Annotated in this window: 42 protein-coding genes and 1 tRNA gene (2 of these 43 cut by a window edge); 26 read left to right on the plus strand and 17 right to left on the minus strand. The window is 42.4% G+C overall.

Annotation, left to right across the window (positions count from 1 at the left end):
• The 7 genes from C0V77_RS10045 to C0V77_RS10075 form a co-directional block, all read right to left on the minus strand.
• Positions 1-689, minus strand: the beginning of a protein-coding gene (locus tag C0V77_RS10045; RefSeq protein ID WP_101726212.1) for a cytochrome c. Its footprint begins 742 nt before the window's first position; the window shows 689 of its 1,431 coding nt (coding positions 1-689); the start codon lies at positions 687-689; its stop codon lies beyond the left edge, outside the window.
• An 83-nt stretch (positions 690-772) separates the two neighbouring features.
• On the minus strand, positions 773-1,207 hold the full coding sequence (locus C0V77_RS10050; protein WP_101726213.1) for a hypothetical protein: 435 nt from the start codon (positions 1,205-1,207) through the stop codon (positions 773-775).
• Between the two features lie 266 nt (positions 1,208-1,473).
• A complete protein-coding gene (locus C0V77_RS10055) occupies positions 1,474-2,646 on the minus strand; it encodes a PepSY domain-containing protein (RefSeq protein WP_101726214.1) in 1,173 nt (390 codons plus the stop codon).
• Between the two features lie 97 nt (positions 2,647-2,743).
• Positions 2,744-5,092, minus strand: a complete 2,349-nt coding sequence (locus C0V77_RS10060; RefSeq protein WP_216824426.1) for a TonB-dependent receptor domain-containing protein — start codon at positions 5,090-5,092, stop codon at positions 2,744-2,746.
• 235 nt (positions 5,093-5,327) lie between these two features.
• Positions 5,328-5,690, minus strand: a complete 363-nt coding sequence (locus C0V77_RS10065) for a DUF4260 domain-containing protein (protein ID WP_101726215.1) — start codon at positions 5,688-5,690, stop codon at positions 5,328-5,330.
• Between the two features lie 328 nt (positions 5,691-6,018).
• Complete coding sequence (locus tag C0V77_RS10070) at positions 6,019-6,588, minus strand: Crp/Fnr family transcriptional regulator (RefSeq protein ID WP_101726216.1); 570 nt, start codon at positions 6,586-6,588, stop codon at positions 6,019-6,021.
• A gap of 7 nt (positions 6,589-6,595) precedes the next feature.
• Positions 6,596-7,408, minus strand: a complete 813-nt coding sequence (locus C0V77_RS10075) for an oxidoreductase (protein WP_101726217.1) — start codon at positions 7,406-7,408, stop codon at positions 6,596-6,598.
• Between the two features lie 361 nt (positions 7,409-7,769).
• Here C0V77_RS10075 and C0V77_RS10080 point away from each other — a divergent pair, with 361 nt between their 5' ends.
• The 4 genes from C0V77_RS10080 (at position 7,770) to C0V77_RS10100 (ending at position 14,192) form a co-directional block, all read left to right on the plus strand.
• A complete protein-coding gene (locus tag C0V77_RS10080; RefSeq protein WP_101726218.1) occupies positions 7,770-8,132 on the plus strand; it encodes a DUF4260 domain-containing protein in 363 nt (120 codons plus the stop codon).
• Between the two features lie 294 nt (positions 8,133-8,426).
• Positions 8,427-9,809, plus strand: a complete 1,383-nt coding sequence (locus C0V77_RS10090) for a TlpA disulfide reductase family protein (RefSeq protein ID WP_101726220.1) — start codon at positions 8,427-8,429, stop codon at positions 9,807-9,809.
• Positions 9,810-10,197: 388 nt separating this feature from the next.
• Entirely contained in the window at positions 10,198-12,279 is a 2,082-nt protein-coding gene (locus tag C0V77_RS10095; protein WP_101726297.1) for an ATP-dependent endonuclease, read from the plus strand.
• Positions 12,261-14,192 carry a UvrD-helicase domain-containing protein gene (locus tag C0V77_RS10100; RefSeq protein ID WP_101726221.1) on the plus strand — a complete coding sequence of 644 codons (1,932 nt, stop codon included), beginning with the start codon at positions 12,261-12,263 and terminating at the stop codon, positions 14,190-14,192. The genes C0V77_RS10095 and C0V77_RS10100 overlap by 19 nt, the downstream gene beginning before the upstream one ends.
• A gap of 38 nt (positions 14,193-14,230) precedes the next feature.
• Here C0V77_RS10100 and C0V77_RS23580 read toward each other — a convergent pair whose 3' ends face one another.
• From C0V77_RS23580 to C0V77_RS10125, 4 genes are all read right to left on the minus strand, one after another.
• Positions 14,231-14,338 (minus strand): PEP-utilizing enzyme, encoded by a 108-nt coding sequence (locus C0V77_RS23580; RefSeq protein ID WP_409012788.1) that lies wholly within the window; start codon positions 14,336-14,338, stop codon positions 14,231-14,233.
• Positions 14,339-14,599: 261 nt separating this feature from the next.
• A complete protein-coding gene (locus tag C0V77_RS10110) occupies positions 14,600-18,775 on the minus strand; it encodes a PAS domain-containing sensor histidine kinase (protein ID WP_101726222.1) in 4,176 nt (1,391 codons plus the stop codon).
• A 1,242-nt stretch (positions 18,776-20,017) separates the two neighbouring features.
• A complete protein-coding gene (gene ppsA / locus C0V77_RS10120) occupies positions 20,018-22,624 on the minus strand; it encodes a phosphoenolpyruvate synthase (protein ID WP_101726224.1) in 2,607 nt (868 codons plus the stop codon).
• A gap of 3 nt (positions 22,625-22,627) precedes the next feature.
• Entirely contained in the window at positions 22,628-23,089 is a 462-nt protein-coding gene (locus tag C0V77_RS10125) for a MarR family winged helix-turn-helix transcriptional regulator (protein WP_101726225.1), read from the minus strand.
• A 598-nt stretch (positions 23,090-23,687) separates the two neighbouring features.
• Between C0V77_RS10125 and C0V77_RS10130 the strand changes: the two genes are divergently transcribed.
• From C0V77_RS10130 to pheT, 3 genes are all read left to right on the plus strand, one after another.
• A complete protein-coding gene (locus C0V77_RS10130) occupies positions 23,688-25,973 on the plus strand; it encodes a S8 family serine peptidase (protein WP_143706054.1) in 2,286 nt (761 codons plus the stop codon).
• 120 nt (positions 25,974-26,093) lie between these two features.
• On the plus strand, positions 26,094-26,501 hold the full coding sequence (gene mce, locus C0V77_RS10135) for a methylmalonyl-CoA epimerase (RefSeq protein ID WP_101726227.1): 408 nt from the start codon (positions 26,094-26,096) through the stop codon (positions 26,499-26,501).
• A 493-nt stretch (positions 26,502-26,994) separates the two neighbouring features.
• Entirely contained in the window at positions 26,995-29,427 is a 2,433-nt protein-coding gene (gene pheT, locus C0V77_RS10140) for a phenylalanine--tRNA ligase subunit beta (protein ID WP_101726228.1), read from the plus strand.
• Positions 29,428-29,904: 477 nt separating this feature from the next.
• On the opposite strand, the gene C0V77_RS10145 is transcribed toward pheT, so the two are convergent.
• Positions 29,905-30,141, minus strand: coding sequence for a hypothetical protein (locus C0V77_RS10145; protein ID WP_101726229.1), 237 nt, complete (start codon positions 30,139-30,141; stop codon positions 29,905-29,907).
• A gap of 462 nt (positions 30,142-30,603) precedes the next feature.
• Between C0V77_RS10145 and C0V77_RS10150 the strand changes: the two genes are divergently transcribed.
• From C0V77_RS10150 to C0V77_RS10190, 9 genes are all read left to right on the plus strand, one after another.
• The gene (locus tag C0V77_RS10150; RefSeq protein WP_101726230.1) at positions 30,604-31,914 is read left to right on the plus strand and encodes a hypothetical protein; all 1,311 of its coding nucleotides are present in this window, start codon (positions 30,604-30,606) and stop codon (positions 31,912-31,914) included.
• A 133-nt stretch (positions 31,915-32,047) separates the two neighbouring features.
• Positions 32,048-32,611 (plus strand): hypothetical protein, encoded by a 564-nt coding sequence (locus C0V77_RS10155; RefSeq protein ID WP_101726231.1) that lies wholly within the window; start codon positions 32,048-32,050, stop codon positions 32,609-32,611.
• Positions 32,612-32,712: 101 nt separating this feature from the next.
• Positions 32,713-33,102: a hypothetical protein gene (locus tag C0V77_RS10160; RefSeq protein ID WP_143706055.1), complete on the plus strand. Its 390-nt coding sequence runs from the start codon at positions 32,713-32,715 to the stop codon at positions 33,100-33,102.
• 151 nt (positions 33,103-33,253) lie between these two features.
• Positions 33,254-34,051 (plus strand): MbnP family protein, encoded by a 798-nt coding sequence (locus tag C0V77_RS10165; protein ID WP_101726233.1) that lies wholly within the window; start codon positions 33,254-33,256, stop codon positions 34,049-34,051.
• Between the two features lie 8 nt (positions 34,052-34,059).
• A complete protein-coding gene (locus C0V77_RS10170; protein WP_101726298.1) occupies positions 34,060-35,100 on the plus strand; it encodes a cytochrome-c peroxidase in 1,041 nt (346 codons plus the stop codon).
• Between the two features lie 48 nt (positions 35,101-35,148).
• A complete protein-coding gene (locus tag C0V77_RS10175) occupies positions 35,149-36,051 on the plus strand; it encodes a hypothetical protein (RefSeq protein WP_229236253.1) in 903 nt (300 codons plus the stop codon).
• Between the two features lie 111 nt (positions 36,052-36,162).
• A complete protein-coding gene (locus C0V77_RS10180; protein WP_101726235.1) occupies positions 36,163-37,077 on the plus strand; it encodes a sugar phosphate isomerase/epimerase in 915 nt (304 codons plus the stop codon).
• Between the two features lie 93 nt (positions 37,078-37,170).
• The gene (locus tag C0V77_RS10185; protein ID WP_101726236.1) at positions 37,171-37,863 is read left to right on the plus strand and encodes a YafY family protein; all 693 of its coding nucleotides are present in this window, start codon (positions 37,171-37,173) and stop codon (positions 37,861-37,863) included.
• 75 nt (positions 37,864-37,938) lie between these two features.
• Positions 37,939-38,352, plus strand: a complete 414-nt coding sequence (locus C0V77_RS10190) for a DUF1761 domain-containing protein (RefSeq protein WP_101726237.1) — start codon at positions 37,939-37,941, stop codon at positions 38,350-38,352.
• A 49-nt stretch (positions 38,353-38,401) separates the two neighbouring features.
• Here the strand turns inward: C0V77_RS10190 and C0V77_RS10195 are convergent, their stop codons facing one another.
• Complete coding sequence (locus C0V77_RS10195; protein ID WP_101726238.1) at positions 38,402-39,025, minus strand: trans-aconitate 2-methyltransferase; 624 nt, start codon at positions 39,023-39,025, stop codon at positions 38,402-38,404.
• 241 nt (positions 39,026-39,266) lie between these two features.
• Between C0V77_RS10195 and C0V77_RS10200 the strand changes: the two genes are divergently transcribed.
• From C0V77_RS10200 to C0V77_RS10215, 4 genes are all read left to right on the plus strand, one after another.
• On the plus strand, positions 39,267-39,896 hold the full coding sequence (locus tag C0V77_RS10200) for a hypothetical protein (protein ID WP_143706056.1): 630 nt from the start codon (positions 39,267-39,269) through the stop codon (positions 39,894-39,896).
• Between the two features lie 398 nt (positions 39,897-40,294).
• Positions 40,295-41,542 carry a hypothetical protein gene (locus C0V77_RS10205; protein ID WP_101726240.1) on the plus strand — a complete coding sequence of 416 codons (1,248 nt, stop codon included), beginning with the start codon at positions 40,295-40,297 and terminating at the stop codon, positions 41,540-41,542.
• A gap of 435 nt (positions 41,543-41,977) precedes the next feature.
• Positions 41,978-42,502: a hypothetical protein gene (locus tag C0V77_RS10210; protein ID WP_101726241.1), complete on the plus strand. Its 525-nt coding sequence runs from the start codon at positions 41,978-41,980 to the stop codon at positions 42,500-42,502.
• Positions 42,503-42,591: 89 nt separating this feature from the next.
• The gene (locus C0V77_RS10215; protein ID WP_101726242.1) at positions 42,592-44,082 is read left to right on the plus strand and encodes a hypothetical protein; all 1,491 of its coding nucleotides are present in this window, start codon (positions 42,592-42,594) and stop codon (positions 44,080-44,082) included.
• A 104-nt stretch (positions 44,083-44,186) separates the two neighbouring features.
• Here C0V77_RS10215 and C0V77_RS10220 read toward each other — a convergent pair whose 3' ends face one another.
• Positions 44,187-45,788: a GMC family oxidoreductase gene (locus tag C0V77_RS10220; protein WP_101726243.1), complete on the minus strand. Its 1,602-nt coding sequence runs from the start codon at positions 45,786-45,788 to the stop codon at positions 44,187-44,189.
• Positions 45,789-47,615: 1,827 nt separating this feature from the next.
• On the opposite strand from C0V77_RS10220, the gene C0V77_RS10225 reads away from it, so the two are divergent.
• The gene (locus tag C0V77_RS10225; protein WP_101726244.1) at positions 47,616-47,933 is read left to right on the plus strand and encodes a transposase; all 318 of its coding nucleotides are present in this window, start codon (positions 47,616-47,618) and stop codon (positions 47,931-47,933) included.
• Positions 47,934-48,113: 180 nt separating this feature from the next.
• On the opposite strand, the gene pdxH is transcribed toward C0V77_RS10225, so the two are convergent.
• Positions 48,114-48,755 carry a pyridoxamine 5'-phosphate oxidase gene (pdxH, locus tag C0V77_RS10230; RefSeq protein ID WP_101726299.1) on the minus strand — a complete coding sequence of 214 codons (642 nt, stop codon included), beginning with the start codon at positions 48,753-48,755 and terminating at the stop codon, positions 48,114-48,116.
• A 310-nt stretch (positions 48,756-49,065) separates the two neighbouring features.
• On the opposite strand from pdxH, the gene C0V77_RS10240 reads away from it, so the two are divergent.
• From C0V77_RS10240 to C0V77_RS10260, 5 genes are all read left to right on the plus strand, one after another.
• On the plus strand, positions 49,066-51,294 hold the full coding sequence (locus C0V77_RS10240; protein ID WP_229236254.1) for a DUF349 domain-containing protein: 2,229 nt from the start codon (positions 49,066-49,068) through the stop codon (positions 51,292-51,294).
• Between the two features lie 145 nt (positions 51,295-51,439).
• Positions 51,440-51,512, plus strand: a tRNA-Thr gene (locus C0V77_RS10245).
• Positions 51,513-51,780: 268 nt separating this feature from the next.
• Entirely contained in the window at positions 51,781-52,791 is a 1,011-nt protein-coding gene (locus tag C0V77_RS10250) for a DNA-binding protein (RefSeq protein WP_101726246.1), read from the plus strand.
• A 1-nt stretch (position 52,792) separates the two neighbouring features.
• Positions 52,793-53,230 (plus strand): type II toxin-antitoxin system death-on-curing family toxin, encoded by a 438-nt coding sequence (locus C0V77_RS10255; protein ID WP_101726247.1) that lies wholly within the window; start codon positions 52,793-52,795, stop codon positions 53,228-53,230.
• 181 nt (positions 53,231-53,411) lie between these two features.
• Positions 53,412-53,831, plus strand: coding sequence for a hypothetical protein (locus C0V77_RS10260; RefSeq protein WP_101726248.1), 420 nt, complete (start codon positions 53,412-53,414; stop codon positions 53,829-53,831).
• 288 nt (positions 53,832-54,119) lie between these two features.
• Here C0V77_RS10260 and C0V77_RS10265 read toward each other — a convergent pair whose 3' ends face one another.
• The gene (locus tag C0V77_RS10265) at positions 54,120-57,077 is read right to left on the minus strand and encodes a type I restriction endonuclease subunit R (RefSeq protein ID WP_101726249.1); all 2,958 of its coding nucleotides are present in this window, start codon (positions 57,075-57,077) and stop codon (positions 54,120-54,122) included.
• Between the two features lie 236 nt (positions 57,078-57,313).
• Positions 57,314-57,671, minus strand: the 3' end of a protein-coding gene (locus C0V77_RS10270) for a restriction endonuclease subunit S (protein WP_101726250.1). 977 nt of this gene lie beyond the right edge of the window; the window shows 358 of its 1,335 coding nt (coding positions 978-1,335); its start codon lies off the right edge, out of view — the gene reads right to left on this strand; the stop codon is at positions 57,314-57,316.

Here is a 57,671-nt window from a genome sequence, read left to right on the forward strand (position 1 = left end):
ATGAACCTGACAATGACAGCCTGGAAAGCCGGGTCTTTACGGGTAAAAATGATAGCCAGAAACAGGGCTATCATTCCGCCCATTGTCATGGCCAGCGCAGTGCGGAATAACAGCTGCGGTACGTATATCGGATTCAGGAACCCATAAATGAAACTACGATTGGCGTTCCAGTTGCCGGTGTCCATCATAAAAGAAAGAATAGATACGATGATAGACATGGTTATCCACGAAAAAAACGATAGAAAAATACCATAGCGCAAGTGTTTGGCTCTATCGGTTATGGTTGACCGCAGCTTTTTCCAGGTAAGAAAATAAAGCAATATCAACACTACTTCAGTTACAAAGACAATCCATTCAACAAACCATGCGCCAAAGAAAACACGAATGAGACTGCCAATGGAGGCTGGGTTTACCAGCGAAGCCGAAAACCAGATACCAACACCTGTCATGGCGCCAATAGTGGTAGTAATAAGAAATGCAAAGAAAAGTATCCGGTAGGCGGTTTTATCCCACTTTTCGGCCTGAGCCGGGTCAGTCTTTAAAAGACTGAAACCTTTAAACTCTAGCATGGCCACAACGGGCATCAACCCAACTGCCAGTGCGTGATTAATAACGGCATGAAGCACCGCTATAATAGCGATTAAGGCCCGGTTTCCGAGGAAATCGAGATGAAATATTGGAAAATCCATGATGATTCGGTTTAATTAGACAATAAAAATGCAGGCCGTGCCAAACAGGACGACCAGGTGAAGCATACGTGCTTCATTATTGTTTATACCGATACCTGTGGAGGATGGATAATTTTGGCGTAGAAATCCTGAAAATAACCGTTTTTGTAGGCATAGTTGCGTTGAGGCCAGTCATTGACACCCTGTGCCGGGTTAACAGCCAGATCTATGTCTTCTACAAAAAGATTGAACGAAAAAGCCAGATTTACCGAGGTTTGTTTCTTTTGGGTGGGTTTCTGCCCGAAATCGAGCAGGTCAAGTAGTTTTTTTTGGAGTTCTTTTTCAAACAGTGCTACTTTTTTTTCAATACTGGCATTTTGCCTGCTGAACTCCTCTGGGTTTTTTACAGAAAAACAGAAAAGAAAAGTAAGCGTGCTTTGGGCAAAGAAAACGATAAATATAGAGAATATAACCCACCTCCGGGCCTGAGAAACCTGCCCGGCAGAAAGTTGCTTGATATGGATTATACGGCGAACCAAATTACTTTATTTACCGCACAAATATACAGCTAAAAGATTAAAAAATATGCTTTCAAACCCTGCTTTTATAAGGGGGTTGCTATTTTGGGGTACTTTTCGAGCCGCCCAGCCATGTTATAGGTCTACACAAATCTATTTAAAGCCTTTAACTGATGTTAAACCCCTTTTATATCAAAAACCTGGGCACACAGGAGATTTTTGCAGGGTTTTATTATTTATAAATCGTATACACACGGCAATGCCCTGTCTATAAAAACACACCAACCTCAACTAACCGCCACTTTTTTACTCTTTCTTTTACCTTTCTTTGCACTGCTTTTCTCTTTATTCAGCCAGATTATGAAACCGGTAACGGGCAGGGAGGCGCAAATGAGAGAGACTACAAATGCCAGAATTTTGGTGGGCAGCCCGCCTATGGCGCCTATGTGTAAATCAAAGTTGAGCGAGGCCATTTTATCGCCGGGTGCCTGGTTTTCATTTGATTTCAACTGCTTGATTTGGCCGTCCGACTGGTTAAAGTACAGCCATCTGAAAACCCCGGTGCGGTCTTTGTTCAGCCTTATCTGTATATCGTGTGTTTTTTCGGTAGAGTCGCGTAGCCTGATTGACATCATGTCGGCCTTGGGGTAGGTCTGCAAGGCATAAATCAAGGCGTTGTCGAGCGTTTTGTTCAGGGGTTGCGGCACTGGCACAAAGTCTTTTTTAGCTTTTGCCACGCTTCCGAGTTTGTTCAGGGTATCGGTATAAAAAGTTTTAAAGCCGGGGAAAGCAAACACCAGCCCCGTTACACTTATGATAAAAGCAAAAACAAGGCTGTAAAAGCCCAGCACATTGTGGAGGTCGTGGTTGAGGCGTTTCCAGCGGTAGCTGAAATTAAGCCATAAACCTTGTTTCACGGTTGCGCGGTTCCATTTTTTAGGCCACCACAACACCAGACCCGTCAGCAGCAGCAACACAAAAACGGCCGTAGAATAACCCACCACCGGATGCCCGATTTTCTTACCCAGCAGCAAATTGAGGTGCAATTGCAACACAACCTGAAAAAACTCTTTTCTGGTGTCTTCAACGGCCTGTATGGCTCCGGTGTAGGGGTTCATAAACACCCTTTTATAATACTGCTGGTAGTTATAATAGCCAAAGGCATTGTCATTGGTTTTGTTTGCTCTGAACACCCAGGTTCTTCCGGCGTCGGGGTACAGGTCTATCCTTGATATTTTCTCTCCGGCTTGCAGGCCTGCCTGTGCCTTTTGCAGCAGGGTGGTTAAAGGCAAAGGCTTTGGATTGAGCGCGGTTTGGTGCAGGTAATACTTTTGGGGGTATGCCCATAGCTTCAGGTCGTCGTGAAATACGTAAATACAGCCGGTAATGCTGACAATAAAAACTACCATACCGGTTATAAGGCCAAGCCATTTGTGCAACCAGAGAAAAAATGCTTTCATAAAAAGGTAATTATAAATAACTGCAAAGGGTGCATACCCGCTCCGGTAGCGGCTGCCGCCGGAGCAAGATGATGCTTAATTCAGATTAAAACTGTTATCAGAATCTGAAGCGGGTGTTGATGTTCAGCTGTGTGCCGTTACCCCTTACATAATTGGCGTTTAAGCCCGGGTAAAGGCTGGCAGGGTTAAAATACACATTGTTAAACAGGTTTTCTACCCCCAGGCTAAAGCTGAGTTTTTGGTTGAGATTATAAGTACCTGCCAGGTTGAATAAATGATACCCGATAATTGGGCCTTCGCCATTCAGGTACTTACCGTTAGCCTGCTTCTGGAAGCGGTCGCGGTCGCCTACATATACCCAGTAAAACTGCAGGTTGAGCTTGCTGACAGGTGAGTAATACAAAAAGCCTGTTGCCTTAGGCGGGGCAATTCTGGCGCCGCTCAGGTATTTTTTGCTGCCGTCTTCAAAAATAGCCTTGCCCTCTACAAATGCGTAAGTACCTCCTATTTTCAGTTGGTCGGTCAGGCGCAGGTCGGCGGCTACTTCATAACCATATACCCTTTCAGGCTCGCGCTGCGGAAGCAGATACCCGCCTACATCTACCAGATTAGCGCCGAGGTCAGACGTACTGATGTAATACGCCGCCGAAAAGTTGAAGCCTTTGATGCGGCTTGAAAAACCCACCTCATAGTTATTGGTGATGATGGGGTCTGTTTCCATGCTTTCAATGGTGTTGGCGGTTGCCCGGCGGATAATGCGCCCCAGCTCATTAATGGCAAAGCCCTGCGAGAAACTCACAAACGGATTGAAGAAGTCTGAACGGGCGTAGCGCAAACCAGCATTAAACATGGTGGCATTGTAGGGTATCTTACCCCCCTTTACGGCTATGCTTCCGGCATTGTTGGGGCCGGTGGCAATGGTGTTGAAATCGTTGATGGTTACCGTGGCGTTTTCGTAGCGCACCCCTCCTTTCAGAATCAGGTTATTAACAATATCTACTTTCAACTGGGCATAAGGCGCCAGATTCACCATGTTCATATTCGGAATATAGACCCGACCATCTACCAGGTCCTGATTGGTGATGTCGTTCAGCAGGTCTAGTCCGTAGGTAATCTCAGCAGGCATTTTACCTATTACAAACGGGGTGTTAAGATTAATGCGCAAGCCTTTTTTCTTAGAATTGATCATGGTTTGCCCCGGGCCATACCAGGCCGTTCCGGTGGTAACGTAGCGATTCATGGAGCTAAACGAGTTGATATATACGGAGGCATCCAGCTGGGTTTTACCAAACAGGTTTCTGCGGGTGTAGGTTACCAGTGCGTTATGGTTGAAGGGTGTCCCTGCGGGTTTGCCGGGGTCGGTTCCCTCCACACCAATGGTGGGTGTCTGGCCGTACACCCCGTCTTTGCTGATGTATTTGGTGTGCTGCGTGCTATTGAAATAATTGTAAAAAGCGCTGACAGACGAAAGCGCGTTGATGTCGTAACTTACTTTGGCAAAAGCATTGTACTGGTAAGAGTTAGAGAGGCCGTCGGTTTGTCCTAAAGGAATACCCTCGCCATCTCTTTGCAGACCGATGTATTCGGCCGACCCTGCCACACTATAGCCCCATTTACCCTTTTTACCGCCCAGATACTGCGAGGCACGGTAGCCCAGCGTACCATTGGAGCTGAACGGATTCAACGAAACCCCCACGCTGCTTTCGCCGGTTAGTGGGGTATCGCCTTCGTTTTTCTTGGTTATGTAGTTGATAATACCCCCGCCAGAGCCATTACCATAGATGGAAGTAGCGCCTTTGATAACCTCTACGCGCTCAATAACGGCCGGATTAATGGTGCGGATGTCGCGCGAGCCGTTCATTAACGGCGTAGATTGCGGAATACCGTCTATCAGCACCAATACCGCACGGCCACGGAGGGTCTGGCCTGAGTTAACCGCCTTATTGGTAGACACCCCCAGACCCGGTACCGTAAAACCCAACACGCTTGAAATGTCGGTGGTGATATTGCTCTGGGCTTCTATATCACGGCGGGAAAGAATAGTAATAGACGACGGAATGGTTGAGATATGCTCAGGCTTACGGCCAGCAGTTACTACCACTTCAGACAGGCTCTTCTGGCTGTATTGCAAAACAACTTGAAAAATACTGCCGGGGGTATCGGCACTGAAGGATGTTTTGTAGGTTTCATAGCCGATGGCTCTAATCTCCAGCACGTTGTTGGGGATAAGTGTTATGTTCGACTGATAATACCCTGTGGCGTCGGTAAGGCCAATTGCTTTTTGATTCAGAATCACTGTAGCGCCGGGTACAGCCTCCTGGCGGGTATCTTTTACCTGAATGCGGATTTGTTGTGCTGATGCGCCAATGGCCATTAATAACAGAATTAATGCGCCCGAAAACAAAAAAATGTGGCGTCTGTAATGGTTAAAAAAAGGTGTAGACATTATAAGTTTGTTGTAATTGTATTTAGACTAATTATAAATAAGCCGCAAATATAAGAAAAGAAATGAATGAGGTGCAAGGAAAAGGAAATATTTGAAGAGGGTATGGGGTAAGGAACATAGGGCGTTGCGCAGAGAGTTAAGAACAAAATAGATTATGGTATTTCGATGGAGATTCGTGATTGTTATTGCTCTTTAGGGGTTCAAAATTTTGAACCCTTACGTTCGGTTCATAGAATCAAGATTTCCCATTCTCTTCAATCAATCCCAAATGCGTATTTTTAAAACTGTCTTCATTTTTAAGGCCATAGCCAAACATTCTATCCATTGATGAATATCCAAATACAATCACACCTGCCAATGTAAGTAAAGAATTATTAAGCAAGAATCCTGCGCCAATGACAGCAATGGCAATTAATTTATGATGGAAAAAATTATAAACCCATGCTCCGGTTTTGGTATTCACAGCATAGCCAATTATTGATAAATCGGGCAATAGAATACAGGCTGTAAAAATCCACCAGGCATAATCAAGTTGATTAAAAAGTATAATTACCAGCATAAACTGTCCGAGTTCTTCCAATTTCAAAAGATTTTTCATCACGTTGTTTATATAAAGTGATGATTAGTTTGATTCTTACACAAAGGTCTGAAAACTAAACCCGATTGGTCTTGACAAAAATCAAGGAATTTTTGGACAGAGGGCTTTTGTGGCGCGAACATCTTGTTCGCGTGAGGGGTGGAGGGCAAATGGAGTTTTGAAGCGTGCGAAGGTAAATAGGCAAAGAGTGAAAAGAAATTCAAAGGTATCAGCAGAGTCTCCCGCCTGCATAAGCCCCTTGCCTCGCTATTGGCACGCACACTCGGGAGACTCCGCCGCGACATTAATTGATACCAAACGGTAAGGGTTCAAAATTTTGAACCCCTACTCACCGAATATTCTTTCTTATCCTACTCAACGAAGATTGCGTAATACCTAAATAAGACGCTAAATAAGACAGCGGAATCCGGTTTGCCACATTAGGGAATTTTTCAAGAAAAGAGAGATAACGTTCTGTGGCATCTTCTGCCATCATCATACTGATTTTATTTACCTTTTCGGCCAGGCCTTTAGCGGTTATTTTGGAAACAATGGTATCCCACTCTATAATGGTCATGGATAAATCTTTCATGGCAGTTTTGGACAACACAAGGTAGGTGCAAGGTGTGATGGCCTGTATATACTCTGTCGACGGAATTTCCTGATTATAGCTGTTTACATCGGCCAGAAAGTTATTTTCCTCAATGAAATACTTCGTAATCTCATCGCCTTTATTGTTGTAATAACAAACACGCATGATACCCTCTGTCAGAAAAATAACCTCGCGAGGTACCTTTCCGGCTTCATGATAATACTCGTCTTTCTTGATTTCGCGGACAACAGCTTTGCTTTTGATTAAATCAATCTGCTGGCTGTTCAGATTTCCGAACTGCAATATATAGTTAATAAATGCTTCCATAAAACCGTTATTTCATCTGACTCATAATCAATCGGTCGAATAATTTATCTGACAGCATTCTTCTGAAAAACAACATCATTTTTGCTCCTGAAGCACCTACATATCTTGTTTCAGGATTACGCGCTTCAATTCCTTTTCTAATCAGTTTAGCAATTACAATCGGGTCGGCAGCGTCTTTTTGTATGGTGGCATACATATTGTTTACGCCTTTTGCCAGAGAGCTGTAAGCCGTATTGCCCGAAACGCGCATCATATAGTCTGAGCCCAGCCCTGTCATTTCTGATTTCGTGCCGCCGGGTTCAATCACAATCACATCAATTCCAAAGCCTTTCACCTCTTTTCTTAGGGCATCACTCAAACCCTCAATGGCAAATTTACTGGCATGATACCATCCGCCCAAAGGTAAAGTTACCTTCCCTCCCACCGAAGAAATATTCACTATTTTGCCGTAGCTATTTTTCCGCATAGTCGGCAGCACCAATTGTATCAGGCGAGCCACCGCAAAAACATTGACTTCCATCTGGTATTTGGCATCGGCCATTGGCATGTCTTCCAAAGCGCCATAATAGCCGGAGCCTGCATTGTTGATTAAAATATCTATGCTGCCTGTTTCTTTTATGATATGCTCAATGCAGGCAACCATACTATCTTCGCGGGTAACGTCTAATGCAACAGGTACTATGCCAAATGCCTTAAGATCCTGCATTTTTTCAATTCTTCTTGCGCCACCATAAACCTTATAACCATTTTGAGCCAGATAAATTGCGGTTGCTTTCCCGATTCCTGATGAGGCTCCTGTAATTAAAACTGTCTTTGCCATCTTTTAAATTTTTAAATGAATTGTTAGGCAAAGGTGAATAGTTCATATCTGATTTGTTTTGCCATTTGGCAAAAAGCAAAGATTGGCGTAAAATTATGCGATAATACAATTAATGATGATTGAATTTACACAACATATCCCGGTCTTGAATCATTCCGCTCAAGAAGATGAAAATTCAAGGCAAGCCACACAATTCTGAACCCCTGCAGTTTGGTATCTGTTTTATTATACCTTCTGGAAATAAACCGGCAAACAAGATCTTCGCGCCACCTGGCATTGCAAAATCTTGATTTTTATCAAGACCAACCGGGGATTTTATTCTGACCTTTGCAGCAGACATTAAAAATTCAATAATAAAGCAATGAAAAATTTACTGACACTCGAAGAATTAGGCCAATTACTCCTATCTGTATTCCTGTTTAATCAGCTTCCTTATGCCTGGTGGGTTTTTCCGGCTTGTATATTGCTGCCTGATTTATCTATGGTTGGCTACCTGCATAACACAAGAACAGGGGCGTTTTTATATAATTTTTTCCATCATAAATTGTTGGCGGTGCTGGTTATTGGTATAGGCTTCGGCTTCAATATTCCGCTTGCGGGGCTGGCGGGTGTGATATTGTTCGGGCATTCGTCAATGGACAGAATATTCGGTTATGGCCTGAAATATAACGACAACTTTAAAAATACGCATCTGGGGGTAATCGGGCAAAATGCCAGAGCTTAAGCCCGATAGCTATCTTTTAACTATAAGGCCAACTCATTGGCTGAAGTGTCTCTTGCGTTTGCACTTTTGCACCACACAAGAGGCACTTCTTTTTTTGGGCTATTGGGGTGATGAATCTGCCAGATTTATACCGCTAAATAACAATACCTTGCGCCAGCCAGTTTTATTGACTACTATTGCAGGCAATTGGTATGCGGCAGTAATAGCTTTGAAAGCCCTGCCGGAATACTTTTTTCCACCAATGCAAGTTGCAGACCTCACTGCTGGGTTGTGCTTGCCTGCAAATGATTGCCCATGAAAAAACTCTGTTTTCTGCCTTTAATTGTATTTCTGGCCTGCTCGCCCGATAAAAAAAAGCAAGACACGCAGGCAGATAAATCTGCAGACACTGTTACTATCGTTTTCAGGTCGGCTGAAACTGACCAGCTTTTAGTACACCCTGCCATCACACTGAAAGAAACGGAAACACTGGAGTCTTCTTATCAGATGAATCCCGGTGATACCCTGACCTTACAGCTCAATGCTGCCCTGCAGACGGTTAGTCTTGACTATCAGTTTGTATGGAGCCTGGAATTTATCGTTTCGCCCGGAGATACCATTGTGGCAGAGATTGAAACACAACAGAAAAACGTGTACCGGTTGGTAAATGGTAAAAGACAGGCTATAAAAAGCGTGGAGGAAGAAGCCTACTGCGATACCAGCGCCATACAGGCACAGAAACGGCAAATGGAAAAAAGCCTGAAGCTGAAAGCCACCCAACCTGCCGCAGCTCTGAAGGCTTTTACCAGTGCTAATGAAGCTTATTTCGGACGAAAACGCGACTCACTGCTACGCATAGGCAGCCCAAGAGCCAGGCTGCTGGCTGATGTGGTACTGGCCGACCAATATGGCCATTTAATGGATTTTAATGCTGAATTTAAAGATGCCGGACTGGAACAGACTTTGGTGTCTGACAAGTACCTTAACCGGCAAAACTTTAATAACCGCCACCTGACACCCATCTTTAATGCTTACCAATACCATTATATAATCAGAAACGCGATGGATAAACCGTTGGTAGAGCAATATAAAAGCGCATTTACGGGTTTTCCGGAAGAAATAGAGGCAACATTTAAGCTGAGTACCATTATTCAGATGATTCTGAATAAGTATGACCGCAAAACGCTGATAGCCTACATTGATGATTATAAGCACGTTTTTGGCTCGAACCAGACGCTGGAATACTGGATGAAAGAGATTGACTACGGCACCCCCGTAAGCAATGACCTTTACCTGACAGATACCCAAAACAGCCGAACAACCTGGAAAGACCTGCTGAAACAATGGAGAGGGAAGGTAGTGTACGTTGACTTCTGGGCCAGCTGGTGCGGCCCCTGCATTGGCGAAATGCCGTATTCAAAAAAATTGAAAAGTGAGCTGAAAGACGTAGAATTTGTGTATTTGGCACTAAATGATGAAGAACAACCCTGGGAAAAAGCCCTTGACAAGTACGAGATAACCGAGAAAAGCTACCTGATAACCAACTCTAAAACATCGGCCTTTATAACCGACCACCGGATAAACTCCATACCACGCTATATGATTATCAACAAAAAAGGAGAGATAGTCAATGCTGATGCCCCAAGGCCATCGTCGAAGGAAATCAGTTATTTGCTGAAAGCAGAACTACGCAGGTAATTCTATCTAAGCCTTTACCCTACCGGCAGCAACTGCCAATGGCTGAATGATTCAGATTTTTTTGGTGCGGCAGGGGTTAGCTGTGAAGGTTATTGGCAACGAATAATCAGATAACATGGCAAACTGTTGGCAAAGAAAATATTGCCTTTGATGTTATTTATTTACTTATTGCTGATATTGCTGCAAGAATTAATGCAATTAAAGTGTTTTTTTTCTAGAATAGAGATTTACTAAACATTTAACTGCGATAATTCATGAGCGATATAAAAATTCCTAAAATTATTAATACAATAAAAAACACTGTTTTATATATCTTTTGATTAGGAAAGGAAAAATAATGTTGAAATAAAAAGAGATAAAAACTAATTATATTTGGTAAATTGTATTTATGAAAATAACAAAAATTGAAGTTGCGAATTTTCGTTTATTAAAGAATTTTTCAATGGACTTGGAAGAAAGCCTTTCCTTAGTTATTGGTAAAAATAATACAGGAAAAACCTCTATTCTTGCGATTATCGATAAATTCTTGAATGAGAAAAGCAAATTTTCTTTTGATGACTTGAATATAGATTTTAAGAATGAATTAGAGGGTCTTGTAAAATCAATTAATACACCTCATGAGTTTTTACCGATAGGTATTAAACTAAAAGTTTACATTGAATATAATGAGACTGACGATTTATCAAATGTCAGTAGAGTATTGATGGATTTAGACCCTAACAATAATAAAATTGTCTTAGGATTTGAATATACAATTAGTTTTGCCGATTTCCTTAGCCTCAGAACTGACTATTCTGCTTTTGTAACGAATGAAAATAGTAAATTTGAAAAGAATAAAAATTATAAGCCTAAAGAGTTAAAAGAATTTTTAAAGCAAAATTTAGACAATTATTTTCATACGCACAAGAAATCTTTTGAGTACGATATAACTACTAATAGAGTCAATGATGCTAACTTTATAGATATGAATAAAGAAGGAATTAGCATTAAAGATATAATTAGTTTCAAATACATTAGTGCTAGGCGTGATGTAACCAATAAAGAAAAAGAAAACACGCTATCTAAACAAACATCCTATCTTTATAAAAAGAAAGAAGATAATAGTGAAAAAACTCAAGCCACCGAAGATTTTAAAGACCAACTTTCAGAGACTGACACTACATTAAGCAGTATTTATAAAGGCCTGTTCAGCGAGGTAATAAATAAAGTACACAATTTTGGAGGTATAAAACCGAATGATACAGATATAGCTATAATTTCAACTCTACAGCATAGGGAACTACTAGAAGGAAATACAACCGTTGTCTATACTCACGACGACCATAAGCTGCCAGAACACTATAATGGCTTAGGCTATATGAACCTTATAAGTATGATTTTTGAAATTGAAATTCTAGTACAGGATTTTAAAAGAGATAAAGACAAAAAGCCCGCAGATATCAATTTGTTAGTCATTGAAGAACCTGAAGCACATACCCACCCACAAATGCAGTATGTCTTTATTAAAAACATAAAGAAATTACTTGCTAAGGGTATCAAAAGAGATGATGGAATAAATAGACCGCTTCAATACATAATTACAACACATTCATCTCACATTGTTGCAGATAGTGATTTTGATGATATTAAATATTTGAAAGCAGAAGCTAAGAACAATGTAACTGCGAAAAATCTTTCAGATTTGAGAAAGCAATATGATGCTGGCTCAAATCAATATCAGTTTCTAAAACAATATTTGACTATAAGTAGGGCTGAAATTTTCTTTGCTGATAAAGCGGTTCTAATCGAGGGAGATACAGAAAGAATATTGATACCTACTTTTATGCGGAAAGTTGATTTGGAGGAAGCAACTCGTTTAAAAGCAGAAGGCAAAAAAGATACTTTTTTGCCACTATTATCTCAAAATATATCTATCATTGAAGTTGGGGCTTATTCGCAAATCTTCGAAAAGTTTATCGAATTTTTGGGGATAAAATCTCTGATTTTAACGGATATTGATGCTATCAAAGTTGTGAAACAAGATGAGAAAGGACAAGATGTTTGGGGGGCTTGCCCTGTTAATGAAGGTACAAAAACAAGCAATTCTGCAATCAACCATTTTCTGAAAGAAGTTACTTGGGATGATTTAAAAACACTGCCTGTTGGAAACAGAACAATTCTAATCGGAAGTTCTACGCTTTGTATATGTTATCAGCAGGAAGAAGACACCTATCACGCACGGAGTTTTGAGGATGCTTTTATTCACATAAACCGTGTATTCGTAAACAGCAAGAAAGATGAATTTCAAGGGTTACAAAACACAAAATTGTTTGATGATGGTGTAAGTAATGCTTATATTTTAGCGGGTTCTTGTATAAAAAAGAAAACTCATTTTGCATTGGATATTTTATATCACAGCGATAAGGATTTTAGTAATTGGAATATTCCTGCATATATTAAAAATGGCTTATTATGGTTGAAGGAAGATTAAGCCTAGAACCCGAAGTACAGCAAATTTTCCAATCAATTGATGATGGAAGAAACTTTCTATTAAGCGGTGGGGCTGGAAGTGGTAAAACCTATTCGTTGGTAAGTGTTATTCGTCAGATAATAGCTGAAAACCCAACAGCAAAAGTAGCTTGCATGACATACACCAATGCAGCAGTAAAGGAAATCGAAGGAAGAGTAAATCATAAGAACTTGAGTGTTTCTACAATTCACGATTTCTTATGGGAAAATATAAAACATTTTCAAAAAGAGCTTAAACTGGCTATCATTTCATTAGCCAACAATGAAGATGTTGGTAAAATTTTACTTGATGAAGAAAAACCTATTCCAGAAAATTATTTTGATATTCTATCAGATGGGATACAATATAAAGAGTCTGTATTTTTGCGTAAAGGGATAATTTCTCACGATGAGTTGCTTCTAGTTGCAAACTATCTTTTTGAGAAATATCCAAAACTTAGCGATACTGTAAAGGACAAATACAATTTCATATTTATTGATGAATATCAAGATACAGGTAAGCCTGTTGTAGATATATTTCTTATTCACTTCAAGAAAAGTAAAAGAAAAAGTATTATTGGATTCTTTGGCGATGCAATGCAATCAATTTACGAAGATGGAATTGGAAATTTAGATGAATATAAAGGAGATGGTGTAGATACTGTAAATGAAATTCCCAAAAAACAGAATAGAAGAAACCCTCAACTGGTAATTAATTTGGCAAATAAACTCCGGACTGACGGTATTACGCAAGAACCTTCTACCGACCCTAATGCACCCAATATGGTTGAAGGCGTAGTAAAGCAAGGTACTGTACTGTTTCTACATTCTAATGATGGCGATATTAACAAGGTTGAAAAATTCTTGGAAGAAAATTATAGCTGGAATTTCAATAATTCAAAAGAAACAAAGGAACTGAACCTTACTCATAATTTGATAGCAGGCAAAGCAGGGTTTAGAACACTTATGGATATTTATGATGATGACCCTGTACTTGGATTGAAATCTGAAATTCTTGAAAAGATAAAATACAATAAGAAGAAAAATAGACCCGAAATTGAAATCAACGAGGACGATACATTTGATGCAGTCGTTGATAGGTTTCAATTAAGAAACAGTAAAAGGCAACTAAAAAAGGATATTTTATTAGCTGACCCTGTAAAAGCGGAATTGTACAACCAATTGAAAGATAGACCATTCTCTGAAGTAAGAAAGTTGTACTTGAGCAAAGATGCTCTTATAGATGACAAAAAACAAGATGAGAATGATGAAAGCAAGAAAGGTTCAAAACGAGATAATCTTATAAAGCACTTGTTTAAAATACAAACGAATATATCTTTTTACCAAAACAAGCGATATAATGAATTTTTAAGAGCAACGGATAACCGTTTTATGGTAATAAGTATTGCGAAGAAAAGAGAGCTTAAAGAAAACATCGAAAGCCTTATAAACGTCGGGGATAAAACTATTGAAGATATAATTATCGAAGCTAACGAACGAGGGATTTGTATAATTGACGATAAGCTCCTTGATTTTAAGGAGAAAAAAGAGTATTTGTATAATCGTGTAAAAGAAGTAAAGTTTAGTGAGTTTCAAAAACTATATGAATATTTAGAAGGGCAAACACCTTTTTCGACACAACATAAAACAAAAGGTGCAGAATTTGATAATGTTTTGGTTGTTCTTGACAATGGAGGTTGGAACAAATATAATTTTGGAAATCTTTTTTTAGAAACAGGTCCAGCAACGGTATTAGACAGAACACAAAAAATATTTTATGTCTGCTGCACAAGGGCTAAGGAGAATTTAGCAGTTTTCTTTCACAATCCTGATGCAGACGTAATAGCGAAAGCCAAAATATGGTTTGGAGTGGACAATGTAATTGATATTGGCTAAAATGACCCATCTACCCCATTTACTCTTATTTGTTGGCCTTATTTTATCAGGGTGGTGGCGTTTTGTACGCCTACTACTGCGGGCAGGCCATATTCGCGAGATATGACGGAGCCGTGGGTCATCATGCCGCTTACTTCGGTAACCAGCCCTTGTTCATCTAAATATACAACATTTAGTAGTTGTGTACAGCGTTATCAGAACGGTTAAGATTAATATTTCTAAAACACATCAATTGATTGAATAATCAGGCGGAAAGGGGAATGTCTAATCCCGTTTAGGCAACTGCTATTCAGCATTGTCGGTGTGTTTCTGGCATAGTGCCAAAGTTCAGTATTTTCAGAGAACAGCCGCTCTGACTGATTGCATAATCAGCCGGGCGGGGAGGTAACCAAAAGGATTGTTGCGCTTTATGTGGCTGAGCGATTAAACCTGAGTTTAAATGTGGTGCCTACATTTACCGTACTTTCTACTTCTATGGTGCCGCCAAGGCTTTCCATTTGTGACTTAACCAAAAACAATCCTAAGCCTATGCTGTTCGGGCGGTCATGAAAACGCTGATATAATCCAAAAAGCTTTTCTTTATGAAGTTCTACATCAAATCCGATACCATTGTCAGAAAAAACAAGAACAATCTCTTTATCTGTCTTTTGGGTTTCAATTTTGATTTTCAGGCCGCGGTCGGTCGCTCTGTACTTGAGGGCATTGGTCATGAGATTCATGAGAATACTCTCCATGTAAGTTTCTGTAAAAACTACGCTTGGTGCCAATTCAAAATGGGTTTCAATGTCGGCTTCAGCTTCCTGAATCAGAAAATTCAGTTGATTTTTAATTTGCAGCAGTATTTGTTCAAAAAACACCTCTTTATATTCTATGGTGTTGTTCTCTCTGATTATCAGAATCTTTATCAGGTCATCCAGTGTGTTGCTGAGTTGAAGGGTGGATGCCCTGAAACCATCAAAAATAACTTTCAGCACCGGGTCTTCAATCTGCATTTCTTCAAGGAGTTGTATGAACCCCAACAGATTAGATAAGGGCGCTCTCAGGTTATGTGAGGTAATGAAAGAGAAGTTTCTCAGGTCATTGTTTCTTTTGTTCAGCGTGTATATCAGATTTTCACGTTCAATATCCAGATTTTTACGCTCGGTTATGTCTCTGAAATTAACCACTATGGCATTTACGGCAGCATCGTTCAGCAAATTCTGGCAACTGGCTTCCAGCCAAATATAGCTTCCGTCTTTGCAAAGATTCCGATACTCAAAATACCGGGTTATTTTAGGATCCTTAGCCACATCAACAAATGCCTTTGAAACAGTATCCAGGTCATCCGGGTGAACCAGGTCAAATCTTATTTGGCCAATCAGATCGCTTTCCTCATATCCAAGAATCTTAATCCCGGACTGGCTAATCTCTTGCATTATTCCGTAAGGGTCCATCAGGCATAACCCATCGTTGCTGTTTTGTAAAAGGCTTCTGAAACGTCTCTCATTATCTCTGATTTTCGCCTGGGCCTTCATTTTTTCAGAAACATCGCGGGCAATTCTTGATATGCCCACAATATTGCCGTTGTTATCTTTTATGGGCGACGCCGTTATTGAAATATCGAGCAATTGGCCTGATTTGTTGATTCTTTGGGTTTCGTAATAATTAACAGGCTCGCCTTTATAAATTTTGTCGAAAATCTCCTCTTCTTCAGCCAAACGTTCAGGCGGCACAATGAGGTAAATGCTATTACCGATTACTTCTTTATCTTCATAACCAAACATTCTGGCGGCTCCTTTATTCCAGCTTATGATGTTTTTCTTTGTATCAAGGCTTAAAATGGCATCTTCCGAGCTATTGATTATAGATACCAGGAGGTCTTGCTGTTCTTCGAACAATTTGCGCTCTGTTATATCTCTGAAACTGCCCACAATCGCATTAATTTCAGGTTTGTGTAACATATTGGTCAGGGTTCCTTCCAGCCAAAGGAAGTTATCCTCCAGGTTGAGCAACCTTAAGGCACACAAAAATGGCACTTCCGGATTCTGCAAAGACCTGTTAAAGCACGTCATTACGTTATCCAGATCCTCCGGGTGTATCCGATCAAGAATAGCAGGTATTTTTGTTGCATCGTTCATGTAACCAAATACCTTTTGTATAGCAGGGCTAAGAAACTCAATATTTTGGTTTGCATCAAGAAGAAACAGGAGGTCATGGCTGTTGGCAATAATAGACCTGAACTTCAACTCTCTTTTAGCTAATTCTTCCTCGGCTTGTTTTCTTTCTGTAATATCTCTGCCGGTAACGCATATACCGGTTATCTGCCCGTTTTCAATAACCGGGCTAATTGTATAATTAATCCATAAAAGTCTGTTGTCTTTTGTATAGGGGCGGTCATACCGAATGGTTTCGCTTTGCAAAGCTCTGTCGAGGAAAGACTGAACAATGGCTTTTCTATCATCGGCAAGTATTTCTAAAAGATGCCTTCCTTCCATCATTTCAGAATTGGCATTGAGAAGTCCAAACGAGTAAGCGTTCGTATTGAAGGTCTTTATTTTTCCTTGGGTGTCTAGCAAAACAAATGCCTCAGAGGTATTATCAAAAATCGCTTTCAGGTTAGATTCTGAAATTTTAATGATCTCTAAAGCCTCTTTACGCTCGGTAACATCTGTATAGTTTGAAACAATGGCCTCTACGCTTGCATCATTCAAAAGGTTGGTTATGTGGCCTTCCACCCATTTATAGGTACCATTTTTGCATTTAAGCCGGTTCAGCCTTGGCACCGAAAGTTCAGGGTGTTTCAACAATTGCTCAAAAACAGATTCTGTTTCAATGGCCTGTTCTTCATGCATAAATAACAGATTCCGTTTACCAATTACTTCGGTGTTGATATAGCCAGTCAGTTTCTCAAATGCCGGGCTCACATAAGAGATAATCCCCTCTGCGTTGGTCAGTATAATAATATCCTCTCCTTTTTCAATCAGCGCCCTGAAACGATTCTCACTTTTTATTTTCTGCTCTTCCGCTGTTTTACTAGCCGTAATGTCTCTGTAATTGCAAACAATGGCCCCCACGTTTGCATCATGCAACAGGTTGGTAATGAGGCCTTCAAACCATAAATATTGCCCTTCCTTATTTTTTAACGGCAGCAAACGGTGAATAGGAACGCCCGGATTCTGAATAATTTCTGACCATGTAGTTTCCGCCATTTCTAAAAAATCAGGATGCAGGCAATCCAGAAACAAATTGGGGTTGTTTATGCTGTCTTCAAAGGTAAATCCTGTAATTTTCTCAAAAGAAGGGCTCGCATACTCTATTATCCCTTTTTCATCGGTCAGAATTATAATATCACTTGCATTTTCAATCAGCGACCTGAACCGGTTTTCATTTTTCACCACCTCTGCTTCGGCCAGTATTCGCTCGGTGGCGTCCTGATAATTGGAAACAACTGCCCTGACGTTTTCATCGTTTAGCATATTAGTTACCAGACCATCCAGGTAAACATCGTGGCCATCTTTATGCTGAAAATGCAAACTACATGAGATAGGGATACCGGGTTTTTCTAACGACTCCCGAAAAGTCTTTCTTGCTTTTTCAGCATCGTCGGGATGCAACCTTGAAACAAACAAACCGGGGTTATTCTGAAGTTCTGCAAAGCAAATACCGGTAACTTTTTCAAATGCAGGGCTTACATAACTCACATTTCCACTTTTATCATTCACAATTACAATATCAGATGAGTTTTCTACCAAAGCCCTGAAACGCCTTTCGCTTAGCTCCAATAGTTTTTCTGCTTTCTTTCTGTTACTAATATCACTGATAAAAGTGCCCACCTGTATTTCGCCATTGCTTGTTTGATAAGTAACTGACGAAAGCTCAACCGGAAACCGCTCGCCATTTTTTCTGATAGCGGTGGCTTCACCATAATTCCTGCCCAGTTTATTTCTTTCCTCTAAAAAACTTAGAAATTCTTTATCTGTATGGTCAATAAATGCGATTCGGTTTAATTGCTTAAACTCTTCTTTGCTGTAGCCAAACATTTCTACTGCCGAATCATTGACGTCGAGGATATCGCCGTTCAAATTACTCAGAAAGAAGGCATCCAACGAGTTTTCAATAATTGTCTTACATTTATTCTCATGGCTTTGAATGTCTGACTCGGCCTTTTTTAGAAGAGACATATCAATGGCCGAGACAAAAACCCCAACAATTGTCTTTTGCTTGTTATAAATAGGTTTGTATTTATTTCTGTAGGTCAGCCGGGCATTCTCATTTATCGGTATATCCACATCCGTTATAAGCGTTTCACCCTTCAGTGCGTGTTCATAAGCGTTTCGTGCAATTTCTTTTCTGCCTGCCGGTGCATAGTCCAGTATGTTATCCCCCTTATTTACTGTCCTTCCGAAGTATCTCTGATAGAGCGCTTTAAAATGAACACCCACATCGGCTATGGTTAAGTTAGTATCAACAATCAAAAAGCTGTCTTCGCTATAGTTGGCCAGCAGGTCATGGTAATCAAGTTTTGCTGCTAACAAAGAGGAAGAACTATTTTCATCAAGATTCGATTTCATACGCGAACGAAGATTGTTTAGGTTATCAGCCATGCTTCAAATCAGGCAGGTGATAATAGTTTTTCAAGTATCTCTTTTTAAGAGAATAATTGACAGGTGCATAGTATTCTAAAAACCCTGTTTTTAGAGAAATAGTTAATGGTTTCCTTAAATATTCTCTAACCATTGAATGTTTAGAGCGCAGTGGTTTTTTTCTGCTGGTAAATGAGATGATGGGCAATTTATGAAACAGGTTTTATAAAATACCTGATGATGGTTTACGGTCAACTGAATCGGGAATACCTGCCCGGAAACAATGGGGGGTATCCTGACCCGGAAAAATCAATTGAGAAAAACCATCTGCCTTATAAGCAGCTATTGCTTTAAAAGAAGCAATGGCTGCTTAGCTGTTTATATGGGCGATTATTGCGTTTGCAAATGAGTTCATTGGTAATAGTAGTTTTGTAAAAGTCAAAGTATTTATATAGTAATAGATACAAAGTATTTTTTTTACCGTTGTACCTGTTTTAGGGCAGTTTTTAAATTAATCAGAAATCTGAATTGGTTACTGGCCTACTGCCATTAATTAATTCATGCCTGGTAATATTAACGAAGTTGTGCGAAGAAAGATGCAGAATTGATGCAATTTACACAAACTTCCTGAATCGGAGAAATAATGAATATAAATACTCATTATTTTTAACTATCAGACCAATAAAATTGTTCTTTATTAGTTATATTTAACTAAAATTAACCCGTAGTGCATTTTGAATCGTAGCATATAAGCTGCCAATAAATATTCTAAAGGGTTTGATTGAACCATTCAGTTCAACATCTTCAAGTCTTTTAATGCAGAAATGAATCTGCACTTGTTTAGGATTGCTTTTAGATTGATTCTGCGTTTTTTGAAAGATTGGGTATCCCGTAGGGATGATATATTAACTACTCAACAATCAATATATTATCCCTGACGGGATACGCAGCTATAAGCCAAATCTACGTCTACTGATATACCATCCCTACGGGATTCCTTTTGAATGAAAGGTTAACTGATTAAATTCAACCATCTTTGATTAGTGCTAATTGGAGGTCTATTTGTGTAGTCATCTTAAATGCACTACGAGTTAAAATTATGTCTAGTTTAGCAGGTTTTAATGCTAAAAAGTACGAGGCGTTATAAATACTTTTCTTCTGAAAAGCAGCTTTTCTATCAGTAATAGCTGTATTTTCTGATTGGCAAATTACCAAAATACAGCAGGCAAGGGCGCTAAAAAAAATGAGGTTCCGGTCATCATTTCACAATACCTCTACATACCCATCTACCCCGTTTACTCTTATCATCTGGCCGTCTTTTATCAGGGTGGTGGCGTTTTGTACGCCTACTACTGCGGGCAGGCCATATTCGCGGGCTATTACTGAGCCGTGGGTCATCATGCCGCCTACTTCGGTAACCAGCCCGCTGATGCACACAAACAGGGGTGTCCAGCTTGGGTCGGTAAAGGTTGTTATCAGTATATCTCCGGGTTCAAGATTGGCATCGGCCATGTTGAGTATCACACGTGCGCGGCCTTCCATTATACCTGCTGAAACGGCCAGCCCCGCAAAGGCTCCGGCAGGTAGGTTTTCATGCTGGTATCTGCCTGTAATGATTTCTCCGTCTGACGTTATCACCCTCGGTGGTGTCAGTTTTTCATAATGTTTAAATTCCGCTTTCCGCTCGCTGATAATGGCATAATCCAGTTGATTGGTACGCACAACGTCTTGCAATTCTTCAAACATGAGGTAGAAGATATCTTCTTTTTCCTGAATCAACCCCGCCGCTGTCAGTTGGGCTGCTTCATTCAGTAAAGCCTGTTTATAAATCCAGTAACGGCTCACGATGCTGTACTTGGGGTATTCGCGGTAACCGCTAAAATCCCTTATTTTATCAATATACTGCTTGGCTTCTGCTGCTTTTTGTTCACCATCAGGCAGATTTTTCAGTCTCTTCAGTAGTTTCTGTTCCTTATTTCGGGCCTCCTGCAAGCCTTGTTCAAACTTGCGCTTGCCTGCCCCCGGCTCAAAGTTTCTGATGTTCCCCAGTATCAGGGGTATCAGCGTGGCAGGTTGCTCAATCCAGCGGTTTCTGGTTATATCTATTTCTCCGGCACAACGCATACCATATTTGTTCAGAAAAGCCTCAATGGCCGTTCTGGCTTCTGCACCACCCTTCAATGGCAATAAGTGGTTCAAAAAATCATCCGCCTTTGTTTGCTGCAAAAAAGCTATTACTTCGGGGTACGGTCGCATCAAATCTGCCAAGTCCATCAGCGCCAGGCCCATTTCAGAGGTAACATTATTGGGTACCGACTGCGCCAGCGTATCGCCTGCGTTCTTTTCACCCAGCCACTCCAACATTTTTTCGTTCAGCCAGGCCAGCGCATCCATTCCGGCCAGAATCGCCGCCATGCTTTCAGGTTGAAACAACATTTGCCGCATCTGAATGACATCTTCTCTGATGAAATCAAACAACTCTGCCCCGGATTTCGCGACAATGTTTTGCTTTAACGCCGCAACGGCTGCCTCATTTTTCAGTATCAGCTCTGCCACCACGGCCTTGTTAATGCTTAGGTCTGGCTTAACTGCCGAAACAGGCATAGGCTGGCTCTCTGAATTGGTAGTGCCAGCCGGAATAAAATCGCCCCGCTCTATGACCGTCAGCAGGGCATCTTTCATGAGCGGGTCAGACTTGCCCATCATATTCAGCAGTGTTTCGCGCCCACCGGGCGATGCCAGCATGGCTGTTACATCTACAAACAGCCTTCCACCGGCGGTGCGCATACGCGCAAGGGTGTTAAGCAGGTAAAAAGACAACCCGAGGGGCTTTAGGGCGTCGGTCATCATCTGCTGATGCCCCACCGAAATATACAGGTGGTTCTGGTCGTCGTCAGCCTGTGGCACGGGGAATAAAGTTGTAATGGGCCGACTCTGGACGATATAAAATTCGCCATCGGCCAGGCACCACTCAACATCCTGTGGTTGGCCGAAACAGGCTTCTATCTTTCTGCCCAGTTGTGCCAGACTTAGCATCTCAGCATCGCTGAGCACCTGTGCCTTTTGTTGCGCAAGCGTCATTTCACGGGTTGTGGTTCCACCGGCTTTCAGTGGCTCTACAGACAGCTTTTGGGTGTATATCTGTTTGCCTGTAATCTTATCTTCCTGTACTTTATAGTGGTCGGCATTTACCCGTCCGCCAACCAGCGCCTCCCCCAGCCCAAACCCGGCATCTATACATACCACTTTCCGGTTACCATTAACAGGGTCGGCCGTAAACAGAATACCCGAGGCCTGCGGAAAAACCATCTGTTGCACCAGCACCGACAATTCCACCCGGCGGTGGTGGAACCCGTTCTGAATGCGATAAATAACCGCCCGCACGGTAAAGAGCGAAGCCCAGCAACGGCGGATGTGGTGCAGGATGGAATCTATGCCGATGATGTTCAGGTAGGTATCCTGCTGCCCGGCAAATGAGGCAGTGGGTAAGTCTTCAGCCGTTGCGCTAGACCTGACGGCGTAAGCCTTTTGCCCGCCCGATTGCCGCAGATAGTGTTCAATTTCTTCGGCCAAACCCTGCGGCAAAGTTGCATTGCTGATACAATCACGGATTTTTGAACTGACAAGGCTGATACCGGCGTGGTCGTCCGGTGGTAAATCAGCCAGTTTGTCCAGCAATCGGTTCAACTGCTCATGGCCGCCCAGGGTATCCTTAAAGGCTTGGGTAGTAATACAGAAACCATCAGGCACCCTGATACCGGCCATGCCTGTCAGTTCGCCCAGATTAGCCGCCTTGCCCCCCACCAAAGCCACATGCGTGCGGTTAATGTGTTGCAAACCCAGCAGATACGTATATTTTTTATCGGTCATGGGCTATTGTGGGTGGTTAAGTTGCCGGGTTGTTTCGTTCATCAGTGCAATGGCTTTTGAAAAATACGTTTCAATTACCTTTACCTCTTCGGCAGAAAACGAAGCCAGTAAATCGAGTGATTTATCTCTGAAACTTTTATACAAGGGCTCCAGAATGGCCATTATTAAAGCAGTATTAGGCACAACAATTATTTTTCGGCGGTCGTCGGCCGCCAATTGTCTATGCACCAGGTTCTGCCTTTCAAAGCGGTCAATCATGCCCGTAACGGCCCCGGTTGTAAGGCCCGTTAAAGCGGCCAGTTCGCCGGCTGTCATCTGGCCTTTTTCTATAATAAACCCCAGGTACTTATGGTCGGTACCAGACAGCCCCGCTTTTCTGCCTATGGCCTCGTGCATCTGAATAGACGTGTAGGCATACATCTGGCTTAGCTTTCTAAGGTTTCTGAGCGTTTCGGTCTCGTTCATTTTATCTTACCATCTAATTATCTTAGCCACAAAGATATTTTAAAATAATAGAAAAAAGCAAAGATTATTTAAACGCTGAAAGCGAAGAACGCCAGACACAACCACAAACGCCGGGCGAATGCGCGCCATCAGGTAGCAGAATGACTACCTGTTTACCGTTAACTAAATTTTTCTTGATTAAAGGACAACATTTCAAACCATTTGAAAACAATTTAGTTATATTTATTCATTGGAAATTACAATTACTATTTCTTGAGAAATTGGAATTGAAAATGCTCCAAAACAAAAGATTGAATTTAAAAAAACTGTGACACACTTTATGCTGCCTGAACTAACAAAGACCGCACAAGGCTGCTATGCAGCTTCTATTGCCGGCCAAAGACCGGCACTTTTTACCCAATTACTGCTCGGCCACTTAGGAGGGCCATGAAAACTGCGTTTACATCATTCATCTGCCGGAAGAATGGAGCCATACAGGAACGAAGCTCTGTTTTAAAACCTGTCAGATTCTGCCAATCTTCTTTGCCCGGGTATTTATACCGGGGCCGCTGTGACCATCCTTATCAATGAATTTACAACCAAAAAAACTACAATAATCATGAAAACACTTTTTCTTGCCTTGCTTTTTATTTCATTTGCTTCTATGGGGCAAAAGAACAGCGCCTTCTATTATTATTTCGACCAGAAAATCGCTATCCAGAAAGACTCTTCCGCTGTTTTACTGATTGGCAGTAGTGCTGAGGAAGCCGGGCAGGTGGGTAAGTTTCTGGCCGAATCAAAAATCAGTTACAGCCTGCAAAGCCCTTATAAGCATATTGTAAAAGTACCTTCCAGGTCGTTGCCGGTAAACAAAACCAATTTCAACAGAGCATTGAAAGAAAAGTACCCGAAAGTATATATCAGCTACGCTTACGCCTACGAAGGAAGTGAGCTGTTTGCACTGAATGAAATACTGATTAAGCCAAAAGTGGCATTGTCTGAAATTGAAAAGAGATTCAGCAATAACATCCGCATCAAAAAAGTAAAAAAATATAATACGGCCGTGCTGGAGGTTCTGGCTGATAAAGATGTGCTGGAGGTGGCTAACCAAATCTATGAAAGCGGCCTGACAGAATGGTGCCAGCCGAATTTTATTGCCGAACGTAAGTTAACCAATACCTTGTATCCTGACCAGTATTACCTGCATAACACCGGGCAATTTGGCGGCACGGCAGGCATAGACATCAACGCACCAGAGGCCTGGGCTTTAACAGCTGGCTGTGGCGTAAGAGTAGCCGTGGTAGACCAGGGCGTAAACAACCACGATGACATGGACGGCAGAGTGGCTGCCGGTTTTGACCCCGGCAATACCACCAATCCGGGCGCCCCACTGGTAGCAGACGATAATCATGGGGTGGCTTGTGCGGGTATCATTGCGGCCTCAAACAATACCATTGGTATCAGGGGTATTGCCAGCAATGCCATTATTGTACCGGCTAAAATATTTAATGGTAACACTGCCTACAGTGATGGTGATATTGCTGATGCCATTGACTGGGCCTGGGATGAAGGCAACGCCGCTATACTGAGCAATTCATGGGGTGGCGGAAGCCCCTCTACAAACATTACCAATGCCATTAACAATGCCACTACCCTGGGCAGAGGGTCTTTAGGGGCGGTAGTGGTGTTTGCAGCGGGTAACGGTTATCCTACTTATACTGATGTGGCCTACCCTGCCAGCCTCAGCAACGTACTGGCCGTAGGCGCTGTTGATAAAAACGGCAGCATCTGGGGTTACAGCCAGCGTGGCAGCGCACTGGACATCGTAGCTCCGTCGGGCGATGTCAATTTAAATGGCGATGTAAGAACTACCGACCGCATGGGTTCAGCCGGATATTCATCAGGCGACTACACCAATAATTTTGGTGGTACGTCGGCCGCTGCGCCACAGGCATCTGGTGTAGCAGCGCTGATACTTTCGGTTAATCCGGGTCTTACACAAGCCCAGGTACGAACCATTATTCAGCAAACCGCTACCGACATGGGCTCATCAGGTTTTGATAATACCTTCGGAAACGGCAGGCTCAATGCGCAGGCGGCAGTGATAGCAGCCGTTGGCGGCCCCATTACCGGCCCTGATCTGGTTTGCACCAATGGCAGCTTTTCGCTTACCGGCACGGCTCCCGGCTCGGTTACGTGGTCGTCTGGCAATACGTCTATCCTTACCATTAATTCTTCTACCGGCTATGCTACCCGGGTTGGTAACGGAGTCGTAACAATTACTGCCACCATTAGCACGTCTTGCGGAAATGTGCAAATTACCAAAACTACCTTTGCGGGGAATCCGGACCTGACCAAAAAAGTGAATGGCGTGGTTGCAGGTACGGTAGAGGTTTTCGGTGGCAATACATATAGCCTGCTGGCATCATCTAACAGCCCCGGCACATCATTCAATTATAACGACTACACCGGCAGCGGAACCATCTCTTTAACCATTTATAACCCCAGCTCGGCCAGCACCAATATGTATGTTTCTTCTACCTCTACCAATGGCAACCGATTTGTAAAGGTAACGGCCACCAATACCTGCGGCAGCTACAATGAAGACTTAGTTTTTTATGTAAGACCTTCTTTCAGACTGGCGTATCCGAATCCGGCCAAAGGACAGTTGACATTAGAGTTTAACGGCGTTGATGAGGCTTTGCCCGATGCCATTGAGCTAATCAACGAAAAGTCTGGCAGGAAAGAAATGGCGCTTACCAAAGATGCAATTATGCGGGATATTCATAAACAACAGGATAACAGATATACCATTGACGTAAGCAAACTGGAACGCGGCATCTGGTATATGCGGGTAGTTAAAAAAGGCGCAAAAGCAGAGGTGATACGCTTAATATTAGACTAGCACCTGCCACTAATTAACCATAACCTGCAACCACGGGTTTTAACGGCAAACAGGATGACGCCCGGCTATGTTTCGGTTTACCGAAATAATCCTTAATTTGCCGGAAATAAAACCTGTATTATGCTTACCAATGTAGAACATATCGGCATCGCCGTGAAAAACATGGCGGTGTCGAACAGTTTGTTTACCAAACTGCTTAATGTGGCGCCTTATAAAGCCGAAGCTGTGGAAAGCGAAGGCGTGCTGACTTCTTTTTTTAAGGTGAATGCAACCAAAATAGAGCTGCTGGAAGCCAGCAACCCCGATAGCCCCATTGCAAAATTCATAGAAAAAAAAGGCGAGGGAATACATCACATAGCCTTTGAGGTTGACGACATACACGCCGAAATGCAAAGGCTGGAAAGCGAAGGCTTTGTGCTGCTGAGCAATGAACCCAAACCCGGCGCCGATAACAAACTGGTGTGTTTTTTACACCCCAAAAGCAGTAACGGCGTGCTGATAGAGCTTTGCCAGGAACGGCGCGACTGATAGTGGCTGGCTTTATGCCACCAGGTTACACTAAGTAGTTAATTTTTGTTTTACCGCGGAGGAGACGGAGTTATTCGCAGCGTTTCTCGAAGCAGCTAACTCAAAAACACAAAAGAATAAAATCAACAACTAAAGGTTGAACAACCTTAAAACATCATTTCCTGTTGAGGCAGACGGCCAGTCTACGATTAAAAATCGTAAGATGAATTTAAAAAAAGCAAATTACTATCCGATTTTTGATTGGCAGACGGCCAGTCTGCGAGTTAAATGATGTGCTGCTTTGCGGACGGCTAGTCTTGCGTTACTTTTTTCAGCCCAAAAAATAACAACCCTATAATAAGAAATGTCTTTGAACTATATTCGGCGCAATGTCAATAAGAACTAAAATCAACAAATAAAACTAAACCCATAAACATCCCGACCGAAATCTTTATCTTTGCGGAAAATCCGGGCAGAGCGTACAGCCCGGCTGTTACATTCCAATTATTGTTGCATGAAAATTTCGTATAACTGGTTAAAGAGTCTGATTGATATTCAGGAATCGCCTGAAGAAATAGGTAAATTACTAACAGGAACAGGGCTGGAAGTAGAAGGAATTGAGGAGATAGAATCGGTAAAAGGTGGCCTGAAAGGCTTTGTAATTGGCGAGGTGCTCACCTGCGAACCCTTTACCGTTAAAGAAAAACAACTGAGTTTAACTACAGTAGATATAGGCGCGGGCGAGGCGTCAACCATTGTGTGTGGAGCCGCCAACGTGCGCGCCGGACAAAAAGTGGTGGTGGCTACCCTGGGTACAACCATTTACTTTGCCGACGGCAAGTCTTTTACGATAGAAAAACGCAAGGTGTATGGGCATCCGTCAGAAGGCATGATATGTGCCGAAGACGAAATGGGCATTGGCACCTCGCATGACGGCATTCTGGTGCTGGATACCGACCTGCCCAATGGCACACCGGCGGCACAGTATTTCAAGATGGAGCCTGATTATCAGATTGAAATTGGCCTTACCCCCAACCGCGCCGACGCAGCCTCTCATTTTGGTGTGGCGCGTGACTTGAAAGCCGTGCTGGGCCGTGAAGTAACTTTGCCATCGGTCGACAAATTTGCGGTGTCGGCTCAGAAAACAGACTTTACCGTTACCGTAGAAAACACCGAGGCTTGTCCACGTTTCTGCGGGCTGGAGATTCAGGGAGTAACCGTTCAGGAGTCGCCCGACTGGTTGAAAAAACGCCTGCTGGCTATCGGTCTGAATCCTATCAATAACATTGTCGACATCACCAATTATGTGTGCCATACGCTGGGGCAACCCATGCACGCCTTTGATGCCAACGAAGTGAAAGGCAAACAAATAATAGTGCGCGTGCCGGAAAAAGGTACTAAATTCGTAACGCTTGATGGCACCGAAAGAACCCTTTCTGGCCACGACCTGATGGTGTGCAATGCCGAAGAACCAATGGCTATTGCCGGGGTATTTGGCGGACAAAAATCGGGTATCAAGGCAGGCACTACTAATATTTTTCTGGAAGTTGCCTATTTCAGCCCGGTTTGGGTGCGTCGTACTGCCACTTTCCATGGGCTGAAAACCGATGCGTCGTTCAGATATGAACGTGGCACCGACCCGAACATGCCGCCTTTTGCCATTCGCTTCGCTGCCCTGCTGGTACAGGAGCTGGTCGGTGGAACCATTCTGGATGGTGTGATAGACAATTACCCCAACCCGATTGAAAACCTTGAAATACAGGTAAAACACAAGCACATTAACCGTTTGATAGGCAAAAACCTGGACGACGACCTGATAAAAACCATATTAGAAAGCCTTGATATAAAAGTGCTGACCGACGATGCCTTTGAAATGACCGTCAGCGTGCCGCCCTACCGCGTAGATGTAACCCGCGAAGCCGACGTAATTGAAGAGATACTGCGTATTTATGGTTTTGATAACATTGAGCTTTCGGAGCATTTGCAGGCTGATTTCCTGTCGGGTTTCCCGGATAAAGATGCTGATAAACTGCAGATGCGCTTGATTGAGCTACTGGCAGCCAATGGTTTTAATGAGATTCAGACGCTTTCTATCACCAAACCGGCTTATAACGAGGCCATTCAAAGCCTTGCCAAAGGCGGACAGGTTACGTTATTGAACCCATTGAGCGAAGAGCTGTCGGTAATGCGCCAGAGCTTGTTGCTGACAGGTATGGAGTCGGTGGCGTATAACATCAACCGCCGCCAGAAAGACCTGAAATTGTTTGAGTTTGGCCGCGCTTACTTCACGAAACAGGAAGAAGGACAAGACAAAAAATATAAAGAAAGCAAGCATCTGGGCTTGTGGTTGTCGGGTAATCAGCAGGCTGAGACGTGGTTGGCTGGCAGTAATCCTGTTACATTCCATGATATGGCACTGGCTGTTCAGAAAGTACTGAAAGCCATGAAGGTTACTAAATTTGATACGCAGGATGCCAATTCTCCGGTGTTTCAGTATGGTTTAACCTACCTTATCAATAAAAAACCAGTGGTAAGCCTCGGGCTGGTGAAACCATCCATTGCCCGTTTGGCCGATGTGAAACAGGCGGTGTTCTATGCCGATTTCGACTGGGAGTACCTGTTGAAACAGTATTCAGAGAAAGTGAATTATGTAGAGATACCGAAGTTCCCCGAGGTACGCCGCGACTTGTCGCTGGTGATAGACGCTGCCACCAGTTTTGATCAGGTGTCGGCCATTGCCAATAAAACAGAGCGTAAACTGTTGAAAGCCGTAAATGTATTTGATATTTACGAGGGCGAAAAACTGGGTGAAGGCAAAAAATCATACTCGGTAAGTTTCATACTACTAGACAAAGACAAAACCTTAACCGACGAAGTAATCGACAAAACCATGCAACGCCTGATAGCCGCGTATGAGAAAGAGTTGAGCGCGGTGATTAGGAAGTAGTTTAAAAATATCAAACCCATTTTCTGCGTAGAGACAGGGCAATGCCCTGTCTCTACCTTTATACTCACCCATCCTCAGGAGCGGATTAAGGATTTTATATTTACCACGGAGTAGCACAGAGTAAAAAACACGGAGTTTCACAGAGGTTTATTCTTAGTGAAACTTCGTGCAAAACTTAATGTTACTCTGTGGTTTTGTAATGAAAAGTTCTGACTGAAGCCAAGGTTTAATACGCCATTCTCACCCATCCGCAAGAACTGAGTAAGGATTCTATATTTACCACGGAGTGGCCCAGAGTTATAATCTCAGTGAAACTGCGTAAGGCAGAAAAATGACGATTTAAATGACAATTGCTTCTCTTAACAGCAAATTTTAATTTAAAAATCATGCCCACGGCAGGGTCTCCCGTGTACATAAGCTAAGCCCTGCAAGGGCTCTCTTCCGGGGCAGAGATGGATTTTCTGGCAATAAATTTCTTCACCTTTCCATCACTATAAAAAAATAATGGCGGGACCGCCCATTGTAAATTTCCGAAAAACTTGTAACCGTCACCACCCGAAAGCCTTCTTCACTTTTCTCTTCAATATATCTTTCTGCTTTTGAATAGTCAGAAAGTACAATACAGCTGGTTTTACTTTGTTTTGATTTATAAGTCTGCGACATCAACAATATCAGCAAAGCAAAAGCGGCCAGAATCAATAAATTCTTTCTCATGGTAATATTTATTTTAAGTGATTAATAACTTAAAAATATGAAATTATCTAATCTTAAAACAAATGCACATCTCTTTTGTATCAATGAAATTGCGGCCTAAACAATCTCTTCACCGGTATCTTGATTTTTCAACCCAAAAGGTACCGAATAAAAATAATTTCGTTAATTAATTAAAATTGAATTTAAAAATACATTCCTTTAACTAAGTTTTATAAAAATTGAAACTAAGCTAAAACCAAAGAAAAATTTCTTTTTAATAATCCTGCCAGATTACACCTGTTTATAAAATTAACAGATTTCAAAGCCTGAAAAAGTCCAGTTAATAAATCAATTCGTCAATTCAAAGATTTATTGTAGTGCGGTTCCCTCAATTGCGTTAACCAGAAGTTTTTGGAAAAACCCTTATTGAAAAAATACGCTCCCCTATTGAATACCTTTTTTAACTTTAATACATTAGAAATCATGAAAAAACTCATCTTCTTGCTGGTTTATTTACTGTGCTTTGAGGTATATGGACAGAATAGCACTACTAAAAATGATTCTACCAAAAACACCAAACCCGTTGGAACTAGTTTGATTTCCAAATCATCTTTTAAGAAACTGTATGAAAAGGATTTCAGCGGTTTAATAGGACAGGATGGATTACCCATTAACCAGGTAATAGTTGGTGTAACTAAACCAAAAATAGAAATCAGCACTTTATTTAAACTTTGTACATTAAAAGGCTTTCAAATTCCATGGCTATCAATTAATCCATATTTTAATGGTAATCTCGATTCTGATGGTTATTTAAGTATCTTTAAAGGTGATAAGGTTAATTCTGAATTGAGTTATGGAGGTAGAATAGTCTTAAATCCATTCGGAATTCCCTATGGGAAATACTCACCAACCGGTTATTTTTTTGACACTAGCGAAGGGAATAAACTGGAAAGACGAAGGTTAAATACTCTGACTATTGATGAAGAAATTACTGACCTAAAAAAAAAGTTAGAAGCTTATGGTGAAATCTGGAATTCAAGTAAAGAAGAAAAGATGAAATACATGGAATTAGATGAGAAATGTAGAGCCTTGGAAATTATAAGGGATAATCCGAAGAAGAGAGAAAATTATGAAAATGAAAAATTATTTAATGTAGAAAAAGATGCTAAATGGAACAATAAAAACTATGTTTTTCTTAGTTTGGACTTTAACAGAGGGGTAAAAAGTGCAAGGTTATTCAAGGATAATGCCTTCACAAGCGAATTACTTAATAATTATTCGGTCAACGGAACCCCAAGTTTTAATTTTACACATATTAATATGAAACGCGGATTTACATTTAATTTTTATGCAAATTATGATAAACTAAAGACCAACAGTATTTTTGATAGCACACCAAAAGAATTTATTGAATCCAAGCCGATAAATGGAAATACAACGCTAAGTTCAATTGAAACTAAAGAAACCGCGTATGATTTAACAGATACTAAAGTAAAAAAGGAAAGAACCTTTAAAAGGACATCAAAACTGGGTATGACTTTTTATTTTGAAAAATTTAAAAATTCTGGTGTACATACAGAATGGGAAAGAAACTATACAGACAATTTATGGAATACAAAATTTGCACTGCTTTTACCTAACATCAAAAAAGAAGGTAGTACTGTAACTCAAGCCAATTTTCAGATAATTCTTTCCATAAAAGATTTATATAATCAAAGTGAGTTAAACAAGATTAATAACCCAAGTTTCAAGCAAAAAGCGCTGGTTTATATTCAATTAGGCTTACCATTATAAAAATCTGTTTTTCTAAAATACTACAAGCTGGATATTTGGAAAATTATTAAATACAGCTTTGAGTTTCAATGTTCATTTTCTTTTTTTAAGCCTGGAAAAGAAAATGAACATTTTTTAATTAGCCTTTGAATATATGAACAAATTCTGGGTACCAATACTAACATCCACCCTCCTCGCCTGCAACACCCCAACCGATAAACCCGCCGCCGAAAGTGCCGCTGCAATAACACCGGCTCAGCTCATAAGCCCCGGCAAGGGCATCGGCCAACTGAGCATTGGTATGCCTGCCGATAGCGCTCTGGCAAGGCTCGGGCGGCCTGATGCCTCTGATGCCGCTATGGGCAGCGCGCTGATGGCCTGGTACGGCAAAGATGCGCACCACTACCGAACAGCGGTTTTTACCAGCATGAATATGGGCAACGAGAATTTCCACCGTATTAAGCGCATCATGGTTAGTTCGCCGTGGTTTAAAACGGCCGGCGGACTAGGCACAGGCACTCCGCTGGCGGTTCTGGCGGGGCAATTCAGGTTAAAAAAGGTAGCAGATGCCACCACCAGCCAAAACGGATTGCTGGTGTACACGGCCGTTGGCAGGGGCATCAGCTTTGATATTGACAGCCTTACACGCATCTGCAAGGCGGTAACCGTGCACGGGGCAGATGAGCCTGCAGCAGCCTATATTAATATGCATGAGTAACCCGCTGGCAGAGAGGCCGTTACATAAAACCCGCCAATAAATGTATAAAGAAATGGTGGTTTGGGGTATCTGGCATTTTATTTATGCGTATCTTTGGGGCTATGTTACAATTCAGGCAAATAGCGCTTGTGTTCCTTTCGGCGGCCGTGATGGTGAAGTCGCTGATTGTGCCGCTTATATGTCTCGACTACGAGTTCCGTAAGGATTTCATCATCAAAAACTATTGTATCAATAAAAACCGCCCCGAACTGCATTGCGACGGCAAGTGTTTTCTGGCCATGAAAATCAATGCCGAAAACCAGAAAGAAGAGCAAAACGCATTGGGGAGCTTTATTGAAAAACTCATTGAAATAAATAGTGTAGGCACCCCGGGTACCTTTGTTTTCGACAACGAGGTTGAAATCATTCCCGCCGCTGTACAAAACTATTTTGTTTCTATTCAGGCCACTGTCGACTTCTCCAGTGCCGTTTTTCATCCTCCGGTAGTCTGACACCCCCCTTCTCTGTTTTTTATCATTCCACGCCCGGTAATAGTGCCGGTGCCTCATTTTCTATGCTTATAATATTTTTTTAAACATCCGTAAGCACGGTTGTGGAAGGCCTGCGCCTGCCCGGCCCGATGCTGTCTAATTATTCAGAAAAATGAAAAATCTCACATATCTTGTTATTGCCTTTTTTGTTGCTGTTTTTGTGGTGTCATGTCAGAAAGAAGATGACATCAACCCCAACGATAAAAACACTGTTACGCTTGAGTTTGACAACCGCGTGGGCGACCAGAAACTGGTGCTTGGTACTACTACTGCCAAAAACGCATTGAATCAGGACTTCACCATTACACGCCTCAACTACTTCGTGTCAAACATCAGTTTAAAAAACGAAAACGGCTCGGTAGTAAAATTAACCGATAAGTATTTTCTGGTGAAACACGCAGACCCCACCTCTTACCTTATTAAACTGGAGAACATTCCGGCAGGCAATTATACGTCGGTTTCTTATGTGATTGGCGTAGATAGCCTGAAGTCGGTATCAGACGTGAGCCAACGCAAAGGCGTGCTGGACCCCTCTTCTTACGGCGACGACAGCATGTACTGGTCATGGAACTCGGGTTATATTTTCTTTAAAATGGAGGGTAAGTCGACGGCCATACCAGCCAACATGATGAACATGACCGAGTTTCAGTTTCATGTGGGCGGCTTTGGCGGCATGACAGGCAAAACCCCCAACAACCTGCAAACCATTACCCTGCCTATGGCCGAGGCCGCTAAAGTAAGGGGCAATGTGGCACCGCAGATACATATCATTAATGATGTGCAGAAGGTGTTCAGCGCCGTAAACCAGATTAACTTAGCCACCACTTATATGGTACATGCGCCGTCGGCGGGTGCAGTTATAGCCCAGAACTACGCCAAAAGTTTTATGGTAGACCACGTTCATAACTGATGCCCCGCATGAAGCAAAGGTTTTATCTACTGGCTTTAAGCAGCCTTGTTTACCTGGGAGCCGCCTGTTCGGAAGGTGGCTCCGGGGTAATCAGACCCGAAGAATGGTTTGCGGTTCCGGCCAATTTTCCGAAACCCGTCTATGATTTCTCGAAGAACCCCATTACAGCCGATGGCTTTGAGCTGGGCAAGGCACTGTTTTTTGACGGCGATTTGTCGCGCGATGGTACCATTTCCTGTGCCGAATGCCACAGCCAGCCCTATGCGTTTACGCATCATGGGCATGACCTGAGCCACGGCATTGATAACCGGATTGGTATCAGAAATGCCCCACCGATACAGAACATGGCTTTTCAACGGGAGTTTTTCTGGGATGGTGGCGTGTTTGACCTCGACCTGTTCTCAATTGCGCCCATTGAAAACGCCGTTGAAATGGATGAAAAACTGGGTAATGTGCTGAACAAACTGCGCAAGAAAGACAAATATGCCAAGCTGTTCAGGAAAGCCTACGGCACGCCCGAAATTACCACAGAACGGTTTCTGAAAGCCTTGTCGCAATTTATGCTCACACTGGTTTCGGCCAATTCGCGGTATGATAAATATGTGCGAAAAGAACCGGGCGGCACCCTGACAGCCGACGAGCTGGCCGGAATGGCCGTTTTTGAGCAGAAATGTGCCTCATGCCATGCGGGGTCGCTTTTTACAGACCAGTCGTATCGTAACAACGGGTTACTCGTTTATAACCAGGAAGACACCGGGCGGCACCGCATAACCCAAACCGATGCCGACCGCTATACATTTAAAGTACCCAGCCTACGTAACATTGCCGTAACGGCCCCTTACATGCACGACGGCCGCTTTTACAGCCTCGATGCCGTGCTGGAACATTACAGAAGCGGCATGGTAAATTCGGCCACGCTTGATGCCTCGCTGAAACAGAACGCGAAACCCGGCATAGCCATTACCGATGCCGAAAAAGCGCAGCTAAAGGCGTTTCTGAAAACGCTCACCGATGACGATTTTCTGACCAATAAAAAATTTGGCATTTAAAACATACCGCTGCCAAACACCAACAGGCAGGCAGCAAAACGGACGTTAATGATGAAAAAACTATTGATACTGATACTACTGGCCAGCCAGTTACCTGCCTTTGCCTGCGATATTTGCGGCTGTGCCAATGGCAGTGCGTTTGTGGGTCTTTTGCCCAGGGCGGGGTCTCAGTTTGTGGGTTTAAGATACCGTAGCCGCGTTTTCGACTCTCACCTGAACAGCGTGATGCTGAAAACCCGCGAAACCTACCAGACCGCCGAATTATGGGGGCGGTTTTATCCGGTTAAAAATGTGCAGCTGATGGTGTTTGTGCCTTATAACAGCAACCACCAGGTGTTGCGGTACAGTGGCACCGAAGTTAACAAAAACGGATTGGGCGACGCCATTGTGCTGGCGCACGTAAATGTGCTGAATACTTTTCTGGACACCACCAAAACCAGCCATATATACCAGAGCCTGATGATTGGCGGAGGCGTAAAACTGGCCACCGGAAAATTTGAATACGGCTATGATAACGAAATAAACCCCAACTTTCAGCTGGGTACGGGCAGCACCGATTTTCTGCTCAGTGCTATACACACCATAAAAATGCACGGCTGGGGGCTGAATACCGAAATTGGCGGCCGCATTGCCACCCGCAGCAACGAGCATTACCGGTTTGGCAACCGCATCAATGGCTCGCTGACGCTTTTTTATACTAAAAACTGGGGTATGTTTTCTGTTATGCCCAATGCCGGGGCGCTGGTAGATTACGGTTTCCACGACCTGAAAGAGGGCGTGCGCAACAATGAAACCGGTGGGGTGTCTACCCTGGCACACGCAGGGCTGGAAACGTACTACAAACGTTACAGCGCAGGGGTGTCTTACAAGATGCCGGTTTATCAGAACCTGGGCGGTGGCGAACTGAAAGCCCTGCCGCAGTTCAGTGTACATCTGATGGTTAATTTCTGAGGCGCGGGCATAAAAGTTAGTCAGGTTTGTGGTTTAACTGCCTGCCAGCGTGGATTCTAATCAGGTTTTTGTTAATTTGAGCCGGAAATAGTCAACCTGAAAATTTAAACCATGAACCGCAGAGATTTTTTTGAAGCAAGCGTTGGGGGTGGCATAATGCTGGGCAGCATACAGTCGGTAGCGGCTCAGACACAGGCCCCGGCTGCTGCCAACCTGAAACTGAAAATACTGGCCACCAACTGGGGCTTTGCCGGAAGCACAGATGCCTTTTGTGCAGCCGCAAAAAAAGAGGGGTACGATGGCATTGAGGTCTGGTGGCCGAATGAAAAGAAAGACCAGCAGGAGTTGTTCATCGCCCTTGCCAAACACCAGCTTGACGTAGGCTTTTTGTGTGGCGGCCACCAGAAAGACCCGAAAGAACATCTGGAGACATTCAAAAAGGCCATTAATGCGGCGGTGGCGTCGCCGGTTCGGCCATTGTATATCAACTGCCACAGCGGGCGAGACTATTTCAGCTACGAGCAGAACAAACTTTTTATTGACCATACTACGGAGGCATCGCAGAAAAGCGGCATCAGGATTCTGCACGAAACCCACCGCGGGCGTATGCTCTTTGCGGCACATATAGCCCATAATTTTATTGAGAAAAACCCGGCCTTGCGCCTGACACTGGATATTTCTCACTGGTGCAATGTGCATGAAACCCTGCTGGAAGACCAGACCGAAGCCGTGCAGGCAGCTTTGGCAAGGGCAGACCATATCCATTCGCGCATTGGGCATCAGGAAGGGCCACAGGTGAATGACCCTCGCGCGCCAGAATGGGAAAACGCCGTAAAAGCGCACCTGGCCTGGTGGGATAAAGTGGTAGAATACAAAGTAAAATCAGGCGAGGTACTGACCATACTGACGGAATTTGGCCCGCCGAATTACCTGCCAACCCTACCCTATACCCGCCAGCCACTGGCCGACCAATGGGGCATAAACGTACACATGATGCATTGGCTGCGGAAGCGGTATTTGGGTTAAACACGCGCTTGTGTAGATACAGGGCAATGCCCTGTATCTACCAATAATCTATTTTTACTTTCTTTCCAGGTCTATCAGATTCAAACCCTAAAAATGAACGAAAACGATACCAAACGCCTTTCCCGACTCACGGCAACGCTAACCATGCTGCAAACCAAACGTTTGCTGACAGCTACTGAGCTGGCCGCGAAGTTTTCGGTGAGTGTACGAACCATTTACCGTGATATGCGCGCTTTGGAAGAAGCAGGCGTGCCTATTATTACGGAAGAAGGCAAGGGGTACTCGTTGATGGAAGATTACCGCATACCGCCCATTATGTTTACCGAGAACCAGGCCAATGCCCTGATACTGGCCGAACAGCTGGTGCTGAAAAACAACGACACTACGTTTATTAAAGATTATACCGGGGCCATAGATAAAATAAAGGCCGTATTGCGCACCAGCCAGAAAGACAAGGCCAATCTGCTGACTGCCCGGACACGTTTCGACCAGATTGTTTACCGGGAAAGAAACAGCAGTGTGTTATCGGACCTGCAGTATGCGCTCACTAATTTTTATCTGGCAAGCATCGCATATACCAACGAGGCTCAGGAGACATCTACACGGCTGATTGAGCCTTTTGCGCTGGTAAGCACCCGCGAAAACTGGCTGCTGATTGCCTGGTGCCGGCTACGGAAAAACTTCCGATATTTCCGCCTAGACCGCATCAATAAACTGGAAGTGCTTACCGAACAGTTTAAGCCTCACCCAATGACATTGCAGGAATTTTTTGAAAAATTTCAATAAGCCCGCCCACCCCTGACATAAGGCTGTCTTTGGGCGATGATAGTTTTGCATCATCATCCAAAAAAACAAAAACTTATGTTCAGTCAATTATCAAATCTCAACTGGCTCGGTGTAGCCATCGCTTTTGTAGTATATTGTGTAATAGGTGGCTTATGGTTTACCGTGATTTTTGTTAAACCCTACAAAGCCTCGTTAGGCAAAGCCAACGAAACCCTGCCCAATGCACCAATTTTTATAGTTGGGCCCATGATTTGCACGCTTGCAATAACGCTTACAAGTGCCATTCTGATTAAAGCCCTCAACATAATCACGCTTAGCGGAGGTTTTGAGTTCGCTTTATTAGCGGGTTTTGGGTATCTGGTAGCCAATACGGTAAACATTGCCATCAACCCCAATATTCCCCAACCTGTTTTGTATGGGTTTATCAGCAGCGCGTATCATCTGGTTTGTATCACGCTGGCAAGTGTTATACTGGTGCTTATGCCCTAATCTGTCATTTTAGCCATTAGCCTGCCCCATGTGCGCGCTAGTGGCTTTTTTATTGGTTCTGATACTGAAACAAACAAAAAGTAAACCTTTGCAGGGTATCAAAAGGGGTAAAATGCTCGGTTTTAATACATTTAACAGGACGCAGAAACGCGCTGAAAAGCGCAGTCAGTTCATCGGCCGAATACCGGCAAATATCTAAGCCGCTGCATTTTCTGGGGCCGTCTTCGGCAAAGGTGGCCAGCAGCACATAGGCACCCGGATGAAGCGATTGAGCCAGATTTTCAATATAATGTTGTCGGGCGGTGGTGTCGGTCAGGAAATGAAACGTAGCCCTGTCGTGCCAGAAATCATATTTGCGGTGGGCAACAAAATTTCCGGCATCGGCCGTCATATACTGAATGGGCTGTCCTTTATGGCCCAGCCTTGCACTGGTTTTTTGTAGTGCCGCTACTGAAATATCAACCAGTGTTATGTCTTCATACCCCTGCGCAAGCAGGTAATCAACCAGGCGGCTTTCGCCTGCGCCCATGTCTAATATGGCTGCCTGTCTGGGCAGGTTTAATGTTTCCAGTAATTCAATGGAGGTGGCGGGTACAGGCTGAAACCAGCTTACTTCCTCAAAATTTTTGCTGGCATATACCCCTTCCCAATGGGTTTGCAGGTTCGTGTTCATGGTCTGGCTTGTTTGGTGGCCTTTTCAGCTTAACAATTTCTTATAAACGTATAGTTCATAACGGGGTAGTTTATGCCTGCTGCTGAGCGGTTTTCTGACTGACGAAAATCATGATTTATTATCTTTTCAGGCTCTAAATTGCTTCCGGATTACAAATTTGTATTTTTGTAGTACCAATGCGCCGAAAGCGCTGAGCGCACCTGAAAAAGCAATTTTTTTAAACAATTTACATATACCTTTTATGAAACCTACACACATTTTATGCATTGTATTATGCCTGTTTGCTACGAGTATCTACGCCCAAGACATTATTTTCATGAAAACCGGCGAAGAAATAAAAGCCAAAGTAAAAGAAGTAAAAGACAAGGAAATCAGTTATCTGAAATTTGACAATCTGAACGGCCCTACCTACACCAAGCTGAAAAGTGAAGTGGTAATGATTAAATATGAAAACGGCCAGAAAGATATTTTTGCCGACCAGAAAGTGCAAACCGCCGAAAGTTATGTTGAAACCAGTGCCGTTTCTGTATCGCCACTGGGCAATGCAACAGCCTATACGTACGAAAAAGGCATAGCCGACGCGCTGATTTATTACAACGGCGAAAACAGCGGTAAAACAGGCACCCTGCTTACGTCTTTATTAATTAATGGTTTGGTAGGGCTTATTCCGGCTGTTGCGTGTAGTTCAACCACACCGAAGGTCAAGAATCTGGGCGTACCCAATATGGAAGCCTACCAGAAAAACCCCGACTACGCCAGAGGTTACCAAACACAGGCAAAAAAGATAAAATCAAAAAAAATCTGGAAAAACTGGGGTATCGGCACCGCCATTTCAACACTTGTTATTATTATAGCTTCTAATGCCAACTAATAGATATTAAAACGCGGGTGCAAGCCACTTAATCAGGTGGCCTGCGCCTGCGCTTATTGAACTTCTTTCGCTGCTTTCCACATTACCTGCCCCCGCTGGTCGCTCATTCTCCTTCGCCATTTGGCTACCCATACATAATTACTTCATGTTTCTATATTAATAATTATTGAACGGTGGTATTTATCTGAATCGTTTACCGAATAATAAGTATATCTACTTATATGCTAAAAAAATGAAAATGTTTTCTAAATTCGGTGCAACAATTCAGCCAGAAGTTTTTTTAAGCACTTAAAAGCCATTAAAAGCAAAGTTCATTAAAAAAAGCTGTTTGCCCATACTGGTTTCTTAGCATTAAAAACTGGCAAAGCTGTGCACAAATCTAAACATGAAAACTTATTATGAATACAACTACTAACGTTACCAGCGGCCAATACGTATTGGCTCCGCAACCCGGCGTTATCGCGGTTCTCACACTTATGTCAGGCACGCTTACGCTTGAAGGCAGTACCGAATCGTCTACCAGTTTACAAGTACCCAATACAAACAATCAGAATACATTTACTGTTACCAATGGTAGCGCTTATGCAGAAGGAGTCATCAACATAACTTATTCAATAAAGGGTATTAGCAACCCGCAAACAGCCGAATGCCACATCAATTTTTTTCTTGGTACCACCCAATGGGAGCAGGATTCCTCCGGCTCATTCCCAAATGATAATACCACGATATTACCTGCCAAATCGAGCGGACCGCTACCAACCAATTTCCCGGTGGTACCGCCAACAAGCGGAGGTTCTTCTGGCGTTGACTCGCTCTATCAGGTGCTTAACCCTGCTATGGTTTTTCTGGTAGATTATCGCCCCGAACACCAAACCATGTTGTTCAGAGGTAACACGCCCTTTGCCGCACCAGCCGTTGATAACGGGCAGCAGGCGGTCGATTTCGATAGTTTGCATACTTACATGGAAAACCAATACATAAGTCAGACTGGTAAAAAGGATTTTCCGTCGCAAAAAGAATATGTCTTACGGGATGTATGCCTGCAAAGCCAGGAAAGCGAGGGACAATCTATATTATGGGAGCTGGAGTCGTTTGGCGGCACCTCTTTAAATCAGTTAAATACGCAAACGTGGGTACCTGCGGAAATCCCATCAGTATCCCCTCAAAGGCAGATGTGTAACTGGCAGATTGAACCACATACACAACCAGGTAATGATGCATTCGATTGGGATTCAGTAAAACAACTTAGCGATTGGATGTGTCCGAAACACCCCAACCCTAAATATTATATTTACTACATACATTGTGCCAGCGGACACGACAGAACCGGCATTGTGGCCTCGGCCTATATGATAGTCAACAGGGGGCTTTCATTAAATCGTTCTTTAATATATGGCACCACCTTGGCCAAGCAAAGCGCTACCAGCGGCCAGGTGTATGCCGACTGCCAGGATTTAGACGGCACCAATAAGGGCAACATTGACCCTGACCGCTCAAGGCTGATGATGATTGCAAACATCTACGACCAGACCGTACTTAACATTTATAACTCGCAGAATAATCCTGACCCGGCGGTTACGCAGTTACCCGCAGAAGCAATGAGTACCGACCCCGCTTATGTTTATTCAAACTATCCGTGGAATTAAGCGTATACAGAAAAACGTTAGCGATTAATATAACTGAACCTTCATCTTTTGCCCGTTATTAAGGGCTACTCTAAAAACCAGAAACAGGGTTCCGGCCGTATGAAGTACTATTTGTATGAATCGGAGCCCTGCATCACCTACCCAATAAAACAAAGCATAGTGCGGCGCGCTGGTTTCTGTGCTGTTCTATTGCCTGAATGACCGATGCACGCGCGGCATCAGAGGTAAACAGCCGCATTCTGAAAACACCGTGGTTTTCAGTAGCATAGCTTTTGCCAAAGGTTTTTCAAATCCTTTAGTAAAAAATATATATAGATGGTTCTAAAAAGGGCTGACCACCCCATTGTGACAAAAAAGAGACCCGGAACTACCCAAACGGGGGCGAAAACCGAAAAGCCATACGAGTAGGTATTCAATCTAAAATAACAATTAACAATGAAAATTTTATCCGCTTTCTATGGTTCTTGCAATATCAACGCCGTAGATGTAACTCCACAAGTACAAACCATTGTAAACAGTGCCGTTGGAACAGCCTCTGTTTTAGTTAATTCTGCAACGTTCAACATTCCAGACCCTGACGCCGGTACAAGGAAATCGCTTACCATTACTTTTACTTATGGTATTCCGTCAGTTACCTTAAAAAAATCGGCGGTAGATGGTACAACCATTACACTTGATCTGGTACCCAATCATTTCGAAATTGTGTCGGCTTACTATGGCACCACAGCCGTCTATTATGACATTACCAAAGCCTTGCAGATTTTCACGCTTGAGTCGGTTGCTAATTCAAGCCTGGTGGTAGGAAGCAGTTCATTCTTTAACCAATTTACCTACGGGTTTGACATCGCCTACGGCGTACCCAAAACGCTGACGGTTTCATTCTTTAAACCGGGTAGCAGCAGATTGATTACGGTGTGTGCCAATGACGGGCAGACACTTGATTTCAACAGGGCGTTTTAAGAGCCCATCAGATTGCATACAGGAGGGGCGGTAACCACACCCCTCTTGTATTTTACCGGACGCCGGCGAATCATTTAAACTCAATATCCATGGAAACGAAACACTTGAACACACTGATTGACAGAATAGCCGGAAACCTGAAACACAAAGCCGGGCAATTGGAAGAACTTGTAAAAAAATACATACAAAAGGCCGTACAGAAAAAGGAACGGGTGAGGAACGCAGGGGCGCAGATACAGCAGGATAACCAGATAAGTGTGATACCTCCGGAAGGAATAGTGATAGACAAACCGGGAAACTACCAGTTTACAAAAAACATAACGTGGTTGCCGGGGCAACAGGCAACAGCCATAGCCATTGATATAGTTGCTGATGACGTAACCCTTGACCTGCAGGGCTACAGCCTCGTTGCCGTGCCTGTGATAAACACCAATAATGTTATCGGAATCAACATAACTGGCAATGATGTAACCATAAAAAATGGCGTGCTGGTTGATATGTTGCTGCACGGCATCTCTGCCTCGCTTTGCAATAACCTGACCATAAGCGGTGTTGCCGTGCAAGGCTCTGAATACAGCTACCTGGGCAACGACCCGTTCGTAACTGCCTCGGGCATTTACGTTGAACTGTCAGAAAATATCACCCTGCAAAACTGCCAGGTAAGCGGAGCCAACGTTACTGCGCCTGCTTATGCGGGTATTCAATTATCTTTATCAACCCATGCCCGGGTTACTGATTGCCAGACAAGCCATCTGATAAATAATGATGGTACCGTTACAGGTTTCAGTTATGTAGGCGCTAAACACATCACAACTGCCAATTGCCATGCTACCAAATTACGCTCGTATTATCTGGGGCAAACAACCACTTTTGGCCACACTGTTTTAGGCTTTTTACCAACCGCCTGCAAAAACCTGACATACGAAAACTGTACGGCTATCAGCCTGAGGGGGTGCTGCGATGATTGCCATGGGATGTCGATTTTTGATTCAGACGACATTACAGTTACAGGCTTTAGCGCCATTGGGATTGTAGACGGCGACTGCCCCACCAACACGGGCGCCAAAGCCACCGGGCTGGAAGTGTATGGCAACAACATTTCCATACAATACTGCCAGGTGCAAAACATCTTTGCAATTGTGCCGCAAGACAAACAGAGTTGCGGTTTCAGCGCGGCAGGCAATAACATTACGTTTGAAGCATGCGTGGCCTATAACGTATTTGTTTTTGACGAAAACAGAAACCTAACCAAAAACGCTGCTAAATATGGCTATGGCATTGGCTTTGGATGGGCGCCAGACCCCCGCCAACCATTTGTAGACATGAACGCCGTCGATACGGTTTACACCAACTGCGGCGCCATTTTCTGCCAGGTTGGGTTTGATACCTGGAATCATATCGGCGGACAATGGAATAACTGTTCAGTAGAAGACTGCCTCACGGCTGTGTTGCAGGAAGATGGCGGCCAAAGGATTTTCACGATGGATAAGTGTTCTGAACTCCCCCCGAATATGACAAGCCCCATGACCATTATTAACTATGCAGCCAATAATACCTTTAATCCGCCAATCAGCAGTTAGTATTATGGGGCGTAAAACAGCAGTTAAGCATACAAAAAAATGAATCTGTTAGCAGGTAGAGGTAAGGCTTTATCTCTACCTGCTAACCCATCCTTCAAGCTACCCTACCTCAATACCAGATCTGCTCCTTTTTCGGCTATCATATAAACGGGGGCATTGGTGTTGCCCGATACGATGGTGGGCATAATGCTGGCGTCTATTACCCGCAGGTTTTCTACGCCCTTTACACGCAGCTGGTCGTCGACCACGGCCATTTCATCCGTACCCATTTTGCAGGTGCCAACCGGGTGATACACCGTCTCCAGTTGTTTTTTGATGTGCAGCATGATGCCATCGTCTGAGGTGCTGTCGGGCGGGGTAATCAACCGGTCGCGGTAAGCATCAAAGGCTTTGGCGTTCATTACCTCAATGGCTTTTCTGGTGGCTTTCAGCAGGGTCATTGCGTCTTGCTCTTCAGATAAGAAATTGGGCTGAATAACCGGTGCATCGGCTGGGTTATTGCTTCTCAAACCCACATACCCTCTGCTTTTGGGGCGCAGCAAGGTAGGCAGAATGGTGTAGCCATCATTGTGCGGATAGGTTGACACATCATACATATCTACCGTGTAATCATCGCCCGTTTGCACGGCTGCAAAATGAAACTGGTAATCAACCCTATCCGGGCTGTCATCTGTCATGCCAAAGGCCACTGCCTCAAGAGGCCCGATGGTCATCACGCCCTTTTTCAGCAACAGATACTGAGCCAGCGCCTTTGCCTGGTTAACCAGCGACAGGTGGTGATTTTGCCCCCATTGCTGGCGAGACAACGCCGTAACACCCATAAAGAGATGGTCTTGCAGGTTTTTGCCTACGCCGGGCAGCTCTTTTTTGCAGGCAATGCCTGCTTTTTTCAGTTCATGTTTATCACCCACGCCCGAGAGCATGAGCAACTGCGGAGAATTGAACGACCCCGCCGAAAGGATTACTTCACGGGCAGCCATAATCTTTTCCGTATTGTTTCGGCCGCGTATTATCTCTACACCAATGGCTTTGTCGTTTTCTATCAAAACCTGTTTCACAATGGTATGGGTGTACACCGTCAGATTCGGGCGTTTCATGGCCGGTTTCAGGAAAGCCCCTACCCCACTGTGCCTTCGCGCCTCTTTAATGGTAAACTGCATGAACGACACCCCCTCCTGCCGCTCGCCGTTATAATCTTTGTTGTCGGCAAAACCGTTTTCAATGCAGGCCTCCACAAAGGCATCGGTAAAGCGGGTTCTGTATTGCGTGGCAAAGGTAACGTTCAATGGCCCGCCCTGACCATGATAGAAATTTTTGATTTGCTCGTTATGCTCCGACTTCCGGAAATACGGCAGGATTTCTTCGTAACTCCACCCCTCATTACCCATATCAGCCCAATCGTTGTAGTCTTCCTTGTTGCCACGCACATACGCCATAGCATTGGTAGAGCTGCAACCACCCAGCGTTTTGCCGCGCGGCAGGTAAATTCTGCGGTTTAGCACGTGCGCCTGCGGCTCAGAATAATAGCCCCAGTCTACCTCTGTTCGGTGCAGTTTTGCGTATCCGGCCGGAATATGTATCTCAGGTTTTTTGTCGGGCCCACCTGCCTCAATCAACAATACACGGTGAGCAGGGTTTTCAGATAGCCGGTTAGCTAGCACACATCCGGCCGAGCCCGCTCCGATAATGATGTAGTCGTAGGTCATGGTTTGAATAGATAGCAGGTTAAAACAATGAAGATAAGCTGGTTTTGCAGAGCAATTTAATAAATTCTGAAAGAAAATCAGCGCGCGGGGAAGTATTATTCCAGTTAGTGTATACGAATTTAAGTGGAAGATAAAATTGAAAGGATTAACCATTGATTCTGCATTGAATAAAAGAGACAACCCAAATTGCCAAAACCAGAAATGATGTTAATTTGCAAATGGATGATGGTAATGATTAAAAAATAGATTTGGCAGCTAAATGCCTTACCGTTTTAGGTTAACACCCGTGGTAGAGACAGGGCAATGCCCTGTCTACGCGTTGGATAAAGAATCCCCAACGGAGACAGTGTCCCGTTGCCGGGCGGTGGTGTAGGTTCATAGGAGATTCAGTTAGAATAATATATGGCGTACAAATCAATTAGCGCCAAAATACGTTTCATCCTGTCACTAGTAGAGCCGCACTGCGTGCGGCTTATCGTAGAATAGGGCTTTCGACTCAAAATAATTTAAGCGGAATTATTGGTAATTTTCAATCATTTCTCAATAAAAATCCAACCCGTTTTATAGGCCACAAGCCGCATGCAATGCGGCTCAACGAAATTCAATTTAATAAAATGACTTACAAATGATTCATAAATCCTCGTAGAGCCGCACTGCGTGCGGCTTATCGTAGAATAGGGCTTTCGACTCAAATATTTAAACCGGAATTAATGGCGTTTTTCAATCATTTCTCAATAAAAATCCCTCGTGCTTTATAGGCAAAAAGCCGCATGCAATGCGGCTCTACCAAATTCAATTAATATCATTATTTAAAAATGATTCATAAATCCTCGTAGAGCCGCACTGTGTGCGGCTTAGCGTAGAATAAGGCATTCGAATCAAAATAATTTAAGCGGAATTATTGATGTTTTTTAACTTTCCCCCAGTAAAAATCCTCAGAGCTTTATAGGCAAAAAGCCGCATGCAATGCGGCTCTACCAAATTCAATTAATATCACTATTTAAAAATGATTCATAAATGCCAATATAACCGCAATGCTTGCGGCTTAACGTAGAATAGGGCTGTTGAATCAAAATAATTTAAGCGGAATTAATGGCGTTTTTCAATCATTTCTCAATAAAAATCCCTCGTGCTTTATAGGCAAAAAGCCGCATGCAATGCGGCTCAACGAAATTCAATTTAATAAAATGACTTACAAATGATTCATAAATCCTCGTAGAGCCGCACTGTGTGCGGCTTAGCGTAGAATAAGGCTGTTGACTCAAATATTTAAACCGGAATTAATGGCGTTTTTCAATCATTTCTCAATAAAAATCCCTCGTGCTTTATAGGCCACAAGCCGCATGCAATGCGGCTCTACCAAATTCAATTAATATCATTATTTAAAAATGATTCATAAATCCTCGTAGAGCCGCACTGTGTGCGGCTTATCGTAGAATCTGGCTGTTGAATCAAATATTTAATCCGGAATTATTGATGTTTTTTAACTTTCCCCCAATAAAATCCATCGTGTTTTAAAGGCAAAAAGCCGCATACAATGCGGCTCTACCAAATTAAAAATAATCTGTAATTTATTAAATTAATTTTTTTGTTATTTTTAGGGACAACTACTAATATCATGAGCGAATTATATAACAACAAATATCGAATACCCACAGTGAGGCTAAAATCATGGAATTATTCATTTGAGGGGTTTTACTTTGTAACTATCTGCACAAAAATAAAAAATATTATTTTGGCAATATAGCATCAGGTCAATTAACATCAACTGAAATAGCCAATATTACTCATGCTGAATGGTTTAAGATACAGGAATTAAGACCTGACATGAATATTGAATTAGGTGAATTTGTAATAATGCCTAACCATATTCATGGCATAATAATCATTGGTAGAAACGATTTTAATAAATCAATTCCTAACGCTGAGACCAAAAATCAGTTTTCAGTAAAATCAAAAAATCTGGCATCTATAATCAGAGGTTTTAAAGGGGCGGTAACAAGCTATGCCAGGAAGAATAGTATCGAATTTGAATGGCAATCGAGATATTATGAACATATTATTCGATCAGAAACAGAATATTTGAAAATCAGACAATATATTATTGATAATCCGTTTAAATGGAATGAGGATTCATTGTTTTGATAATTTTCGTTAAGCTACACTCCGTGCGGCTTATCGTAGAATAGGGCTTTCGACTCAAATATTTAAACCGGAATTATTGGTGTTTTTCAATCATCGCCAATAAAAATCATTCGGTTTAAAATGCAAAAAAAGCCGCATGCAATGCGGCTCTACGAAATTGTTGCAAATATCCATTCAATCTCACGGGCTTAAACGCTCAATTTTCCAATCTTCACCTTCATTCGTAAACAACAGGCGGTCGTGCAGGCGGTTGGGGCGGCCCTGCCAGAACTCAATGCTGGCGGGTATTACGCGGTAACCTCCCCAGTGCGGAGGCCTCGGGATAACGTCATCACCATACCATTCTTCCAGTTCTTTTGTTCGTTCTTCTAGGCTTTCTCTGGTTACTATACGCGACTGCCGCGACACCCACGCGCCTATCTGGCTGCCCCGTGGGCGCTGCTGAAAATATTCGTCCGACTCCGCCGCGCTCGTCTTCTCAATCCGCCCCTCAATACGCACCTGCCGTTCCATGGCTGTCCAGAAAAACGTAAGCGAGGCATAAGGCACCTCGGCCAGTTCGCGGCCCTTGTTACTTTCATAATTGGTATAAAACACAAAGCCGGTGTCGTCAAAGCCTTTCAGCAAAACAATCCGGCCATGGGGCTTACCGCCAGACACCGTAGCCAGGTGCATGGCGTTTGGCTCTGCCACATTGTTTTCCAGGGCTTCTTGAAACCATTTTTCAAATTGTTTGAAAGGGTTTTTCAAAACATTTTCCTCCAGCAATTCGTTGAGTACATAGTTAAGCCGAAGCGAGGCCACATCAGTTTTTTTATTCATTTCTTGCAACGTTTTGGGCATTTTTTCGTTTTTAATTATATATAACCACCTGTTTTTGCAGGGTCGCCGGCTTTAGCAGAAACATCAGCCGGGCCTTCCAATGGTGTAGGTGGCGGCACAAATTTCGGGTTTTGTAGTAACTTAATTGCATTAAATTTTGTTTTTTCAGATACAAAACCGCAGATTTTTTACCGGTTAGTAAAAATATAATTTCACACTGTGGTTTGTTAGGCAAAAGTATTTTTATATTTATTACATTTGCAAATCTAATAAAAACATTCTGCCTTACTACGAATCGTTTTAATTACCAATGACGCCCATAGACTCAGATTTACAAGAACCCGTTACTGATGCTGCCGAACAGAAGGATTCAACTTTGAAAGAGGCAGAGGCTCCGGCCATTACACAAGTAGACTCTAAAGAAATTATGAACGAACTGAATGATTCCATCGACACTTCGACCGACGAACCTGTTGAAGCAAGCAAAAAAGAGGTGAAAGATGCAGCCCCTGTTGCCGAAAATGCAGAAACTCCGGCAACGGAACAAACAGAAGCCCCCATTGAGGTGGTTGCCATTACTACTGACGGTGAAGCCGATTCCCCTGTGCTGGGTGCCGACGAAAGCCCATTGGAAGAAATTGTGGTAAGCAACGACCCGACTGTAATGGTTGAGGTATCGCCCAAGCCTGTTGAAACTGTAGAGGCAGCAGCTGAAGAGCTTCCGCAGTCGTTCGAGCTGGCTGAAGATGACACAGCCGGGCAACCAGCCGAAGAAGTTGATTACAGCAATTTTGGTAAAAAGGATTTTGTAGACCTGGGCGAAAAACTGCTGGGGTCAATTAAAGCCGAGGGCGTGAGTGTATCTGACGTAAGAAATGCCGACAACGTAATGAAGGAAATAAAACCTTTGTTTGACGACCTGAAAGCACGTGAGAAATCGGAGGCATTGAAAAAATATATTGCAGACAACGGAAGTAACGAAGGCTTTGAGTTCAGAAACGATAACTTTGTGGTGCGTTTTGAATCTCTGAGTGCCCAGATACGTGATGCTAAAAACAGTTTCTTCCAGAAAATAGAGCGCCTGAAAGAAGATTACTTTGAGCGCAAAACCAACCTGCTGCAACGCCTGCGCGACATTGTAGAGCAGGAAGAACAAGGCGGCACCAAAAGCAACTGGCAGGATTTCAAAAAACTTCAGGAAGAGTGGAAAACCGCCGGGAATGTCAATTCTCCGCATAATACCTCGCTGTGGTCGGCCTATAATGCATTGGTTGACAGATACTTCAGTATCCGCCATATTCAGAACGAACTGAAAGACCTGGACCGTAAGAAAAACCTGACAGCCAAAAGCGAAATTGTTGAGCGCATTGAAGCCATTGCCGCTACCCTTGAAGAAGGCGGCCTGAGCAATGCTACCCTGCGCCAGGCAAACGACCTGCTGGAAGAATACAAACACATTGGCCCGGCACAGCGCGAAGCCCAGGAAGAACTCTGGAAACGCCTGAAAGCCGCCTTTGATGTGATACACAACAAACGCAGAGAGCAGTCGTCGCAAGCCGGGGCTTTGCAGGAAGAGATTTTCCAGGCCAAACAACGCCTGGTAGACAACCTGAAAGCCTATGTGCAGTTTAATACCGACAGCATTAACGAATGGAACGCCAAAACTAAAGAAGTGCTGGCAGTGCAAGACCAATGGAATGCCATAAAAGGCGCCATGCCGAAAGACAAAGGCAAAGAGCTGAGCCGCGAGTTCTGGTCGTCGTTAAAAACTTTCTTCCGGAACAAGGGCGATTTCTTTAACCGTCTGGAAACCGAACGCGAAGGCAACCTGAAATCGAAAACTTCCTTGTGCGAGCAGGTGGAAGCACTTCTGGAAGCAGGCGATTACTCGCCGGCCAACACCGATAAAGTAGTAGAACTACAAAAAACCTGGAAGACAATTGGCCACGTGCCAGAGAAATTCAAGGATAAAATATATGACCGTTTCAAGAAAGCCTGCGATGCCTTCTTTAACGGCAAACGTGCCAAAGGCAATGAAGTAGAGCAGGAATACGAAGCCAACCTGAAACAAAAGCAGGCGCTATGCGATGAAATTGAAAAAGCCGCTGAAGCAGGCGAAGCAGACCTGAACAAGCTGGCCGGTTACAAGGCCCGTTATAACGAAATCGGCTTTGTGCCACGCAAAGAGATGCAGAACATTCAGCGCCGCTTTGTAGATGCCATTAATGCCTATGTAAAAGCGAGCTCGGGTGTGAGCGGCCCTGAAAAAGAGAAAATGCTGTTGCAGAACGAGGTAGAAGTAACCCTGAAAAACGACAGAGGCAACACTAAAGAGCTTGACAAAAAAGAAAACGATATACGCCGGAAGATGAAAAAACTGGAAGACGACATCAGCCTGTGGCAGAACAATATCGAATTCTTTGCCCGTTCTAAAAACGCCAATGCGGTTCGTGCCGAATATGAAACCAAGATACAAGGCGCAGAAAAAGAACTGGCCGACCTAAAACAGAAGCTGAAAATAATAGTGGCAGCCAACTGAAAAAATTTTACTTCTTAACTCGTTGGGCATCAGCGAGTTAAGAAATTGTTAAAAAATATTTCAAAAAAGGGCTTGCGTTGTATATCTGAAACCATTAATTTTGCACCACGATTTCAGAACAACGGTAACGAAATCAGAAATAAAAGCCTCCATAGCTCAGCTGATAGAGCAACTGACTTGTAATCAGTAGGTCGCTGGTTTGATCCCGGCTGGGGGCTCACAGAAATTTAAAACCTCATAATCAAATTGATTGTGAGGTTTTAAATTTATTTAGCTTTTGTCAAGACTCCGATTTTCATTTGGGATTCGTTCATAAAGAGTTCTATTTTATAAAGAAAACCAAGATAATCTCTCACGATAAATTATCACGACATTTTTTCAGAAAGATAAATTACTGATAGTAAGCCATTTAACATATGCTATGGACATTTATGTCTATAGCATAGATGTTAATGTCTACACTTAAAACAATGATTATCCTTTAAAATGAAAGATCTAACAGCATCGTCAATAGACCGACAAAATATCCTTAATAATACAATTGTTCTTGAGTACTTACAAACTAATTTAGATGTGAAAGGGATGTTTTATAAAGAACAATATCTCTTTACTAGACAACAAGTGGAAGAATATTTTGAAATTGATAAAAGAACTACGGATAGGTATTTAACGCAATATGAAGAAGAATTAAGGCAGAACGGATATATAAATTTAAAAGGCAGTTCTCTCAAAGATTTTAAAACTAGATTTAAAGACGTATTAAAAATTGACTCAAAAACATCTCAATTAAGTCTTTTTAATTTTCGTTCATTCTTAAATTTAGGCATGCTTTTAACTGAAAGTGAAAAGGCAAGTAGGTTAAGAAGTAAAATTCTAGATATTGTCATTGACACCCTGAATCAGAAATTAGGCGGCTCAACAAAGTTTATAAATCAAAGAGAAGAAGACTTTCTTGCTGCCACGATACAAGAGCCTCTTTATCATAAAGAATTCACGAGAGCCTTGAATTTATATCTTGAAATGGGCAATTATAAATACGCCTACTACAAAGATGCTATATATAAGGCGATTTTTAAAGAAGATGCCAATGAATATAAATCCATATTACAACTAGAGGAAAAAGAGAATGAACGCAATACAATGTATGCTGAAGTGTTGAGACTAATAGCCTCTTTTGAAATAGGTATAGCAGACGCTATGAGAGACAAATCAATTCAGTTAAACAGGAAATTAACCCCTGAAGAATTGGATGTACTTATAGGGGATTTTACGAAACAAAGGCTCTGGATTCCCCTTCTGGAAGACGTAAGAACCAAAATGGCTAGTAGAGATTATGGGTTACGTAATACTATACACTTAAACTTGGAGTCATACATTAACGCTATGAGCAGCCATGATTATGAAAAGTTTCTAGGTCAGAAAAGCAAAAGTCTAATTGAAAGAGTACTGGAAAGTCCTGAACTTTTAGATGTGTTTAAAAGATTAAAAGACAGGTAATATGGAATTCCAATACTTTGACCCAGCCCATGCAATTTTAATACATGATGAGATAATAAAAAATTCCGGAGGTACCTTAGGCATTCTAAATAAAGGTTTATTAAAAAGCGTGTTAGAACATCTTCAAAACGACATCTATTATGAAACAATGGAGGCTAAACTAACCCACTTATTCTTTTCTATCAATAAAAATCATTGTTTTGCAGATGGCAATAAGAGAGCATCAATTGTTTTATCTGCATATTTTCTTGAATTAAACAATTGGGCTTTTATTGTAAGAAGATTTATAGAAGAAATGGAAAATATAGCTGTTGATGTTGCAGATAATAGAATTGATAAAGATTTATTATTTGAGATTATCAGTTCGATTATTTATGAAACTGATTATAGTGAAGAGTTGAAGCTAAAAATCATTTATGCGAAAAGTAGTGCTTTATAAGAGCTTAAAGCTTTGATTATGGAGAAGACGGCAATAAGAATGATACACTGATAGAAAACCATATTGAGCCTATATTCCCAACCGACCAGTATAAAAATTTTAAGATAGATAATCAATAACTATCCTTTAATCATCTATTTTTATCTGGATAAAGAATTAAACTACCAATAGATAAGACAAAATGATTAAAATTGAATTCAAGGAAAACCATGAAAATTATTCTCATGACGATAGTATCATAGAATTTCCGTCTTTAGGCAAAAAGCTAACAGGAGATACTTTTTGGTTTGCAGTTGATGTTGAACCAGAAATTTCGTATGAGAAACTGATTCAAAATATTGTATCTGAATTTCTAAAAGATTTCAATGCGATTAAGAAACTTTCTATCAAACGCTCATATATGTGGTTTTTTCATACTTTTGATGAAGGAGATCATGGAGTTGTTTTAACTAATATGGATAATTTCAGATTAAAGCTGAGTTTTGTATTTAAGTTTAGAGGTCACCCTCAAGAATATTCTTTTCAAGACGAAGAGTACTTTTTAGAAAGAGAACCATTTTTGATGGAAATGGAAAAACAAATAAACAAATATCTGGTCTGATAATAAATGAATCGAAGTGTTTTTATCATGTGAAATAGTCAAGCTTTTTTAGAACAGATCTACGAATCAGTTTCATATAAAATACCTATAAAACCACTTCTGCTTTTTCTATAGACTTAAACAATTTAACAAATTACAACAATCTTAAAAGCAGGTATTTCAATAGTCCAAATGCCATCGTTGAAATTAATCAACTTGGGTTAATTCCGGTGTTTAACTATAAACTTGAATTCCAGCAAAATAATATGTAGCCTAACCAAATAAGACTTTTATCACTTTTCAACGGAATTACATTCGCATATACTGCCGATACATCAAATCTACAATAATGGGTTTGATTCCGGGTGATTCTACGGTTTTGTAGAAATCAAAGTTATCATTAATGTACTCCAGAAAGATTTTGCTCATCATTTCGTTCCAGTATTGCCATTTATTGGCCTCTGAGTTGTCTCCTTCCATTACCTTCCTGATTTCTGCACTCTGGCTCATCCTTACATAAACATTTTTAAGACCATTGAAAAGACGAATCCTGTCTTCCTCTTTCAGGTTTACTCCATGCACCTCATTTACCTTCCTGATAATTTCAGACAGTAAACTGTTCTCTTCTGCGTCTTTACCTTTGGCCCCACTTTCAGCCATTGGGTCCAGCTCACCCTCCTTGTCGTCCAGTTTAAGCTTCATTTCTTCTTGTTTCTGTAACCTCAGGGACTCTAAATCAATCGCATCTGTTATATCAACAGTAGTGCCTATACGTTTGGGTAGTTTTTTCTTCAGGTATTTCAGGAAAATAAAAAGCTTTTCTAATTCAGCATCCTGAAAATCCATAATCTGAGAAATATAGCTGTACAACCGGCAATAAGCATTTATTAAAGACCTATATTCTTCGCGCTTATCTGTTGGCTCTATTTCCTGCCATTTTTCTACGGCCCGGTTCAGGTACGGCTGGAAGGCCTCATCTGATTTTCTTTCTGAAAAGAATAATTGACAGAACTCGTCTAACTCATATTTAGTAAACAAATGAAACGACTTTATCTCAGAGTCTAATTCATACAATTTATAGGAGTCTGTTTCACCAGTTAGGATGGTTGAGGTATAAAAAGGCTGAAATGCTTCAATTATTTCTTCCGGCTCATTTACAAAATCAAGCACAAAGGTATCTGTCTTGCCGGTGGCTTTTCTGTTAAGTCTGGATAACGTTTGCACACATTGCACGCCGCCCAGCCGTTTGTCGACAAACATGGTATGGATTAACGGTTCGTCAAACCCTGTCTGATACTTGTTAGAGACAATTAATATCCTGAACCGGGGGTCTTTCAGTCCGTCAGGAATAGAAACCCCTCCTTGCAGCCCGTTTTCTGTATTTAATGAACCCTCCGTGTGTTCTTTTCCATCTTTTTGAATGCTGCCACTGAATGCCACCAGGCAAGAGAATGGCAGCCGGAGTGCCTTCATTTGCTTGAGCATTTCCTGCTGATACAATACACAGTGTTTTCTTGACCGCACCACTACCATAGCCCTGGCCTTCCCCCTGATTTGCTTCTGAGTATGGTGAATAAACTGGTTGAGTATAATTGCCACTTTTTGTCTGATGGTTTCAGGGTGAGAATCAACAAAGTTCATTAATTCTCTTTTTACTTTTCCTTCCGGCAGCTCCAGATCATCCTTACCATCCTCCTGCTTCAGTCTAAACCATCTTTTGTAGGGCATATAATGCGCCAGCACGTCTAGTGTGTAGCCCTCAAAAATTGATTGCTTCATGCTATAAGAATGAAAAGGCACAAACTGGCCAAACTCATTCTTTCTACCAAACAGCTCAAGGGTCTTATTTTTGGGGGTACCAGTAAAACCAAAAAACGATATATGCTTTTGCCTACCTCTACTTAATATCTCTTTTGTCATTATATCCTCATAGTCTTCCTCCTCGTCTTCCTCAAATTCATTGAATGACAACGACTTCTTTAATTTCTTTGCCGTCTCGCCTGTTTGCGACGAGTGTACTTCGTCTATGATCACCCCGAAGGTTCTGCCCTTTAGTTTAGACATGGCATCGGCAATTACCCCAAATTTCTGAATGGTGGTAACTACAATATCATTTCCTTTAGCAAGGGCCTCTTTCAGCTGCTCTGAGTTTTTATCTATTGCCTTTACAACCCCCGCCGTTTGCTCTAAATCTCTCAGGGTTTTCTGAAGCTGTTTGTCTAAAACTTTTCTATCGGTTACTACTACAATGGTATCAAAAAGCCTTGTTTTTTGGCTTGAGTTCTGGTAAAGAGAAGTAAGCGTATGTGCCAGCCAGCCAATGCTATAGCTCTTACCCGACCCGGTTGTATGTTGAATAAGATAATAATGCCCTGCCCCTTCTGCTTTAATTTGTGTTTTTAGTTTACGGATAACATCCAGCTGGTGGTACCTCGGGAAAATCAGCAAATCTTTTTTCTTCTCTACCACCCTGCCCAGTTTTTCATCCCATTCTTTTTCAGTTTCGGTGGTTTCCAACACAAAGTTTTCTATGATATCTAAAACTGAATTGGGGCTAAGTACTTCTTTCCAGAGGTAAGAGACTTTGTAATCGTTGGCAACAATGGGGTTTACGATGTCTCGGTTATAAGGCAAAAACCGGGTGTCTGCGCCATCCAGTTTTGACGCCATGCCCACCGTGTCGTTATCTACTATAAAATGCACCAGCATGCGCTTAAACTGTAACAGTGGCTCATTTTTAGGGTCTCTGTCAAACTGATACTGCCGGCTTGCATGGCTGATGTCTTGCCCCGATAGTTGATTCTTCAGCTCAATGCCAATAATGGGTATGCCATTGATAAACAATACCATATCTATCGATTTTTCATTGGCTTTTGAGTAATGTAATTGCCTCACAATACTTAACCTATTACACAAATACTTAGCCTGATGCTCAGGATTCAGCCCGCTTTTGGGTTCAAAGTAGGTCATATCAAAGTACACGCCTCTATCTCTGATGCCCTCTCTGAGTACTTTTATAAGGCCGTCTTTCTCAATCTGGGTAGATAACCGCTGCAACAGTTTTTCATCTGCTTTCTCGCCAAACTGTACCTGCCAGCGCTGGTAGGCTTCGGGCTGTGAAGATTGAAGAAACGCCAGTACCTCAGCGGGTAGCAGGCACAGTGTTCTATCATAATTACTAAAATGCAATGCGGTATACACCAAACCATTATCATCGGTTGATGTGAGATATTTTTCTATGTATTCTTCAAATCTTTTTTCAGTCATTGTCAGATAATTATCAAGTTGTTCTATCTAATCAGGCTGAAAGCCCTTATGTTTAGTGTCTGGGTATGGTGCAGGTTTTTTCTATTTACTTATAACTAAATTAATTATTTCTGCTGATATGGAGGTATTTTGACGATACCGAATCTGAACTAAAACATTTGATGGTTTCAGTTGATTGATGCTTATTTTAGAAAACAGCAAAAAAATAAAATAACCAACCGTCTTGTTTTAATTTTTTAAAATACTTTTATCTTGCCCGTAACCACATTAGAAATCAGGCTTTGACGATACTCTTTGAGCTTTTCTATTTTTTGGGTTTCAATTTCAATGCTTTTATCTATTATAGTTGTTTGGTTGTCTAAGAATTTTACAATATCCTTTTGTTCAAATAATGGTGGAAAAGTAAAACAAAAATTCCCTAAATTTTCCATTGATAAATTTGGTTGCGCCGATTGTACGGCATCAATCCAAATTTGTTGTTGTAAAATACTTGATGATAACCAATACCAGATATATTTTACATTATGATTTTCTTTTAGTCTAATAAATGAAACCGCTTGATTAGTATTTGCCGGGATAAATTCCTTAGTGAGA

It is taken from the genome of Emticicia sp. TH156, assembly GCF_002855535.1.
GTDB classification, from domain to species: domain Bacteria; phylum Bacteroidota; class Bacteroidia; order Cytophagales; family Spirosomataceae; genus Emticicia; species Emticicia fluvialis.

What these genes read in the sequence shown, in the direction of transcription:
- C0V77_RS10055 (WP_101726214.1), bottom strand. Translation starts at nt 2,646, where the DNA reads ATGAAAGCATTTTTTCTCTGGTTGCACAAATGGCTTGGCCTTATAACC.
- C0V77_RS10060 (WP_216824426.1), bottom strand. Translation starts at nt 5,092, where the DNA reads ATGTCTACACCTTTTTTTAACCATTACAGACGCCACATTTTTTTGTTT.
- C0V77_RS10065 (WP_101726215.1), bottom strand. Translation starts at nt 5,690, where the DNA reads ATGAAAAATCTTTTGAAATTGGAAGAACTCGGACAGTTTATGCTGGTA.
- C0V77_RS10070 (WP_101726216.1), bottom strand. Translation starts at nt 6,588, where the DNA reads ATGGAAGCATTTATTAACTATATATTGCAGTTCGGAAATCTGAACAGC.
- C0V77_RS10075 (WP_101726217.1), bottom strand. Translation starts at nt 7,408, where the DNA reads ATGGCAAAGACAGTTTTAATTACAGGAGCCTCATCAGGAATCGGGAAA.
- C0V77_RS10080 (WP_101726218.1), top strand. Translation starts at nt 7,770, where the DNA reads ATGAAAAATTTACTGACACTCGAAGAATTAGGCCAATTACTCCTATCT.
- C0V77_RS10090 (WP_101726220.1), top strand. Translation starts at nt 8,427, where the DNA reads ATGAAAAAACTCTGTTTTCTGCCTTTAATTGTATTTCTGGCCTGCTCG.
- C0V77_RS10095 (WP_101726297.1), top strand. Translation starts at nt 10,198, where the DNA reads ATGAAAATAACAAAAATTGAAGTTGCGAATTTTCGTTTATTAAAGAAT.
- C0V77_RS10100 (WP_101726221.1), top strand. Translation starts at nt 12,261, where the DNA reads ATGGTTGAAGGAAGATTAAGCCTAGAACCCGAAGTACAGCAAATTTTC.
- C0V77_RS10110 (WP_101726222.1), bottom strand. Translation starts at nt 18,775, where the DNA reads ATGGCTGATAACCTAAACAATCTTCGTTCGCGTATGAAATCGAATCTT.
- ppsA (WP_101726224.1), bottom strand. Translation starts at nt 22,624, where the DNA reads ATGACCGATAAAAAATATACGTATCTGCTGGGTTTGCAACACATTAAC.
- C0V77_RS10125 (WP_101726225.1), bottom strand. Translation starts at nt 23,089, where the DNA reads ATGAACGAGACCGAAACGCTCAGAAACCTTAGAAAGCTAAGCCAGATG.
- C0V77_RS10130 (WP_143706054.1), top strand. Translation starts at nt 23,688, where the DNA reads ATGAAAACACTTTTTCTTGCCTTGCTTTTTATTTCATTTGCTTCTATG.
- mce (WP_101726227.1), top strand. Translation starts at nt 26,094, where the DNA reads ATGCTTACCAATGTAGAACATATCGGCATCGCCGTGAAAAACATGGCG.
- pheT (WP_101726228.1), top strand. Translation starts at nt 26,995, where the DNA reads ATGAAAATTTCGTATAACTGGTTAAAGAGTCTGATTGATATTCAGGAA.
- C0V77_RS10145 (WP_101726229.1), bottom strand. Translation starts at nt 30,141, where the DNA reads ATGAGAAAGAATTTATTGATTCTGGCCGCTTTTGCTTTGCTGATATTG.
- C0V77_RS10150 (WP_101726230.1), top strand. Translation starts at nt 30,604, where the DNA reads ATGAAAAAACTCATCTTCTTGCTGGTTTATTTACTGTGCTTTGAGGTA.
- C0V77_RS10155 (WP_101726231.1), top strand. Translation starts at nt 32,048, where the DNA reads ATGAACAAATTCTGGGTACCAATACTAACATCCACCCTCCTCGCCTGC.
- C0V77_RS10160 (WP_143706055.1), top strand. Translation starts at nt 32,713, where the DNA reads ATGTTACAATTCAGGCAAATAGCGCTTGTGTTCCTTTCGGCGGCCGTG.
- C0V77_RS10165 (WP_101726233.1), top strand. Translation starts at nt 33,254, where the DNA reads ATGAAAAATCTCACATATCTTGTTATTGCCTTTTTTGTTGCTGTTTTT.
- C0V77_RS10170 (WP_101726298.1), top strand. Translation starts at nt 34,060, where the DNA reads ATGAAGCAAAGGTTTTATCTACTGGCTTTAAGCAGCCTTGTTTACCTG.
- C0V77_RS10175 (WP_229236253.1), top strand. Translation starts at nt 35,149, where the DNA reads ATGATGAAAAAACTATTGATACTGATACTACTGGCCAGCCAGTTACCT.
- C0V77_RS10180 (WP_101726235.1), top strand. Translation starts at nt 36,163, where the DNA reads ATGAACCGCAGAGATTTTTTTGAAGCAAGCGTTGGGGGTGGCATAATG.
- C0V77_RS10185 (WP_101726236.1), top strand. Translation starts at nt 37,171, where the DNA reads ATGAACGAAAACGATACCAAACGCCTTTCCCGACTCACGGCAACGCTA.
- C0V77_RS10190 (WP_101726237.1), top strand. Translation starts at nt 37,939, where the DNA reads ATGTTCAGTCAATTATCAAATCTCAACTGGCTCGGTGTAGCCATCGCT.
- C0V77_RS10195 (WP_101726238.1), bottom strand. Translation starts at nt 39,025, where the DNA reads ATGAACACGAACCTGCAAACCCATTGGGAAGGGGTATATGCCAGCAAA.
- C0V77_RS10200 (WP_143706056.1), top strand. Translation starts at nt 39,267, where the DNA reads ATGAAACCTACACACATTTTATGCATTGTATTATGCCTGTTTGCTACG.
- C0V77_RS10205 (WP_101726240.1), top strand. Translation starts at nt 40,295, where the DNA reads ATGAATACAACTACTAACGTTACCAGCGGCCAATACGTATTGGCTCCG.
- C0V77_RS10210 (WP_101726241.1), top strand. Translation starts at nt 41,978, where the DNA reads ATGAAAATTTTATCCGCTTTCTATGGTTCTTGCAATATCAACGCCGTA.
- C0V77_RS10215 (WP_101726242.1), top strand. Translation starts at nt 42,592, where the DNA reads ATGGAAACGAAACACTTGAACACACTGATTGACAGAATAGCCGGAAAC.
- C0V77_RS10220 (WP_101726243.1), bottom strand. Translation starts at nt 45,788, where the DNA reads ATGACCTACGACTACATCATTATCGGAGCGGGCTCGGCCGGATGTGTG.
- C0V77_RS10225 (WP_101726244.1), top strand. Translation starts at nt 47,616, where the DNA reads ATGAATATTGAATTAGGTGAATTTGTAATAATGCCTAACCATATTCAT.
- pdxH (WP_101726299.1), bottom strand. Translation starts at nt 48,755, where the DNA reads ATGAATAAAAAAACTGATGTGGCCTCGCTTCGGCTTAACTATGTACTC.
- C0V77_RS10240 (WP_229236254.1), top strand. Translation starts at nt 49,066, where the DNA reads ATGACGCCCATAGACTCAGATTTACAAGAACCCGTTACTGATGCTGCC.
- C0V77_RS10250 (WP_101726246.1), top strand. Translation starts at nt 51,781, where the DNA reads ATGAAAGATCTAACAGCATCGTCAATAGACCGACAAAATATCCTTAAT.
- C0V77_RS10255 (WP_101726247.1), top strand. Translation starts at nt 52,793, where the DNA reads ATGGAATTCCAATACTTTGACCCAGCCCATGCAATTTTAATACATGAT.
- C0V77_RS10260 (WP_101726248.1), top strand. Translation starts at nt 53,412, where the DNA reads ATGATTAAAATTGAATTCAAGGAAAACCATGAAAATTATTCTCATGAC.
- C0V77_RS10265 (WP_101726249.1), bottom strand. Translation starts at nt 57,077, where the DNA reads ATGACTGAAAAAAGATTTGAAGAATACATAGAAAAATATCTCACATCA.